Source organism: Streptomyces sp. NPDC015144 (assembly GCF_043079735.1).
Lineage (GTDB): Bacteria > Actinomycetota > Actinomycetes > Streptomycetales > Streptomycetaceae > Streptomyces.
The window spans coordinates 36,101-77,607 of sequence record NZ_JBIBUU010000029.1 but is presented as its reverse complement, the minus strand read 5'-3'; the positions used below and the strand labels follow the sequence as shown (position 1 = coordinate 77,607).

Here is a 41,507-nt window from a genome sequence, read left to right as displayed (position 1 = left end):
ATACGCACCGAGAACATCGAGAAGAACACCCACGACAACCCCTTCGGCGCCGTCCTCTCCTTCCGCGGCACCGTCACCGACACCACCCTCAGCCATCCGCTCGCCGCCACGGTGATCGAGCTGACCGACACCTTCCCGGTCCCCGACGCCAAGGCGTTCGGGGTCGGCCAGTGGTGGACCGTCCAGGTCGCCCCGGTCGAGGGCGGCGGACGCGACGAACGCGAACTCCAGAAGCTCGTCGAGATCACCGAGATCGTCGACGCGACCCATGTCCGCATCGGCTACCTCAACGGCTGGGAGCTCGCCGCCGGCCGCACCCTGACCTGGACCCGCGTCGAACCCGTCCGCAACAGCCATGTCCGCAACATGGTCTTCGAGGGCGCGGGCCCCGACGAGTACACCGGCTCGCACCCGGTCAGCTTCGAGTACGCGGTGGGCTGCGACGTCTCCGGCATCCACGCCACCGGCACCTTCTGGCCGGTCGTCATGCGCCGCTGGTGCACCCGCTTCCGCACCGAGGACTGCTCCCTGAAGAACCCGCCCACCGTCGAGTACGGCGGCGCCGGGTACCTCACCCAGCAGATCTACTGCCTGTACGGGCGGGTCGCGGACTGCACCACCAGCAACGTGCGCCACCTCAACGACCTCACCGCCTCCGCCTACTGCACCGTCGTGAACTGCCACGGCGACGGCGACGACGCCGGCGGCAACCCCTTCACCACCCATGGGCAGTACGAGCACGACCTCCTCTTCGACGGCAACTCCGGGCTGATGGACATCGCCAACTCCGGTGCCCAGTGGGGGATCTCGGCCAAACGGCTCACCGTACGCCGGCACGTCTGCTCCTGGTTCGTGGCCAACACGAAGATCACCGACCTGACCCTGGAGGACGTGACGGTGATCGCCCGCCCCACCTTCGACCAGGCGGGCACCCTCACCGTCAACGCCGACGGGGCCCAGGTGCGCGGCTGCACCGCGAAGACCTTCGCCGTCGCCCAGCGCTCCGCCCGCTCCACCCGGCCCACCACCGTCAGCGACTGCTCCTTCGACCTCCCCGCGGGCGGCGTGCTCGTCCAGACCCCGGTCACCGCCCCCGTCCACTTCGTCCGCTGCACCTTCACCGGCGTCGACGGCGCGGTGCTGCGCGGGGCCGGACCGGTCCGCCTCACCGACTGCACCGTCACCGGGGCCGAGGACGCCGCCCCGCTCTCCGTCGGCTCGGCCGACCTCACCATCGACGGCGGACGCTACGAGAACACCGGCATCGAACTCAGTGCCGTGCGCGACCAGCGGATCACCGTCACCGGCGGGGTCCGGCTCACGGGCCGCAACAGGGCCGGCGCGCTGCTCGGCCGCGCGGCCGGTCCGGGGAAGGTGACCTGGGACCTCACCGGCCTCAGCAGCACCACCGACACCGCGACCGCCCATGTCCGCATCGCCGACGGCACCAACCACTACCTGGCGACCGGCAACCGCTTCACCGGCGGAACCCTCCACCTTGTCCCCGGCGCGCTCGCCTCCGCCCTGCACACCGCCTGTGTCGAGGACGGCACGAAGCGCGTCGCGATGCCGGACGACGGCACCACGGCCCGCACGGAAGGAAACCTGATCCTGTGACCCCCGCCGCCGTCCGCACCGCCGTCCCGGCCGACGACCCGGCACTGGCCGCCCTGTGGCGGCGGTGCTTCGACGCCCCGCAGATCACCGCCCTGCACGCCCTGGACCCGGACCGGCACCGGCACACCTTCGTCGTGCCGGGCGCCGGGGAGGGCGTGCTCGACGCGGTCGTCGTCTACGTACCGAGGACGATCCGCGACGCGGACGGCGCCCCGCGGCGGGTCGGCGGCATCGGCAGCGTGGCCACCCGCCCCGAGGCCCGGGGCCGGGGCCTGGTGCGGCTGCTGCTGGCGGCGGCGGAGCGCGCCATGCGGGCCGAGGGCTGCGCCTGGTCGCTGCTGTTCACCGGGACGCCCGGGGTCTACCGGGGCTCGGGCTGGGAGGAGTTCGGCAGCGGCTGCGTCGAGGGACGGCTCGCCCCCGCGCCCGCCGCCGGGGAGTTCCGGATCCGCGCGGCCACCGCCCGCGACGCCCCGGAGGTGGCCGCGCTGTACCGGGCGTACAACGCGGACCGGCCGCTCACCACGGTCCGGTCGGCCGAGGACTGGGCGGTGCGGGTGCCCGCCTGGTACGGCCCGCTCGACGGGACACTGGTGGCCGAGGACCCCCGCACCGGGGCGCCCGCCGGCTGGCTGGTGGCCCGGCACGAGGAGGAGTGGCTGGAGGTACGGGAGTTCGCCGGTGCCCCGGAGTGCCTGGGCGCGCTGCTGGCCGCCGCCGGGGAACGGGGCCGCGCGGCCGGGCTCGACCGGGCCCGGGTGCGGCTCCCCGACGAACCGGGCACCGCCGCCGCCCTGCCCCGCCTGCTGGCGGACGCCCGGCGGACGACGGAGTACGTGGGCATGGCCCGTCCGCTCCTCGCCCCGGCCCCGGCCGTCCGCGCCACGGTCACCGCGCCCGGCGCGGTCCACTGGTACGGCGACTGCTTCTGACCTCCGGGGCGGTACGGATCCCGCCGCCCCGGTCCCCCGAGGACGGCCGACCCGGGCGACGGCCGGATCCGGGGCCGCCGCGTGCGAGGTGCCGGACCTGACCGGAGCCGACCTCGTCGTGCACTGCGCGGCGGCCGTCGGCGACCCCGTGCCCGGCTCCCCGGCCTAGGACCTGTCTTCAAACTGCCGTCGTCCGGCCGGAGGCCGGGCCGTGCGGTGTCCGGTGCGTGCGATCGCAAGGCGGAGGGTCGCTCCGATACTGGATGTATCGGGGTGACCCCGACAACGCGGCGAGCGTGCGTGCCGGGCGCCGCACGGCAGGCGGCAGTTTGAAGACAGGTCCTAGGCGGCCCTGCGGGCCGTCAACGTCGACGGCCGGGACGAGGCGGTCCGTACGGTCCTGCGCGCCCACGGGATCCGTGCGCGCGTCGCCCACGTCCCGCTGCCGGTCGCCCGCACGCGGAGCCGCCGCTCACCTGCTACGCCGTCGACCAGCTGGCGCACTCCGTGGTCCTGGACGTGTCCAGGACCGAGTTCGCGGGGGTGGACGGCCGGGCGTTCCCTCGCGGACTACGACCCGCCCCCGAGCGGGGGAGGGACGAGCCCAGGGACAGGTCCTAGCGGTCCGAGTCCTTCGACGACCCCGAGTCGTACGCCGAGGTGCCCGAGTCCAGCAGGGGCTCCTGGGTCTTGAGGTGCGCCGGGGCGAAGGCGCGCAGCACGTGGTAGCCGGTGATCACGACGATGGTGCCGAGCGCGATCCCGCTCAGCTCGAAGTTGTCGGTGATCTTCAGGCTGACCCCGCCGACGCCGATGATGATGCCCGCCGCGGCCGGAACCAGGTTGAGCGGGTTGCGCAGGTCGACCTTGGCGTTCAGCCAGATCTGGGCGCCCAGCAGGCCGATCATGCCGTAGAGGATGACGGTGATGCCGCCGAGCACCCCGCCCGGGATGGCGGCGACGACCGCGCCGAACTTCGGGCAGAGGCCGAAGAGCAGGGCGAAGCAGGCGGCGGCCCAGTACGCGGCGGTGGAGTAGACCCGGGTCGCGGCCATCACGCCGATGTTCTCCGAGTACGTGGTGTTCGGCGGACCGCCCACCGCGGTCGACAGCATCGACGCGGCGCCGTCGGCGGCGATGGCGGTGCCGAGCTTGCCGTCCAGCGAGGCGCCGGTCATCTCGCCGACCGCCTTCACGTGCCCGGCGTTCTCCGCGATCAGCGCGATGACCACCGGCAGGGCGACCAGGATCGCCGACCACTCGAAGCTCGGGGCGTGGAAGGAGGGCAGCCCGATCCAGTCCGCCTTGGCGACCCCGGACAGGTCCAGCCGCCAGTGGTCCACCGCCTCGGCACCGCCCGCCGGGGAGTGGATCTTGCCGAAGACTCGGTCGAGCACCCAGGACAGCACGTACCCGAAGACCAGGCCGAGGAAGATCGCGATGCGGGAGAAGAATCCGCGCAGGCACACTACGGCCAATCCGGTGAACAGCATCACCAGCAGGGCCGTCCACTGGTCCTGCGGCCAGTAGGTCGACGCGGTCACCGGCGCCAGGTTGAAGCCGATCAGCATCACGACCGCGCCGGTGACGACCGGCGGCATGGCCGCGTGGATGATCCGGGCGCCGAAGCGCTGCACGGCCAGACCGGCCAGGAAGAGCACCACGCCGACGGCGAAGACCGCGCCGGTGACCGTGGCGCTGCTGCCGCCACTGGCCCGGATCGTCGCCGCGACCCCGACGAAGGAGAGCGAACAGCCCAGGTAGCTGGGCACCTGGCCGCGCGTGGCCAGCAGGAAGATGGCCGTCGCGACACCCGACATCATGATCGCCAGGTTCGGGTCCAGGCCCATCAGCACCGGGGCGACGAACGACGCGCCGAACATCGCGACCACGTGCTGGGCGCCCAGCCCGAACGTACGCGGCCACGAGAGCCGTTCGTCGGGCCGCACCACGGCCCCCGGTGCGGGGGTCTTCCCGTCGCCGTGCAAGGTCCAGCGCACGCCGAGGCCCATGGTCGCTCCCTGATGTGTGTAGGCGCGGAACGGATTGCCTCGATCGGCACGTCGCTACCGCTGAAATGATCAGCGCCATGGTAATGCCGGTTCCCGGCGTGCTCGCGGCGGGGCACCGCTTTCGCGCAGGTCGGCGCCGTCCGGCCGGGAGCGGACCGGCCGGACGGGCGGCTCAGCCGCGCGGTTCGGTGGCCGCCGCCTCCGGGGTATCGGCGTTCCGGGACGCCACCGCCCGGCGGTCGCCCGCCCGGAGCACCCCGGCCCCCAGCACCAGCCCGAAGGCCAGGACCGTCACCAGCCCGAAGGAGACCACCAGCGAGGTCGCCTGGGCCAGCGATCCGATCGCGGACGGGGCGATCAGCCCCGAGGTGTACGTGATCGTGGCGACACCCGCGATCGCCTGGCTCGGGTTCGGCCCGCTGCGCCCGGCGGCGGCGAAGGCCAGCGGGACGACCACGGCCACCCCGAGCCCCAGCAGCCCGAAGCCGCACATCGCGAGCACCGCGTCGGGCGAGGCCACCACGAGCAGCCCGCCGACCGTCGCGAGGGCGCCGCCGGCCCGTACCGTCCGGACCGCGCCGAAACGGTCCACCACCTTGTCACCGGCGATCCGGGCGATCGCCATGGTCAGTGCGAACGCCGTGGTGGAGGCCGCGGCGAGCCCGGCGGAGGTGTCCATGACGTCCCGGAGGTAGACCGCCGACCAGTCCAGGCTCGCGCCCTCGGCGAACACCGCGCAGAAGCCCACCGCGCCGATGATCAGCGCCGACCTCGGCGGCAGCGTGAAGCGCGGCGGCGGCTCCTCGTCCGGCCGGCCGCGCAGGTCCAGTACGTTCCGGCAGGCGATCAGGCCCAGCACGGTGAGGACCAGGGCGGCCACCGTGTGGTGCAGCCGGGCGTCGGTGCCCAGATGCGCGGCGACCGTGCCCGCCGCCGAGCCGAGCAGCGCGCCCACGCTCCACATCCCGTGCAGCCCCGACATGATCGACTTGTCGAGGCGGTTCTCCACCTCGACGCCGAGTGCGTTCATCGCCACGTCCGACATGCCGGCCGTCGCCCCGTACACCAGGAGCGCCGCGCACAGCGTCAGCAGGTTGGGCGCCAGCGCGGGCAGCACCAGCGCCAGCGTCCACAGGGCGAGCAGGGCGCGCAGCGCGGTCCTGGCGCCCAGCCGGTGGCTGATCGCACCGGCCAGCGGCATGGCGAGCGAGGCGCCGATGGCGGGGAAGGCGAGCGCGAGGCCGAGCTGACCGGCGCCGATCCCGGCATGCTCCTGGATCCAGGGCACCCGGGTGGCGAAGCTGCCGGTCACCGCACCGTGCACGGTGAACACGGTGGCGACGGCGTATCTGGCCCGTACCACCTGCTTCGCCCCGAACTCCGTGTCGGTGGAATCCGCTGTCATACCGCCGTGCCCTCCCTTGGAAACGTTCTGCTGCCGGTGGTCCGGTGCCCGTGTGCACGGTGCGGGCCGTAAACTATCAGGAACCCTGCCTGATAAATAGTGCGCCGGGCACTCCGGTGCGACGGAGATCTGGAAGGATCCCGGCATGCCCGCATCACCGAGCACCGCACGGGCCATCAACGACCGGCTCGCCCTGGGACTGCTCCAACAGGACGGCCCGCTGACGGCCGCCCAGCTGAAGACACTGACCGGCCTCTCCCGGCCCACCGTCGCCGACCTGGTCGAACGCCTCCAGGGCGCCGGGCTGATCCGGGTCGTCGGCGAGACCGGAGCCCAACGCCGGGGCCCCAACGCCCGGCTGTACGGGATCGTCGCCGACCGCGCCCACCTCGCCGCCCTCGACGTCCGCACCGGCAGCGTCGCGGTGGTCGTCGCCGACCTGCTCGGCACCACGCTCGCCGAGGCGACCCTGCCGATCGGCGGCGACACCGCCACCGAGGCCGCCGCCGAGCAGGCCGCCGCGCTCCTGGAGCGCACCGCCCGGAAGGCGGGGGCCGGGCCGCTGCACAGCGTCGGCATCGGCGCGCCCGGCCTGATCGACCCGCTCACCGGCGAACTGCGCGACACCACCGGACTGCCCGCCTGGCACCGGCGGCTGGTCCGGGTGCTCCAGCAACGGCTGCCCGCGACCGTGCTGGTCGAGAACGAGACCAATCTCGCCGCCGTCGCCGAGCACCGCGACGGCGCGGCCGTCGGCCAGGACACCTTCGTGCTCTTCTGGCTCGGCCACGGCGTCGGCGCCGCCGTCGTGCTGGACGGCAGGCTGCGCCGGGGGGCCTCCGGCGGTGCGGGCGAGATCGGCTTCATGCCGGTGCCCGGCATCACCGCCACCCCGTCGGCGCTCAACTGCGAGGGGGGCTTCCACTCACTGGTGGGCTCCGCCCCGGTCTGTGAACTGGCCATCGCCCACGGCATCGCGGTGCCCCTCGACACCGGGGAGGGCGAGGAGGAGGGCAAGGAGCCGGGCGCGGCCTTCGCGGTCCGGGCCGCACTGGCCGGGGCGGGGGACGGGGACGCGTTCCTGGACGAGCTCGCCGGGCGCCTCGCGGTCGGGGCCGCCGCCATCGCCGCCGTCCTCGACCCGGGCTGCGTGGTGCTGGCGGGCGAGGTCGGCCACGCGGGCGGTGGCGCGCTCGCCGCCCGCGTCGAGGGGCGGCTGGCCGCCATGTCGCCGCTGCGCACCGAGGTCAGGGCCGGCCGGCTGGGCGGCGGCGCGGTCCTCCGCGGCGCCCTGCTGGCCGCCCGCGACGCGGCCCAGGACGACCTCTTCGGCTCGACGGCCTGAGCCGCGGGGCGAGCCGCGCGGCCCGGCCCCGGACGCGGAGGGGCCCGGCGGCGACCGGGGGCGGACCGGTCACCGCCGGGCGGTCACGGGGAGGGGGTCAGCAGGCGCCGAGGTCCTGCCAGACACCCCAGTCACCGGTGGAGCCGGGCGTCTCGCCCTTCGTCCACCACTTGGCCTTCCACTGGTGCCCGCCGTGGGCGACCGTCGTACCCGTGCCGTACTCGGCGGTCGCGGACCAGGCGGTGGCGGTGCAGCTTCCGCCGCCGGGGCCCGGGGTCGGGCTGGTCGACGGGTCGGGCGTGGGCGAGGTGCCGGTGCCCGGCTCGACCACGGTGGTGCCGCGTGCCAGGTCGGCGGCGAGCGCGTAGGACTTCCCGCCGAAGGTCACCGTCCAGTTCGACGGGGTGGAGGTGGGCAGGTAGTAGACGAAGTCCAGCTGCACCGACGCGCCCGGGGCCAGGCTCTGCCAGCCCGGCAGTTTCAGCGCGACCCGGTTGTGGTCGCCCTTGAGCCCGCCGACGTTGCCCGTGCCCGGGTGGTCGCTGCGCACGATCGTGGTGCCGAAGCCGGACTGGTCCTTGGCGTTGGCGGGCGCCGAGGTGGCGTAGTCGAACTGGAACTCCGTGCCGCCGGGCAGCGTCGCCTTCGTGTGGTTGGTGATCGTCAGCTTGGGGCTGATCGGGTAGTTGGAGTCGCCGAGCGGGAACTGGCCGAAGGACACGTCGATGTCCAGCGCCTCGGTGGGCAGCTCGACGGTGGAGCGCTTCGCGCCGTACGGGGCGGCCGACTTGAACGCGTCGTACATCGTCGAGGTCAGCGTCGAGCCCGGCTCGTACTGGCCCTTGGCGGCGTTCCAGCCGTAGTCGCCCGCCAGCTCCCAGATCATGGTGCCGCCGATGCCCCGGTCGACGACGTACTTCGCCTTCGCGGCGACCGACTGCTCGTCCTCGGTGGAGAGGAAGACCTTCTTCTCGGCGTTCCACAGCCAGGGCGCGACCAGCGTCGAGTCGTACTTGCGGGCGTAGGTGCCGGTCAGCTTGGTGCCGGCGGGGAATCCGTAGTCCGTGACGTAGTCCCCGACGACGCCCTTCTCCAGGTTCTTCGCGTGCCACATCGGGTTGGAGCCGGCCGGCGACTCCTTGCCGTTGGCGTCCTGGTCGTGCCAGAGGTTGTCGATGCCGACCGCGCCGTCACCGCACTTGGTCAGCCCCGCACCGGCCGGGCAGTCCGTGGTGGCGGCCCGGCCCCACAGCCCGTCGGTGCCGCCCTGCACGTTCTTGAAGCCGCGGGTGTAGTACGGCAGCCCGATGTTGATCCGGCCGGCCGGCATCGAGCCGCGGAAGTAGTGGTACGCCCAGTCGGTGTTGAGGTAGCCGACACCGCCGTACTGGGCGGTGGAGTAGACGCCCGCCTGGGCCAGTTCGGCGTCCTTGCCGTCGTCGTACAGCGCGGCGTTCGGGCCGACGTACTCGTTCCAGGCGCCGTGCAGGTCGTACGACATGATGTTGACGTAGTCCAGGTACTTCTGGACCTGGAAGGTCTCCATGCCGCGCAGCAGGTAGCCGGAGGAGGGGGCCGCCACGCTCAGCAGGTAGTGGGTGCCGTCGGCGGCCGAGGCCCGGTCGAGCTTCTCGCGCAGGGTCTTCATCAGCGCGGCGTAGCCCTTGACGAGACCGGCCCGGCGCGCGTTGGAGAGCGTCCAGTCCAGCGGGTTGCCCGAGTCCTTCATGGTCGTCGGGTACTCGTAGTCGATGTCGACGCCGTTGAAGCCGTACTTCTTGACGAAGGCGACGGCCGAGTCGGCGAAGGTGTCGATGCCGGCCTGGTTGACCGAGCCGTCGGCGTTGGTCGCCATCGAGTAGAACCCGCCGGAGTCGACCCGCTTGCCGCTGTCGTCGAAGTAGCCGCCCGTCTCGGCCCAGCCGCCCACCGACACCATGGTCTTCACGTTCGGGTACTTCTTCTTGAACTTCGTGAGCTGGTTGAAGTGGCCCTTGTAGGGGAGGGCCGGGTCCATCTCGGCACCCGCGACGCCCGGCCAGGTCATGCCGGTCGCGGGGTTGTCCGGGCCGTCGGAGCCCACGGAGAGCTTGTTGGCGCCGTCGACATGGGCGAAGGCGTAGTTCAGATGGGTGACCTTGTCCCAGGGGATGTCGGAGGCGAGGTAGGCGGGCTTGCCGTCCTTGCCGGTCCGCCAGCCGGTGAAGTAGCCGATGACCCGGCGCTGGTGGTCGGCGCCCATCTTCTCCCGGCCCTCGGTGTCGTACACGGAGCAGTAGGGGACCGGGACGCCGGGCGTCCGGTAGAGCCCGTCGGGGCGACAGGACTCCTGGTCGGCGGCGGCGGACGGGGTGGCGGTGAGCGAGCTCATCAGCAGTCCGGCGACGGCGGCGCCGACGGCGAGCAGGGTGGCTCTCGCACGGGTGGGGGACAGCACGTTCGGTTCCTCCCGGGGAGGTTCGGCGGCACACAACTTGCAAGGGGGTGGGTCGTGTTGATGCCCCGGGTGTGCGCACACCACGGAACGGCTCCTCGGAGGTGACGCAGACATTAAGAGGACTAGACCAGTGCGTCAATAGGTCTGGACCATCAGGGGACGGGGAGATTCCGGAAGGGTGGTCTGTGAGGCAGTCCACAGGCATCCGCGGGTTGACCCGCCGCGGTCCGTGGCACACTGGCCCTGTACCAGCAGCAGCGCACTCCGGGGTCGGTGCAATTCCGAACCGGCGGTTATAGTCCGCGACCCGTCCGCATCCAGCGGCCGGTTGACCAGGTGGGATTCCTGGACCGACGGTTAAAGTCCGGATGGGAGGCAGTGCGCGGCGGGCCGTTTCGCGGGTACGCCGCCGTCGGCGGATGGTTTTCGGGCGACCGATTCCATCCGGGTTGTCCGGCATTTCCGGCGTTCCTCCGTTGCGTTCCCGCTCTTTCTGTCGTCGTCGACAGGCCCCGGAGTCCGTGCCCGAAGAGGCAGGAGGACACCGGTGGACACCGCGGCCGACATCACCGCCATGCGTCGCGCGATCGCACTCGCCGCCCAAGGTCTCGGCTCCACCAGCCCCAACCCCGTCGTCGGCTGCGTCGTGCTCGACGCCGCGGGCCGCCCGGCGGGGGAGGGCTTCCACCGGCGCGCCGGCGGACCGCACGCCGAGATCCACGCCCTGCGCGAGGCGGGCGACCGGGCCCGCGGCGGAACCGCCTACGTCACCCTCGAACCCTGCAACCACACCGGCCGCACCGGCCCCTGCGCCCAGGCCCTCGTCGAGGCCGGGATCGCCCGGGTCGTCTACGCGGTCGGCGACCCGAACCCGCAGGCCACCGGCGGTGCCGACACCCTGCGTGCGGCCGGGGTCACGGTCGGGCAGAGCCTCCTCGCGGAGGAGGCCGAGGCGGGCAACGCGGCCTGGCTGACCTCCGTGCGGCTCGGCCGCCCGTACGTCCTGTGGAAGTACGCGGCGAGCCTCGACGGCCGGATCGCGGCCGCCGACGCCACCAGCCGCTGGATCAGCTCCCCGGAGTCCCGCGCCGACGTCCACCGGCTGCGCGCCGAGGCGGACGCCGTCGTGGTCGGCTCGGGCACCGCCCGCACCGATGACCCGCAGCTCGGGGTACGCGGCATCGAGGGCGCCGTCCAGCCGCTGCGGGTGGTCGTCGACACCGCCGCCACCGCCGTGCGCCCCGGCGCCCGGGTCCTCGACACCACCGCCCCCACCCTGATCGCCGTCGCCGAGGACGCCGACGCCGGGCACCTGCCTCCGGACGCCGTCCTGCGGCTGCCCCGCGCCGCCACCGGCCCCGGCCTGGACCTGCCCGCCCTGCTCCGGGCCCTGCACGGGCGCGGGGTCCGCTCCGTACTGCTCGAAGGCGGGCCGACCCTGGCCGGGGCCTTCGTCGCCGCGGGCGTGGTCGACAAGGTCGTCGGCTACCTCGCCCCCGTACTCCTCGGCGCCGGGCCCGCGGCCCTCGCCGACGCCGGAATCACCACCATCGCCGAGGCGTTGCGCCTCGATGTGACCGAGACCGTCCGCATCGGCCCCGATCTGCGCATCACCGCCGTCCCCGGCACCGACCGGAAGGGAAACTGAGTGTTCACCGGAATTGTCGAAGAACTGGGTGAGGTCACCGCCGTCGAGCAGCTCGCCGACGCCTCCCGCTTCCGACTGCGCGGCCCCGTGGTCACCGAGGGCGCCAAGCACGGCGACTCCATCGCCGTCAACGGCGTCTGCCTCACCGTCGTCGAGCTCGGCGACGGCGAGTTCACCGCGGACGTCATGGCCGAGACCCTGAACCGGTCCAGCCTCGGCGCCCTGGCCACCGGCTCCCGGGTCAACCTGGAGCGCCCGATGGCGGTCGGCGGCAGGCTCGGCGGCCACATCGTCCAGGGCCACGTCGACGGCACGGGCCGGATCGTCGCGCGCGAACCCTCCGAGAACTGGGAGGTCGTGAAGGTCTCCCTCCCCGCGGAGCTGAGCCGCTACGTGGTGGAGAAGGGCTCCATCACCGTCGACGGGGTCAGCCTCACCGTGGTGGACGCCGGACCCGACTACTTCACCATCAGCCTCATCCCCACCACCCTCGCCCTGACCACGCTCGGCATCAAGAAGCCCGGCGACCCGGTCAACCTGGAGGTGGACGTCATCGCGAAGTACGTCGAGCGACTGCTCGGCCACACCACCCAGGACCCCGAGGAGCCGGTGGCATGACCTCTCTGCACTGGCTGAACGCGGAGGCGTTCACCCTCTTCGGCCAGCGCATCATCTGGTCCGACATGATCGGCAACACCGTCGGTCTGATCGCGCTGACGCTCGGCTGGCTCCGCTCCGTGTGGACCTGGCCCGCACAGCTGCTCTCCGGCGTCGTCCTGGTCGCCGCCAACGTCTCCGTGCAGCAGGCGGGCAGCGTCGGCAAGCAGATCATCGTCATCGCGGTGGCCGTCTGGGGCTGGCAGCAGTGGACCCGGGGCCGGCAGCGGGCGCAGGACGGCTCCATAGCCGTACGGTTCGCCACCTGGCGCGAGCGCGGCCTGCTGCTCGGCGGCGCCGCGCTCGGCACCCTCGCGGTGGGCGGCCTGTTCACCGCGTTCCCCTCGCTGTCCTGGAGCCCCTGGGCGGACGCGTACATCTTCGCCGGGACGCTCGTCGCGATGCTCGCCCAGGCCCGCGGCATGGTCGAGTTCTGGTTCGCCTGGCTGCTGGTCGACCTCGTCGGCGTACCGCTGAACTTCCACAGCGGGCTCGCCTTCTCCGGTCTCATCTACGTCGTGTACGGCGCCCTGGTCCTGTGGGGCATGCGCGACTGGTGGCTGCGTTCGCGGACACCCGCTCTGAAGGGAGCCACGGCATGACCGCCCAGCCCACCTGGCTGCACCGGGAACCCGGCGCGGCCGCCGAGGACCTGCGCCTGGACCCGGTCGGGCAGGCGATCCGCGACATCGCCGCCGGTCGGCCCGTCGTGGTCGTCGACGACGAGGACCGGGAGAACGAGGGCGATCTCGTCGTCGCCGCCGAGAAGGCCACCCCCGAGATCGTCGCGTTCATGATGAGCGAGTGCCGCGGCCTGATCTGCGCGCCGATGGAGGGCGACGAGCTGGACCGGCTCGACCTCCCCCAGATGGTCGACCGCAACACCGAGTCGATGCGCACCGCGTTCACCGTCTCCGTCGACGCCGCCCCCGCCCACGGCGTCTCCACCGGCATCTCCGCCGCCGACCGGGCCGCCACGCTCCGACTGCTGGCCGGCGGCGAGGCGGGCCCCGGCGACTTCGTCCGCCCCGGCCACGTCTTCCCGCTCCGCGCCCGCCCCGGCGGCGTCCTGGTCCGCAACGGCCACACCGAGGCCGCCGTCGACCTCGCCCGGCTCGCCGGACTGCGCCCCGCCGGGGCCATCGTGGAGATCGCGGGCGAGGACGGGGTGATGCTGCGCCTGCCCCAGCTGGTCCCCTTCGCCCGCAAGCACGGCCTCACGATCATCTCCATCGAGGACCTGATCGCCTACCGCCGCAGCTCCGAGCCGACCGTCCGCCGCGAGGCCGAGGTACGGCTGCCGACCGCGTTCGGCGCGTTCACCGCGTACGGCTACCGCTCCACGACCGACGGTGTCGAGCACGTCGCACTGGTCCACGGCGAGCTCGGCGACGGCGAGGACGTGCTGGTCAGGGTGCACTCCGAGTGCCTGACCGGCGACATCTTCCAGTCGCAGCGCTGCGACTGCGGCCCCCAGCTGCACGCGTCCATGCGCCGGATCACCGAGGAGGGCCGCGGCGTCGTCGTCTATCTGCGCGGCCACGAGGGCCGGGGCATCGGCCTGCTGTCCAAGCTCCGGGCCTACGAGCTCCAGGAGCGCGGCGTCGACACCCTCGACGCCAACCTGGAGCTCGGCCTGCCCGCCGACGCCCGGGACTACGCGGCCGGCGCCCGGATCCTGGAGGACCTGGGCGTCCGCAGCCTGCGGCTGATGACCAACAACCCCGACAAGACGGCCGCGATCCTGCGGCACGGACTCGCCGTCACCGGCCGGGAACCGATGCCCGTCCAGGCCGGCGAGCACAATCTGGGCTACCTGCGCACCAAGCGCGACCGCATGGGGCACGACCTGCCCTGGCTCGACGCCGCCACGGCGTCGACCTGCGGCAACCAGTGAACCCGGCCATCACGGCCACCTCACGGAAACGAACCACGGGAGAGACATGAGCGGCAAGGGCGCACCCGAACTGTCCGTACGCAACTGCGGCGACCTGCGCGTGGCGGTCGTCGCCGCGCAGTGGCACGAGAAGGTCATGGACGGGCTCGTCGACGGCGCGCTGCGGGCCCTGCACGACCTCGGGATCGACGAGCCGACCCTGCTGAGGGTGCCCGGCAGCTTCGAACTCCCGGTCGTCGCCAAGGTCCTCGCCGGCCGCGGCTACGACGCGGTCGTCGCCCTCGGGGTGATCATCCGCGGCGGCACCCCGCATTTCGAATACGTGTCCACCGGTGTCACCAACGGGCTGACCCAGGTCGCCGTCGACACCGGCGTCCCGGTCGGCTTCGGCGTCCTCACCTGCGACACCGAGGAACAGGCGCTCGACCGGGCCGGCCTGGAGGGCTCCCACGAGGACAAGGGCCACGAGGCGGTCACCGCGGCCGTCGCCACCGCCGCCACGCTGCGGACCGTCAGCGAGCCCTGGCGCTGAACACGGGCCGGGGACCCCGTACTCTAAGACCCATCATGGCGAACAAAACCTTCGAAGAGCTCTTCACCGAGCTCCAGCACAAGGCCGCCAACGGCGACCCGTCCACCTCCCGCACCGCCGAGCTCGTCCACAAGGGCGTCCATGCCATCGGCAAGAAGGTCGTCGAAGAGGCCGCCGAGGTCTGGATGGCCGCCGAGCACGAGGGCAAGGACGCCGCCGCCGAGGAGATCTCCCAGCTGCTGTACCACGTCCAGGTGATGATGGTCGCCCGGGGGATCTCGCTCGACGACGTCTACGCCCATCTCTGATCCCCACCCGCACCACCCCAGCACCGCGCACACCCGCACCCCAGCACCCACCCCCTCCTCGCAAAGGAATCCGACCTCATGCTGCGCATCGCCGTCCCCAACAAGGGTTCACTCTCCGGGCCTGCGATGGCGATGCTCCATGAGGCCGGATACCAGCAGCGCAAGGAGTCGAAGGAACTCGTCCTCGTCGACCCGGAGAACGAGGTCGAGTTCTTCTACCTGCGCCCCCGCGACATCGCGATCTACGTCAGCTCCGGCCGCCTCGACATCGGCATCACCGGCCGCGACCTGCTGCTGGACTCCGGAGCGGACGCCGAGGAGATCCTCCAGCTCGGCTTCGCCCGCTCCACCTTCCGCTACGCCACCAAGCCCGGCACGGCGAGCGGCCCGCAGGACTTCGACGGCAAGACGATCGCCACCTCCTACGAGGGCATCGTCGCCAAGCACCTCGCCGACGCCGGCGTCCACGCCTCCGTCGTCCACCTCGACGGCGCGGTCGAGACCGCCATCGAGCTCGGGGTCGCCCAGGTCATCGCCGACGTCGTGGAGACCGGCACCAGCCTGCGCAACGCCGGACTCGAAGTCATCGGCGAACCGATCATGACGTCGGAGGCGGTCGTCATCCGCCGCACCGGCGCCCCCGGCGACGACCCCAAGGTGCAGCAGTTCCTCCGCCGTCTCCAGGGCGTCCTGGTCGCCCGCTCCTACGTGATGATGGACTACGACTGCCGCGTCGAGCACCTGGAGCGCGCCGTCGCCCTCACCCCCGGCCTGGAGTCGCCGACCATCTCGCCGCTGCACCACGAGGGCTGGGTCGCCGTCCGCTCCATGGTCGCCGCCCGGGAGGCCCAGCGGATCATGGACGACCTGTACGCCCTCGGCGCCCGCGCCATCCTCACCACCGCCATCCACGCCTGCCGCCTCTGACGGCACGGCAGGACACGGCACCCCGAAGCGAAGACCGAGAAGACGGAAGAACGACATGTCCGCCCCCGCAGCCCGGCCCGAACTCCCCGCCCTCCCCGTCACGTTCCGGCCGACCCGGACCCGGATCGTCCTGCTGACGGTGGGCGCGGCGATGTTCCTCGTCATCACCGTGGTCGCCCTGACCCTGGAGCAGCTGGGGCCGGGCGAGCGGGCCAGCTTCGTCTTCACGGCGCTGCTGTTCTTCGGGGTGCTCGCCCTGCTCAGCCGCCCCAAGGTCGTCGCGGACGAGGACGGGGTGACCGTGGTCAATCTCACCCGGACGCGCCGGCTGTCCTGGGCGGAGATCCTCCGGGTCAACCTGCGTGTCGGCGACCCCTGGGTCTTCCTCGACCTGAGCGACGGCACCAGCCTGCCCGCCCTCGGCATCCAGCCGGGCATCGCCAAGGAGCAGGCCATCAGGGACGCCCGGACGCTCCGGGTGCTCGCCGAGAACCACGGCACCGGAACGGATCTCGGCTGAGCCCCCTGCCCCGCACGGCCTGTTCTTGACTACTCTGGAGGACGGCGGTACCCCTGTGTACCCCCGCCCCGCACCGGAAGGTCCATGAACAACAGGACCGGCGGGGCCTTCCTGCGACCCAAGGAGTGACTCCTTCCAGCAATGGACGGATCGTCCGGTAGTACCTGCGCCGCCCCTTCCCCGGAGGCGGCGGCATGACCACCCCCCTGCTGCTCCTCGGAGCGGCGTTCCTTCTCATCCTCGCCAACGGATTCTTCGTGGCGGCCGAGTTCGGTCTCGTCACCGTGGAGCGGCCGGACGCCGAGCGCGCCGCGGCCGAGGGAGACCGGCGGGCCCGTACCGTCGTCGGCGCCCTGCGCGAACTCTCCTTCCAGCTCTCCGGCACCCAGCTCGGCATCACCATCACCTCACTGGTCGTCGGCATGCTCGCCGAACCGGCCCTCGCCCAGCTGCTGGAGGGCCCGCTCAACGCGGTCGGCCTCCCCGACGGCCTGGTCTCCGGCGTCAGCGTGCTGATCGGGATGATGGCGGCCTCCGCCGTCCAGATGGTGATCGGCGAACTCGTGCCCAAGAACTGGGCGGTCTCCCGGCCGCTCCAGGTCGCCCGGTTCGTCGCCGGCCCCCAGCGCCGCTTCTCCGCCGCCTTCCGTCCGGTGATCAGCCTGCTGAACACCGTGGCCAACCGCCTCGTCCGGATGCTGGGCGTCGAGCCCACCGACGAGCTGGCCTCCGCCCGCACGCCCGGCGAGCTGGTGTCCCTGGCCCGGCACTCGGCCGAGGCCGGCACCCTCGAACAGGACACCGCCGACCTCTTCGTACGGACGCTGTCGCTCGCCGGGCTCACCGCCCAGCACGTCATGACCCCGCGCGTGAAGGTCAGCGCCCTGCAGTCCTCCGCGACCGCACAGGACGTCCTCAACCTCACCCGCGCCACCGGCCTCTCCCGCTTCCCCGTCTACCGGGAGCGGATCGACGAGGTCATCGGCATGATCCACCTCAAGGACGCGCTCGCCGTGCCCGCCCAGGACCGGCTGCGCACCCCGGCCGGCCGGATCGCCGTACCGCCGCTGCTGGTGCCGGAGACCCTGCCCGTGGAGCAGCTCCTCCAGCGGCTCCGCAACGAGCAGCCGATCGCCGTCGTGGTCGACGAGTACGGCGGCACCGCCGGGGTCGTCACCCTGGAGGACATCATCGAGGAACTGGTCGGCGAGGTCAGGGACGAGCATGACGCCGAGGGCGCCGACCGTCCCGAACTGGCCCCGGCCGCCCCCGAGGACGGCCGCCCTGCCTGGGAGGCCGACGGCAGTTGCCGGGTCCTCACCCTGCGCCGGATAGGCCTCGACGTCCCCGACGGACCGTACGAGACGGTGGCCGGGCTCGTCGCCGACCTGCTGGGACGCATTCCCGCCCCCGGCGACCGGGCCGAGCTTCCCGGCTGGCGGATCTCCGTCCGCCAGGTCGGCCACTACCGCGCCGAACGGGTCCGCTTCGTCCGCCTGGCCGAACAGCCCGGCCCCGACGCCCCCCGGACGCACCAGGTCCTGGAGGGCGCCCGATGAGTCTGGCCCAACTGCTCTTCGCCGCGCTCCTCGTGCTGGCGAACGGCTTCTTCGTCGGCGCCGAGTTCGCCCTGGTCTCGGTACGCCGCAGCCAGGTCGAGCCGCTCGCCGCGGCCGGGTCCGGCCGGGCCCGCCAGGTGCTGTACGGCCTGGAGAACCTCCCGCAGATGATGGCCGCCGCCCAGTTCGGCATCACCGTCTGCTCGCTGACCCTCGGCGCCGTCGCCGAACCGACCATCGCCCACCTCCTGGAGCCGGTCTTCGCGGCGGTCCACCTCCCCGAGGGGCTCGTCCACCCGCTCGGCTACGTCCTGGCGCTCGCCTTCGTGGTCTTCCTCCACCTCGTCATCGGCGAGATGGTCCCGAAGAACCTCGCGATGGCCGCGCCCGAGCGGACCGCGCTCTGGCTCAGCCCCGGACTGGTCGGCTTCGCCCGGCTCTGCCGTCCGGTGACCGCCGCGCTGGGCGCCTGCGCCCGGCTGGTGCTCCGGCTCTTCGGCGTCGAGCCGAAGGACGAGGTGGAGGCCGTCATCACCAGCGAGCAGCTCAACCGGCTCGTCGAGGACTCCGGCCAGGCCGGTCTCCTGGAACCGGAGGCGCAGGAACGGCTGGAGGACGCGCTGGAGCTGGGCAGCCGGCCGGTCACCGACGTACTGCTGCGCCGGGCCGCCCTCGTCACCGTCGACCCGTCCGTCACCCCGCGCCGGATCGAGGAGCTGACCGTACGCACCGGCTACTCGCGCTTCCCGGTCTGCGCGGAGGGCGGTGGTCCGTTCATGGGCTATCTGCACGTCAAGGACGTACTGGACCTGGAGGACGGCGAACGGGCCGTCCCCCAGCAGCTCTGGCGGCCGATGGTCACCGTACGGGCCGAGCTGCCGCTCGACGACGCGCTGACCGTGATGCGCCGGGCGGCCACCCATCTGGCGCAGGTCGCCGACGCCTCGGGCCGGATCCTCGGCCTGGTCGCGATGGAGGACGTCCTGGAGACGCTCGTCGGCGAGGTGCGCGACCCGGCCCACCGGATCGCGGTCCCGCGCCGGGCCGCCGAGCCCGCCGCCACGGTGGTCGGCTGAAGGGGTCCCGTGCTGCCGGAGCGGACCCGGTTCCGCGGTCCCTCCGGCAGCCGGGAGCCTCACAGCGCGGGCGGCGGCTCCTGCTGCCCCCGGCCCACCGGCCCCCGCCCGGACAGCACCTCGCCGTAGGCCTGCATCAGGTCCGGAAGCCGCAGGGTCGCCAGGTCGTCCCGGCCCGGCAACGACGTGTACCCCGAGAGCCGCAGATCGCGGTAGGCACAGCTCTTCTCGTACAGCGTGCGCAGGAACCGGCCGTTGCCCAGCTCGTCGATCCAGCCCTGCTCGACGACATGACCGCTGATGGAGGCGAGCTCCTCCAGGGACTCCTCGTCCCACCGATCGCCGTTCTCCGCCGCGAGCACCTCGCCGATCGCGGTCAGCTCCGCCGGACGGTAGCTCGGGAAGTCGACCCGGGTGGTGAAGCGCGAGGAGAGCCCGGGGTTGGTGGCCAGCAGCCGGTCCATGCCCTCCGGATACCCGGCGAGGATCACCACCAGGTGGTCCCGGTTGTCCTCCGCCCGCTTGAGGAGGACCTGGAGAGCCTCGTCCCCGTACGCGTCCCCCTTGCTGTAGCCGCTGTTGGCGAGGCTGTACGCCTCGTCGACGAAGAGCACCCCGCCGAGTGCCGAGTCGATCAGCTCATTGGCCTTGACCGCGGTCTGGCCGAGGAACTCGCCGACCAGGTCCGCCCGCTGGGCCTCCACCAGATGGTCGCCGCCCAGCAGCCCCAGCGCGTAGAAGACCCGGCCCAGGATGCGGGCCACCGTCGTCTTGCCCGTACCGGACGGGCCGGAGAAGACGAAATGCCGCTTCGGCGGCTGCACCGGCAGCCCCTGCCCGGACCGCAGCCGCGCCATGTTCAGCTGCGCGGACAACGCCTTCACCTGGCGCTTCACCGGCTCCAGGCCCACCATCCGCTCCAGCTCCGCCAGCGCCTCGGCCAGCAGCACCGGATCGCTGGGCCCCGCCGGGAACGGCGCGGGCGGCTGACCGGGCACCGCCGACCGGTGCCGCGCCCCGCCGGACGGCGGAAGCATCCCGGCACCCGGGACCCCGGGCGGCTCGCCGTCCGGCCGCAGCTCCCGGCCGTCCAGCGGATCGGTGCCGGGCAGCGGCGGCTCCGGCTCCGGCTGCGCCTCCGACACGGCCCCGTCCGTACCGAGCCCGGCCAGCGACACGGCGGCCAGGTTCGCCGCGTCGTCGGAGCCCTCCAGCCCGTCGTAGTCCGCGATGGCGGCGAGCCGCGCGGCGGTGTCCATGAACGTCGGGTCGATGCGGTGCACCGCCCGGTACAGCGGAAGGGCGGCGGCGCTGCGGCCGGTGCCCTCATGGGCGCGGGCCAGCCAGTAGCGCAGCTCCTTGCGCTGCGGCTGCTCGCTGCGGCAGCGCATCAGGGCGGTGGCCAGCAGCGGCTCGGCCTGCCCGTACATCTCCAGCCGCACCCGTGCCATCCCGCCGAACAGCCCCGCCTCGATGCCGAGCAGCGGATCGTCCGTCAGCTGTTCGGTGTTGCGGACCAGCTGCTCCCAGTCCTTGACCAGGTACGAGCGGCAGGCGTGCAGAAAGCGGACCTGCGGGTCCGTGTCCACCGGGGGCAGGCCGGCGAGCGCCCGGTCCAGCTCGGGGACATGGCGGCCGTCCAGCCAGTGCGAGGCGTGCGCGAGCAGCAGATCGCGCCCGCTCTCCAGCACCGGCTGCACCCACCAGCCCAGCCAGTACCAGGAGTTGAGCGTGCGTCGGTGGCGGGTGCGCTGCTCGCCGAAGCGTTCGCGGTGGCGGTACATGCGCAGCAGCGCGGTCGTCGTGTCGACCCTCAGGGCGTGGAGGCCGAGCCAGCCGTCCGCCATGCCGGGGTCGAGCCGTACCGCCGCCCTGAACTCCTCCTCGGCCTGCGGATAGGCGCCCACGGTGTAGGCGTCCACGCCGCGCAGCCAGGCGAGGTCGGCCGGGGCCTGTGCGCCCTGCGTGCCGATGTCCATCTGGTCCCCCACAAACCGTGCCCCCAGGATGTCCCGCCGCACGATCCTGCCCACCGGGGAGCGTCGAATCACTTGGCCGCGAACGGGAATTGACCGCACCGAGAGGCATCGTACCTGCGCAGGGAGTATGCGACTAAGGGCTCCGCAGACGGAAGGAAGACTGTGACCCAGGGTGATCGGAACGCGCTCGAACCGGCGCGGGGGAGGGGTCGAGGGCAGAACGAAGCCCCCGATCACGGGGGAACAACCGGGGGCTTCGTGTCTGTATGGGCTCCGAAAAGCCGCACATTGAGAACGTAAGACCTGTACCGTCCCCGGGTCAAGCCGAGTTGGGGTACTTCCGGGGCGATTTCCCCCTATTCACCGGGGCGCCGCACCGCGCTCACGCTCGGTGACGGAATAGTTCATTCCTGCTGCCGGGGCGGGGCCGTCCAGCAACGCGTATCCCACCGGCAACTGCCGCACCAGGGTGTCCGCGTACGGGCGCGAAGGATCGGCCGAGAAGTGCTCCGCCTCGGCCGCCGTCCACCCGTCCCAGAACTCCGTCAGCGTCGGCCCGTCCCGGCGCCGCCCGCGCGCCCAGGACTCCGCGGCGTCCATCTCCATCCACAGCAGCCGCGCCAGCAGGGGCCGCACCGCCCTTCGCCCGGCCCCGACCCCCTCGACCAGCACCACCGGGGCGGGCCGGAGCGTCCGCGCCGCGCCGAACCGCCGGGCGGTCCAGTCGTACGGCGCGTACCGCGCGCACACGCCGCGCCCCAGCGGCTCCAGCACCTGTTCCCGCAGCCGGTCCGTCCAGGCGAAGCAGGCGTCGTGGCTGGCCAGATCGTCCAGGTGCAGGACCGGGGCGTCGCCGAGGGCCGCGGCCAGGCGGGCGGCGAAGGTGCTCTTGCCGGAGCCCGCGTGGCCGTCCACGGCGATCAGCCGCACCGGTCCGCAGGACGGGGCCAGGGCGCGCAGCCGCGCGGCGAGCGGCGAGAGGTCGGTCATGCCCACCAGCCTACGAGCCGCCCCGGAGCATCCGCAGGTCACGTCAGTGGACCAGACCAATATTGGTTGGTCGGCACGAGTCGAATCCCTGGCCGGATCCGGTCGCGACCGGCGATAGTTGGCGCACTGCCGTGAACCTGTAGCCGCATTCCGCCGACGACCGGGGGTCTCGCCCATGAACCGACCGACCTCACGCAGAACCGTGCTGACCGCCGCGCTCGCGGTGGCGGCCACCGCAGGCGCGGTGTCCTCCGCCACGTCCGCCTCGGCCGCCGTTCCCGCCGCCCCGTCCGGGGCGGCCCCGACGACGGGTCCCACCGTGGACAACCACTCCTGGCACGGCTTCACCGACTGGCGGTCCGGCTCCGGCGCCGGGACGCGGCCGGTCGCGGGCCGCCGCCCCGGACTGGTGATCGGCCACGCCGAGGGCCGCACCGACTACACCGACCCGCACACGGGCACCACCGCCACCTGGGAGTACGCGAGCTGGACCTCGCCGCTCCACCGCTCCGCCGTCCCGGCGACCGAGGTCATCGCCTCCTGGAACGCGCACACCCCGGCGGGGACCTGGATCCAGATCGAGCTCCAGGGCCGCTACTCGGACGGGACCGCGACCCCCTGGTACGTGATGGGCCGCTGGGCCGCCGGTGACGGCGACATCCGGCGCACCTCCGTGGACGACCAGACCGACGGCCGCAGCTCGGTGTGGACCGACACGCTCTCGGTGGACGACGCGGCGAGCGGGCTGCGGCTGGCCGCGTACCGGCTGCGCCTCACCCTGTACCGCACCCCCGGGAGCCGCCTGACGCCCACGGTCTGGCGGGTGGGCGCGATGGCCTCCGACGTCCCGGACCGCTTCACCGTCCCGGCCAGCACCCCGGGCCTCGCCCGCGAGCTGATCGTGCCGCGCTACTCGCAGAACATCCACGCCGGCCAGTACCCCGAGTACGACAACGGCGGCGAGGCCTGGTGCAGCCCCACCTCCTCGCAGATGATCATCGAGTACTGGGGCCGCCGCCCGACCGCCGAGGACCTCTCCTGGGTCGAGCCGGGCCTCCCCGACCCGCAGGTCTGCCACGCCGCCCGCTTCACCTACGACTACCAGTACGAGGGCTGCGGCAACTGGCCGTTCAACGCCGCCTACGCCTCCACGTACGACGACATGAGCGCCGCCGTGACCCGGCTGGGCTCGCTCACCGACCTGGAGACCCTGATCCGGGCGGGCATCCCCGTCATAACGTCGCAGTCCTTCCTCAAGGAGGAGCTGACCGGCGCGGGCTACGGAACCTCCGGCCACCTGATGACCGTCATCGGCTTCACCGAGGACGGCGACGTCATCGCCAACGACCCGGCCTCGCCGAGCGACGAGGCGGTGCGCCGGATCTACCGACGCCGCGAATGGGAGAACATCTGGCTGCGCACCAAGCGCTACAACGCGAGCGGCAAGGTCGTGGGGGGTACGGGCGGGGTCTGTTACGTCTACTGGCCTGCCCGGCCGACTCCGGTGCAGCGCCGGGTGCTGGAGTCGTTCGGTCTGCTGTGAGTGCACATGGCCCCACGGCCGTCTCCACGACTTCGCGCTAGCGCTCCTGGCCCGTCCTGAGTGAGGTGGCCGTACCGGTCCACCGTGACCTTGATCGAACGATGTCCGAGCCTGCGAGACGCCTCGTGGATCGACACTCCGTTGGTCAGGGCCACGGTGGACCACCATGGCCGATCTCGCCCACCAGGGCGCCGGCCCCTGGCTGACCACCGGCATACGCCTACCAGGGGCTGTGTGCGCGCTACTCGGACCGCATGGACGAGACCGGCTGGGTGTCGCACAACCGCCGCAAAACATTTCTTGTGCAGCAGGCCCGCAGAGCCCGGAAGAAGGCATTGCGGGCCGCCGGGGTCACGATGACACCTCCTGTGGCTGTTCAGGGGTTGATGCTGACGCGCTTTGCCGAGATGTGGCCACCGCGCCCGGCGGCCCGGGCGGCGGTCAGCGTGGCGAGCCGAACCGTCTGGCGGGCGCGAGGGCCGGGAGTTCGTGCGCGAAGGGCGGTTCGGCGCCCGCCCGGGTGCAGGTGATCGCGGCTGCGTGGGCGGCGAAACCGAGTATCTGCCGCCAGGCATCGGCGGGCAGTGCGGCGAGGGCTTCGGCGGACAGCAGGTTCCGTTCGGACAGCGCGTGCAGGAGCGCCGCGTTGACGGTGTCACCGGCTCCTATGGTGTCGGCGACCCGGACGGACTCGCCAGGCACCGAGAACTCCCCGCCGCTGCTGGTGTGGACCGTCAGGCCGGCCCCGCCCCGGGTGACAACGACGGCGGAAGGACCTGCGGCCAGCCAGCCGTCGATGTCGTCCCCGAGCCATCGCGCGTCCTCCTCGCTGAGCTTGAGGAGCGAGACCGACGGCAACATGCGGTCGAAGCGGGCCCGGTAAGCATCCGGGTCGAGGATGAGATCGGCGCGGATGTTGGGGTCCAGGGCGATGAAGCGTCCGAGTCGGGCCTCGCGGTGCATCAGCTCTTCGTAGGCGCTCGCCCCTGGCTCCAGGACCAGCGAACAAGTACCGAACGACACCGCCCTGGTCCCGGCAGGCAGTGACCCCGGCAAGGTGAAAAGACGGTCGGCCGTGCCCTGGCAGTAGAAGGCGTACACGGCCGAGCCGCCCCTCGCGATGGAGGCCACGGCCAGTGTGGTCGGCTCCGGGCCTCGCTGCACCAGGCCGAGGTCGACCTTCTCCTGACACAGGCGGTCGGCCAGGGCGGTGCCGAAGGCGTCCGTCGAGATTCGCCCGCAGAAGGCGGTTGCGGTGCCGAGGCGGGCGAGCCCGACCGCCGTGTTGTACGGCCCGCCGCCGCGGGCCGGCAGCAGAGGTGCCGTGGCGTCGGTATCGTCTGCCGGCACCAGGTCGATCAGTGCCTCACCAGCGACAACGATCACTGCGGGTTCCTTTCGCAGGGGGAGGGACGGAATCTGGCGGAGACGGGGCGCGACGGCTTCGGGCCCCTCCGCTCCGTGGGGCGACGACGGTGTTCAGGCGGCCCTCACGGTGCGGTCGGCGGTGAGGAGCACCTTCACGTGCTCCGGGCGCAGCGACGCGGCGAACGCCTCGCGGGCTTCTTCCAGCGGGTAGGTGGCGGTGACGATCGCCTCGACGTCCACGGCGCCTGAGTTGATCAGATCGATGGAGGTCCGGTAGTCGTCCGCGGTGTACATGAGAGTCCCCTCGATGCGGATCTCACGGTCCTGGACAAGGTCCAGCCGGATGGGAGTGGCCCCGGGAGCGCCCACGCCGACGACGACGATCTGGCCCCCCTTGGCCACGATGTCGACGGCCTGGGACATGGACTGTTCACGGGCGACGCAGTCGAAGACCACGTCGGCCGGACCGCCGAGCACCGCATGGGCCTGTGCGACCAGGTCGGCCGCGTCGGCCGGGAGCGCGTCGGTCGCGCCGAGGCGAACGGCCCGTTCCCGTTTGGTCTCCAGCAGGTCGGTGACCACGATCCGGGCGGCACCGGCGTGCCGGGCGGCGGCCACGACCAGCAGCCCGATCGGGCCTGCGCCGAGGACGGCCACGGTCCGGCCGGAGAGGTCACCGGCCTTGGCGACGGCGTGGACGGGCGTGGCGAGCGGTTCGACGAGGGCCGCCCGGATGTCCGACATCTCCTCCGGTACGCGGTGGACGCGGTCGGCGGGGATCGTGAAGAGGTCGGCCATGCCGCCGGGGGTCTGGCAACCGAATACCTTCAGGTCCCGGCAGATGTTGTAGCGGCCGGAGCGGCACTGCGGGCACTGGCCGCAGTACAGATTCGGTTCGACGATCACGCGGGTGCCGACAGCGAAGTCCTCGGCCCCCGGGCCGACGGAGACGACCACGCCCACGACCTCGTGACCGGGTCGGTAGGGCAGGTCGATGAAGGGGTGGTGTCCGAGGGCGGCGTGGGTGTCGGACCCGCAGACGCCGATGACGGTGCTGCGGACGAGAAGTTCGTTCTCGCCGGCCTGAGGTGCGGGCACTTCTTCGAGGCTGATGTCGTCGATGGACCGGACGAGTACGCGTCGGTTCGGCTGGGACATGGCAAAGAGGTTCCGTTCGGTGTGTTGTGCGTGGCCCGCGCGAGGGACGGGCGCGACGAGGCGCGGGGGTCCCGGGCGGCCCGGGGTTTCGGGTCCGGAGGCTGTACACAGGTGAGTGAGCCGGGCGGGCGTTCCCGGCGGCGGGGCCACGAGTGGTCCTGCTCGTTCCCCGACGGCCGATACGGCCTCGCGGGCCCGAGGCCGCCGCGCGCCCGGAGCAGTCGGTCCGGCACGCCGTCGTCATGCTCCGGGTACGCGGCCAGAGCCCGGGGACTACGGCTGCCGTATCGGTTCGGCGTGCTGGGCAGGAGCGACCTGTGTCCGCCGCGGGGCGGTTTCGCGGATCGCCGCCACCACGAAGCCCAGGGTGACGGCGGCCAGGAGCATCACGTAGAAGGAGGGCGCGAGCTTGCTGCCGGTACTGGAGACCAGCCAGGTGGCCACGTAGGGAACCGTGCCGCCGAACGCCGAGACCACCAGGTTGTACGGAATGGCCATCGCGCCGCTGCGGATCCTGGCGGGGAACTGCTCGGCCATCATCGCGCTCAGCGCGCCGTCGAACACGGCAATCATGAGACCGAGGAGGAGCATCGCGGCGATGGCCGCGGCTATGTTGCCGAGCGACATGAGGTAGAACGCCGGCCAGCTGACCACGACGATGCCCGCGCTGCCCGCGATGAGCATCGGCTTGCGGCCGACGCGGTCGGAGAGCGCGCCCATGACCGGTACGGCGAGCGCGGTGACACCGATGGCCACGGTCGTGGTCGTGAACGCGTCGCTGGTACTGAACCCGAGATCGCCGCTGAGGAAGCTCGGCAGGAAGGACACCAGCGCCCAGTGCCCGATCGCCTTGAGGAGAAGGACGCCACACAGGATCAGCATCGGCTTGTAACCGGTACGGAAGGCCTCCTTCGTCGGCGATTGCGCCACCTCGCCCACGGCCTCCATCTCGCGGAACTCCGGCGAGTCCGTCAGCTGGAGTCTGAGGTACAGGCCGACGAGCCCCAGCGGCAGGGCGAGGAGGAACGGAATCCGCCAGCCCCAGTCCGTCATCGCCCCGTCTCCGAGCACGTTGATCAGGACGAGGGCGAGTGCGGAGCCGACGACGGACGCGACGAACCCGATTCCGTCCATCCAGCTCGTCATGTACCCGCGGCGGGTACGGGGCGAGTGCTCGAACAGGAGCGCCACCGCGTTGGACGTCTCGCCGCCTGCCCCGAAGCCCTGCAACATCCTGGCGATCACCAGCAGCACGGGAGCGAGGACGCCCACGCTGTCGTAGGTGGGCAGCACACCCATCGCGAAGGTGGAACCCGACGTGAGCAGGACGACGATCACCAGCGTCCGCTGTCGGCCGATGCGGTCTCCGAGCGGTCCGAAGAAGAGGCCACCGAGCGGCCGCAGAACGAACCCGACCGCGGAGACGGCGAAGGTGGCGAGCAGCGCGGCCGTCGGATTGTCGGAGACGAAGAAGTTCGCGGCGAGGAAGGTGGCCAGCAGCCCGTAGGTGCCGACGTCGTACCACTCGATGAAGTGACCGATGCCCGCCGCCACAAGCACCTTGCGGGCCTGCGGACTGATTCTCTGGTCTTCCGCATCGTCTTTGTTGTGCATGGCGTTCTCCTGAAAATCCTAATGTGCCGGCGGCGACACACGGCCGCCCTGTTCCTGGATCACGGTCCTGATCTTCGTGGTGTCCAACTGCCGCGGCTGCTGCCCGCCGGTCGCCGCCAGAGCGGCGGCCACGCCGGCGGCCTGGCCCGTCGCGGCGCACGTGGCGCCCACTCGCGCCGATCCGAGCGCCTCGCGGTCCACCGAGATGCAGCGGCCGGCCACGAGCAGGCCCTCGGTGGTCTGCGGCAGCAGGCTGCGATACGGGATCTCGTAGGGCAGCGGCACGTACATGGCGTGCACGCCCACGTCCCCGGCCGGGTGCACGTCGATCGGCCAGCAGCCGACCGCGATGCTGTCGTCGAAGCGGGCGTTGGTGCGGATGTCGTCACCGGTCAGCGTGTACGCCCCGACCAGGCGCCTGGTCTCGCGCACACCGATCTGGGTGCTCGTGTGCAGCAGCCGCCCGTTCGCGAACGCCGGGCTGTGCTCGCGCAGGGCGTCGAGCATGACGACGGAGTCCTTGCGGCCGGTGATCTCCGCGCGGGTGAGTTCTTCCGCGTCGGACGCGTCGCCGATGACCCGGGTGGTGTTGACCCAGGCGATGTCCTTCTCCATGCCGCCGAACCACGGACCGCCGAACGGCGGCAGCTCGCCCCGTGCACGGGCCGCGCGCATGGCGTCCACGTCCAGGTCGATGTCCCTGCGCGTCGAGGCATACCGACTCAGCAGCGGCTCCTTCAGGAGCGTGGCCTCCGGACCGATCGGGATGTTCACGGGTACGGCGTGCTCACGGTCCGGATCCGGGCTCACGCCGCCCACGCGGAACGGCATGGTCATGGGCTGCAGCGTGTTGCCCTTGGCCCAATCGGAACCGGCTCCGGCCACGATGTCGCCGTTGCCGGTGCAGTCCACGGTGACCGAGGCACGGATGGCGCGTCGACCGTCGACGTTCTCGACGTACACGCCCCGTACGGCACCGTCCTCGATGATCGGGCGGGCGCCCCAGCTGTGCAGCAGTATCCCGATGCCCTCGGCTTCGATCATGTCGTCGGCGACGCGCTTCATGACCTCCGGGTCGGAATTCAACACCCAGCCGTCGCCGTCGACCGCACCGCCCTGCTTGGCGGCACGGGCCAGCCACTCGGCGGGGACACCCTCCACGCAGCGGGCGTAGGGGCGCAGCCAGGAGTTGTAACCAGCGAGCGTGAGGACCATTCCCGCTGTCCACATGCCGCCGAGGAAGCCGTGCCGCTCGACGAGGAACGTGCTCGCCCCCGCCCGCGCCGCGGCGACGGCGGCACACACACCGGCCGGTCCGCCACCGACGACCAGCACGTCCACGTCGGCCACCACCGGGATCTCCCGGGCCTGTTCGTGCACAGTCATCTGTCGCTCTGCCGCATTCGGCATCGTCATGGTCCTCTTAGTTCTCTCGGTTCGGTTCGTGGTGGTCTCGGTCGCTGGCCGAGGCACGGATCTTCAGCTCCGGCGGGAGGCAGATGCTCACGCTGGGAGCCGTCGAGCCCTGAATGCGCTCGAACAGCAGGTCCGCGGCCCTCGCGCCGATCTCGTCGGCGGGTGGGCGGACGCTGGACAGCGCGGGTTGGAGATAGGCGGCGAACGGCAGATCGCCATGGCCGATCACCGCGACGTGGCCGGGAATGTCGATACCCTTCTCGGCCAGTGCGCGGTACAGGCCGAGAGCGAAGTAGTCACTTCCGGTCAGTACCGCAGCGCCCGGTTCGAGCCTGCTCACCAGTTGCCGGGCGCACTGGTAGGCGGCCTCCGGCTCCCACGGCAGCACTCGCCTTCCGTGCGTGGACTGCGGCACCAGCGTGATGGCGTCGTCCGAGGGGAGGCCGCGTTCGGCGAGCGCGCGCTGGAAGCCCGCGCGTCGGTCGGCCGCCGAGGAGAACGGCACGTCCTCCTCCAGCAGGTGAACGCTGGTGGCACCGGAGTCGAGCAGATGGGAAGCCGCTTCATAAGCCCCACGCTCGTGGTCGACACCGACGAAGTCGCACTCGAACCCGTCCAGTCCGCGGTTGACCAGCACGATCGGCACGCCGGAGTCCTTCAGCCGCTCCCAGTGCTCCGCGCCCTCCTGGACGGGAATCACCACGGCTCCGTCCACGCCCCACCGCAGGAGAGCCTCCGCCGCGTCCCGCTCCGTCTCCAGGTCCTCTTCCGTGACCATGAGCAGGAGCGAGTAGCCGTTCGCTCGGCAACGCTCCTCGACGGCGCTGATCAGCAACGAGTAGAACGGGTTGGCCGGGTGGGTGATGACCATGCCCAGCGTCATCGCGGAGCCGGACACCAGCGATCTGGCCATCGAGTTCGGAACGTAGCCGAGCCGGTCGGCCTCGGCGCGAATGCGCGTTCGCAGCTCCTCACCGACCGAGTCCTTGCCCGCCAGGGCCCGCGACACGGTCTTCGCGGAGACCCCCAGCGACTCGGCGATCGTCTTGAGTGTCACGCGTCCGCCAGTCGGCATCGTGTGCCCTTCCCGTCGTTGACTGCCTGAAGGTAAACGTTTACCCCAACTGCCACGTTAAAGATGGGTAAACGATGGGGTCAACGGTTACCTTAAGGACGGCCCCGTCCCGCGTCAATGCCTCCCAGGCGTGGATCGCGGTACTGCGTGAGCTTCCGAGGTCGCCGGGCACGTACGAGGGTCCGGCCGTCGCTGAGTAACAGGCTCCGCGTAGGCGTCAAGTGGCGGCGCCGAAAGCCCCGGGCCCCGTCGGCGTTTCGCTGGTGCCGACGGGGCCCGGGGCGCTTGCCGCGAGGCTTCCGGTGGAAGTGAGGGTGAAAGGGGCTGGTGCCGGGGGCCCGAGGGGTCAGCGGAGGCGGAGCGCCTCGCGGATCGTGCCGAACAGGTCGGTCTGGTCGGTGACGCCCAGGACGCGGTAGGCCTGCGGACCCTGCGCGGCGATCCGGACCTCGGTGCCGGTGTGCTCCTGGGACTGGCCGGGCGTGTTGGTCGAGTAGTTGACCTTGATCGGCTGGCCCTCGTCGGTGATGAGCGTGGAGCTCAGGCCGGGCGGCTGGGCCTCCAGCGGGATGATCTGGCTGGTGTGGCCGTGGTCGGCGGTGGTGACGACCAGGGTGTCGGGGTGCTTGGCCGCGTACGCGCGAGCCGTCTTCACCGCGCGGTCGAAGGCGGCGGTCTCACCGATCTGGCCGCAGGGGTCGGCGGCGTGGTCCTGCTTGTCGATCGACGCACCCTCGACCTGGAGGAAGAAGCCCTGCTTGCCGTGGTTCCGCTTCTGCTTCGCCTCCAGCAACTGGATGGCCTTCGCGGTCTGGTCGGCCAGCTCCGGGGTGCCGGCGGGCCGGTTGGCGTTGGAGGTCACGCAGCGCTGCGGGTCGGTGCCGCCGAGCGCGGCGGGCTTGCCGGACCACTCGGTGGGGACGTTGCCCGGGGCGAAGAGGCCGAGCACCGGCTTGTCGCCCTTGGTCGCCTTCAGGGAGGCGTCGTCGGTGACGACCTGGTAGCCGAGCTTGCGCGCCTGCTCGGTGACGGTCAGGCCCTTGTACGGGCCCTCGGTGATCTTCTGGTCGAAGCGCTGCTTGCCGCCGCCGAGGAGGACGTCGACCTTGTGGTTCACGCTCTGCTCGGCGATGGAGCCGGGGCCGCCCTTGGAGATGGTGTCGACGGAGCACTTGGCCATGTCGGCCGGGCCCTGGCAGGAGCGGTCGGTGACGTGCGAGGCGAGGACGGCCGGGGTGGCGTCGGTCAGCTCGGCGGTCGTCACCGAACCTGTGGCGAAGCCGCCCTTCTGCGCCAGCTCCAGGATGGTCGGGACGGCCTTGTTGGTGCCCGGCGTCTTGGAGATCCGGCCGTTGACGGTCTTCACGCCGGTCGCCCAGCCGGAACCGCTGGCCGCGGAGTCGGTGACGTAGTCCGGCGTGCCGTTCTCGTGCACGGCGTACGTGGTGTACGCGCCGGTCAGCGGGAACTTGTCCATGTTCAGGCGGCCGGCCGCGCCCACGGTGTAGTCGCGGGCCAGGGTGATCTCGGAGTCGCCCATGCCGTCACCGATGAGCAGGATGACGTTCTTCGCCTTGCCGCCCTTGATGGCGCTCTTCGCGTAGTCCTTGGTGTCGTGCGCGCCGGCCGTGGCGGTGAGCGCGACGGCAGCGGTGGCGGTCGCCGCGAGGACGGCGCCGGCGGCCATCAGGTGCTTGCGGGACAGGCGCTGTATGGGCATGCATATCTCCTTGATCCGGTCGGCGGGCAGCACCGACGAACCACAGCCCATCAGCGCCGGATGAACCGCCGGTGACGTCCGGGCTGCTTCCGTCCTGCCGGGACGTGGCATGCGGGACGCCCGGGACATGACATGCGGAACGTTCGGGGAGCGCCCCGCGTGCGGAGCGCCCGTGCCGCCCGGAACGGCGGCGGGCCCCGGCGGAAGGAATCCGCCGGGGCCCGCCGGGTGACGGCCGGTGACCGGTGTCAGTCCGTGCCGGACTCCATCGCGGCACGGTCCAGCATGGCCTCCTCGTCCGCGGCCTCGCCGCGCGAGGCGATCGCCTGGGCGCCGCCGCGGTCCATGGCGCCGATCAGCCCGGTCGAAGCGGCCTGCGCCGCGCCGATCGGCGTCGGGTGGCCGCTGCCGACCAGGCCGAGCCCCGCGTACTGCTCCAGCCGTGCCCGCGAGTCGGCGATGTCCAGGTTCCGCATGGTCAGCTGGCCGATCCGGTCCACCGGGCCGAACGCCGAGTCCTCGGTGCGCTCCATGGAGAGCTTGTCCGGGTGGTAGCTGAACGCCGGGCCCGTGGTGTCGAGGACCGAGTAGTCCTCGCCGCGCCGCAGCCGCAGCGTCACCTCGCCGGTGACGGCCGCGCCGACCCAGCGCTGGAGCGACTCGCGGATCATCAGCGCCTGCGGGTCCAGCCAGCGGCCCTCGTACATCAGCCGGCCGAGCCGCCGGCCCTCGTTGTGGTACGCGGCCAGCGTGTCCTCGTTGTGGATCGCGTTGACCAGGCGCTCGTAGACGATGTGCAGCAGCGCCATGCCGGGCGCCTCGTAGATGCCGCGGCTCTTCGCCTCGATGATCCGGTTCTCGATCTGGTCGGACATGCCGAGGCCGTGGCGGCCGCCGATCGCGTTGGCCTCCATCACGAGGTCGACGGGGGAGGCGAACTCCTTGCCGTTGATGGTGACCGGACGGCCCTGGTCGAAGCCGACCGTCACGTCCTCGGTGGGGATCTCCACCGACGGGTCCCAGAACCGCACGCCCATGATCGGCTCGACCGTCTCGACCCCGGTGTCGAGGTGCTCCAGCGTCTTGGCCTCGTGGGTGGCGCCCCAGATGTTGGCGTCCGTGGAGTACGCCTTCTCCGTCGAGTCCCGGTACGGCAGCCCGTGCGCGAGCAGCCACTCCGACATCTCCTTGCGGCCGCCGAGCTCCGTGACGAAGTCCGCGTCCAGCCAGGGCTTGTAGATGCGCAGGTGCGGGTTGGCGAGCAGCCCGTACCGGTAGAAGCGCTCGATGTCGTTGCCCTTGAAGGTGGAACCGTCGCCCCAGATCTGCACCCCGTCCTCGAGCATGGCGCGGACCAGCAGGGTGCCGGTCACGGCCCGCCCCAGCGGCGTCGTGTTGAAGTAGGGGCGCCCACCCGAACGGATGTGGAACGCGCCGCAGGAGAGCGCGGCCAGCCCTTCCTCGACCAGCGCGGCCCGGCAGTCGACGAGCCGGGTGATCTCGGCGCCGTACGCGGAGGCGCGGCCGGGCACGGACGCGATGTCGGGCTCGTCGTACTGGCCGATGTCGGCGGTGTACGTGCAGGGCACGGCGCCCTTGTCACGCATCCAGGCGACGGCTACGGAGGTGTCGAGACCGCCGGAGAAGGCGATGCCGACGCGCTCGCCGGTGGGGAGGGAGGTAAGGACTTTGGACATGGCAAGACTATGCACCACATCGCATGGTCATGCAACATGAGCGGTGGCGACCCGCTCATTTCCGGCCCCGGGCGGAGTATCCGACGGCGACGGGAGACGGGGCGACGGAACGGTCGACACGGCGACGGAACGGCCGACGAGGGGAACGGTCGACACGGGGAACGGGGCGGCAGGCCCGTCGGCCCGCCGCCCCGCTCCCGCTCCTCCGCGCCCGGAGTCCGGTGCGTGCCTAGTCGATGGCCTTGATCAGCTCGCCGTCGGTGGTGTCACCGCTGAGCTCCCAGAAGAAGGTGCCGCCGAGCCCCTGCTGGTTCTTCCAGCTCATCTTGGAGGCGATGGTGGCCGGGGTGTCGTAGCTCCACCAGTTGCTGCCGCAGCGGGCGTAGGCGGTGCCGGCGACGGTGCCGGTGGCCGGGCAGGTGTTCTTGAGGACCTTGTAGTCCTCGATGCCGGCCTCGTAGGTGCCGGCGGCGGCGCCGGTGGCGGTGCCGCCGGGGGCGTCCTGGGTGACGCCGGTCCAGCCGCGGCCGTAGAAGCCGATGCCGAGGAGCAGCTTGGACGCGGGGACGCCCTGGGCCTTCAGCTTGGCGATGGTGGCCTCGCTGTTGAAGCCCTCCTGCGGGATGCCGTCGTACGAGGTGAGCGGGGAGTGCGGGGCGGTCGGGCCCTTCGCGTCCCAGGCGCCGAAGTAGTCGTACGTCATCGGGTTGTACCAGTCGACGTACTGCGCGGCGGCCCCGTAGTCGACCGCGTCCAGCTTGCCGCCGTCCGAGGCGTCGGCGCTGATCGCCGAGGTGACCAGGTTGCTCGTGCCGAACTTGGCGCGCAGCGCCGCCATCAGGTTGCCGTAGGCCTCACGGCCGCTGGTGTCGCAGGTCAGGCCGCAGGCGTTGGGGTACTCCCAGTCGATGTCGATGCCGTCGAAGACGTCGGCCCAGCGCGGGTCCTCGACCAGGCTGTAGCAGGACTCGGCGAAGGCGGCCGGGTTCTTGGCGGCCTCGCCGAAGCCGCCGGACCAGGTCCAGCCGCCGAACGACCAGATGACCTTCAGGTCGGGGTGCAGCTTCTTCAGCTTGCGCAACTGGTTGAAGTTGCCGCGCAGATCCTGGTCCCAGGTGTCGGCGACGCCGTCGACGGACTGGTCGGCGGTGTACGCCTTCTCGTAATCGGCGTACGAGTCGCCGATCGTGCACTTGCCGCCGGTGACGTTGCCGAAGGCGTAGTTGATGTGGGTGAGTTTGGCGGCCGAGCCGGAGGTCTCGATGTTCCGCACGTGGTAATTGCGTCCGTAGACGCCCCAGTTGGTGAAGTATCCGACCACTTTGCCGCCGGCCGCGGTGGGGGTCGTGCCGGTGGTGGCGGGCGCCGCTGCCCGCGTGGTGGTGGGGGTGGCGCCGGCCGGTGCGGTGCCCGCGACGCCCAGCAGGGCGGCGCCGAGGGCGGCGGTACAGGCGGCTGCGGCGAACGCCCGGAAGCGGGCGCGAAGTCGATGCGGTCCGAACATCTTGTCTCCTCGTGGGGGAGGGAACTCGCTTGTGGGGACAGTGAGTCGGCCGTCGCGCGAACTTGGCATGAACGCGCAAATGCCGTTCGGTGGGAACCGTAGATGGACTAGACCAGTCGGGTCAATGGTGTGGACCAAGTCCGGTGATCCTTCCGCCCCCGGCCGAGTCGCCCGGGTGCCCCGTGACGGATATCGTCCGATCGGGCATACTCGACCCGCCACGGCCGCCGGCCAGCGGCTCTCGTGATCCGAGGGGCCGACGGGAGCGGCCGGACCGCAGTGCTTCTCCGGGCGCGCCCGGAACCCCCCGGCGGCGCCGCCCACACCCCTCGCGCGCGACCGTCGCAACGCCCGACAGGGAGGAGAGCGCCGTCATGACCGACCGTGCTTCGTACATGGTGGAACGTCGACTGCCCACCGAGGAGTCCAGGGAACTGATCGCGCTCGTCCGCGACATCGCCCAGCGGGAGATAGTCCCCAAGGCCGCCGAGGAGGAGGAAGCGGGCCTGTTCCCGCGCGAGATCTTCTCGCTGCTCTCCGAATCCGGGCTGCTGGGCCTGCCCTACGACTCCGCCCACGGCGGCGGCGACCAGCCGTACGAGGTCTACCTGCAGGTCCTCGAAGAGCTCGCGGCCGCCCGGCTCACCGTCGGCCTCGGCGTCAGCGTCCACTCCCTGGCCTGCCACGCGGTCGCCGGATACGGCACCGACGAGCAGCGCGCCGAGCACCTCCCGTCGATGCTGGGCGGCGGCCTGCTGGGCGCCTACTGCCTCTCCGAGCCCGCCGCGGGCTCCGACGCCGCCTCGCTCCGCACCAAGGCCGTGCGCGACGGCGACGACTGGGTCATCACCGGCACCAAGGCATGGATCACCCACGGTGGTGTCGCGGACTTCTACACGGTCCTGGCCCGCACCGGCGCCGAGGGCGCCCGCGGGATCACCGCCTTCCTGGTCCCCGGCAACGCCGAGGGGCTGAACGCGGCCGCCCCCGAGAAGAAGATGGGCATGAAGGGCTCGCCCACCGCCCAGCTGAACTTCGACGGCGTCCGGATCCCCGACGCGCGCCGGATCGGCGAGGAGGGCCAGGGCTTCGCGATCGCGCTGTCCGCGCTCGACTCCGGACGGCTGGGCATCGCCGCCTGCGCGATCGGTGTCGCCCAGGCCGCCCTGAGCGAGGCCGTCGAGTACGCCGCCGGACGGCGGCAGTTCGGCCGCCCCATCGCGGACTTCCAGGGGCTGCGCTTCATGCTCGCCGACATGGCCACCCAGATCGAGGCCGGCCGGGCGCTCTACCTGGAGGCGGCCCGGCTCCGCGACGAGGGCAAGCCCTTCTCGCGCCAGGCGGCCATGGCCAAGCTGTTCTGCACCGACACCGCCATGAAGGTCACCGTGGACGCCGTCCAGGTGCTCGGCGGATACGGCTACACCCTCGACTTCCCCGTCGAGCGGCTGATGCGCGAGGCCAAGGTGCTGCAGATCGTCGAGGGCACCAACCAGATCCAGCGGATGGTCATCGCACGCCATCTCGCGGGGCCCGAGACCCGCTGACCTCCGGGCGGCCGCTCCGGCCGCCCAGGCGTCGCCACGATCCGGCTCCGCCCCCGGTCGTGGCGGCCCACGAGGGCCGCGCCACGCTCCGTCCGGGGTGCGGCGCCGCCGCGCGGACGGGGCCGGGTGCCCACCGTGGGCACCACACCGGCGGGGCCGTCGTGGCGCGCGGAAGCGGCGGGCGGTACGGGACGGCCGTCAGGCGGCGTCGCGCCGCATCCGCGGCATCCGCAGCGGACGGGAGCCGGGGCCGCCGGCGTGGGAGAACGGCTGCATCCTCCAGTCGAGCCCCTGGGGAAGCGTCAGCAGCAGACCCGTCTCCTGCTCCTGGGCGTCGAGGGAGTCGTCGGCGGGCCGCGCCTGCGAGGCGGCGCGCCCCGTCCCCGAGCAGACGGTCAGCACGAACGGATTCCACGGCGTCGGGCACAGCGCGTGCTCCGGGAGCACCTCCTCGCCCGCGAGCAGCGCGATCGGCTGCGCGCAGTCCGGGCACACGACCCGGTACATCTCGAAGGTGTCGTACGCGTCGGGAACGGGCTCCTCGCCGGGGACCGCGTCCTCGACGGAGTCCGGTTCGGTGCGTTCGGTGAGCTTCAGGCGCTGCATGGGAAGTTCCCCCCTCGGGTGGGCCGGCCGGGTGACGTGGCCGTGGCCACAGCAAGCACTTCCCGTCGCGGATCCCCCGTAACCGCGAGGGGGTCGGCTACCCATCCGTAAACCTGTGGTGTTCGTCACATGAACCCGGTGTGCCGCCCCTCCGGGGCCCCCGGCGCTGTGCCTGGAGGGACAAGGGGCAATAAGTTGATCCGCATGGAGGAGCTGGACCGACAGATCGTGGAGTTGCTCGTCAAGGACGGGCGGATGAGCTACACCGACCTGGGCAAGGCCACGGGCCTGTCCACGTCGGCGGTTCATCAGCGTGTCCGCAGACTGGAGCAGCGCGGGGTGATCCGGGGCTACGCCGCGGTCGTCGACCCGGAGGCCGTGGGCCTGCCGCTCACCGCGTTCATCTCGGTGAAACCGTTCGACCCGAGCGCACCGGACGACATCGCCGAGCGGCTCGCCGGGGTCCCGGAGCTGGAGGCGTGCCACAGCGTCGCGGGCGACGAGAACTACATCCTCAAGGTGCGGGTCGCCACGCCGCTGGAGCTGGAGCACCTGCTCAGCCGGATCCGCTCGCTGGCCGGTGTCTCCACCCGCACCACGGTCGTCCTGTCCACCCCGTACGAGGCACGGCCGCCGCGCATCTGACAGGGGGCGCGGACCGCGCGGGTCCGGACAGGCGCGAGACTGGTCCCATGACCGAGAGCACCGCCCTTCAGAGCGACCACCGCACCGTGCTGCTGCGCGGTGGAGACGTCCACAGCCCCGCCGACCCCTTCGCCACCGCCATGGTGGTCGAACGCGGCCATGTCGCCTGGGTGGGCTCGGAAGGGGCCGCCGACGCCTTCGCGAGTGGCGTCGACGAGGTCGTCGACCTCGACGGAGCGCTGGTCACCCCCGCGTTCACCGACGCCCACGTCCACACCACGTCGAGCGGCCTGGCCCTCACCGGCCTCGACCTCTCCGGCGCCCGGAACCTGAACGAGGCGCTCGTTCTGCTGCGCTCGCACGTGGCCGCGCACCCCGAGGACCGGGTGGTTCTCGGCCACGGCTGGGACGCCGCCCGCTGGCCGGAACAGCGCCCCCCGTCGCGCGCCGAACTCGACGCGGCGGCCGGGGGCCGTCCCGTCTACCTGCCGCGGATCGACGTGCACTCCGCGGTGGTGACCACCGCGCTGCTCGACCTCGTCCCCGGCGTCACCGGGCTGACCGGCTACCACCCCGACGCCCCGCTGACCGGGGCCGCCCACCACGCGGTCCGCGCCGCGGCCCACGGCGCCGTCTCCCCGGCCCAGCGCGCCGCCGCCCAGCGCGCCGCCCTGCGGCACGCCGCCTCGCTCGGCATCGGCACCCTCCACGAGTGCGGCGGCCCGGACATCTCCGACGAGGAGGACTTCGCCGGTCTGCTGAAGCTCGCCGCCGAGGAGAGCGGCCCGCGCGTCCACGGCTACTGGGCCGAGCAGGTCGCCGACGAGAAGGACGCCCTCCGCATCCGCGAACTCGGCGCGATCGGCGCCGCCGGGGACCTCTTCGTGGACGGTTCCCTCGGCTCGCACACCGCCTGCCTGCACGAGCCGTACGCCGACGGCCCGGCCGGGCACACCGGCACCGCCCACCTGGACGCCGCGCAGATCGCCGCCCATGTCACCGCGTGCACCGAGGCGGGGCTCCAGGCCGGTTTCCACGCCATCGGCGACGCCGCGGTCACCGCCGTCGTCGAGGGGGTCCGGGCCGCCTCCGAGACGCTCGGCCTGGCCCGGATCCGGGGCGCCCGGCACCGCGTCGAGCACGCCGAGATGCTCACCCCCGAGACCATCGCCGCCTTCGCCGAGCTGGGCCTGACCGCCTCCGTCCAGCCCGCCTTCGACGCGGCCTGGGGCGGCGAGGAGGGCATGTACGCGCGCCGGCTCGGCGCCGAGCGGGCCCGCACCCTCAACCCGTACGCGGCGCTCCTGCGGGCCGGTGTGCCGCTGGCCTTCGGTTCCGACAGCCCGGTCACCCCGTTCGACCCGTGGGGCACCGTGCGGGCCGCGGCCTTCCACCGCACGCCCGAGCACCGGATCTCCGTACGGGCCGGCTTCACCGCGCACACCAGGGGCGGCTGGCGGGCCGTGGGCCGTGACGACGCGGGCCTCCTGGTCCCCGGCGCCCCGGCCGACTACGCGGTCTGGCGCACCTCGGAACTGCTGGTCCAGGCCCCGGACGACCGGGTCGCCCGCTGGTCGACCGATCCCCGTTCCGGCACCCCCGGGCTGCCCGATCTCACCCCCGGCGCCGAGCTCCCGGTATGCCTGCGGACCGTGGTTCTCGGACACACGGTCTACGAGCGGCCGAACGAGTGACGTACGGATGCCCCGTCCCGCCACCGGCGACGGGGTTCGTTCCGCCGTCACCTGGGGATCTTCGCTACTGACCAGGCAAGTTTCGTAAATATTGCAGGTCAGACGGCTATTGACAGAATGCGCCCACCGGCCGGTAGGTTCGGCCGGGTCCACCACAGGACGTCCGACCGGTCGAGCCTCCACGCAGTCGTCGAACGCCGCTGGGTCACGGGGTGGTGTGCCGCACCGGCGCACCACCACTGTCAGCCAGGTTCAGCGCCCGCGCCTCGGGACGAGGGAAGGTTTCAGCCGGTCGGCGGTGCGACCCGGATGGGGCCCGGACGTTCAGTAGACAACGGCTCTAGGTCGACCCGCAGCCAGCGGGCCCCAGGTCGGCCCGAAGGGCGCCGGGCCCCCATCCGCAGAACCCGTCCCGCCCGCGGGCCGGGCTTCTGTCCGTACTTCCCTCCTTCTGTCCCGGCCGGGCGGCGATCCGGCCCGACCGCGTCGCCGAGCGCCCCCCGCCCGCTGGATATGGTGGGCACCTGCGTACGGACTTAAGGGGCAGTAAGTGAACGACGGCGGTCAGCGGCGGTACGGGCCGCTCGGCAAGATCCTGGTGATCATCCCGACCTACAACGAGGCCGAGAACATCAAGCCGATCGTCAGCCGGGTGCGTACCGCGGTGCCGGAGGCCGACATCCTGATCGCCGACGACAACAGCCCGGACGGCACCGGCAAGATCGCCGACGAGATCGCCGCCGAGGACGAGCAGGTCCGGGTGCTGCACCGCAAGGGCAAGGAAGGGCTCGGCGCGGCCTACCTCGCCGGCTTCGGCTGGGGCACCGGCCACGGCTACGGCGTGCTCGTGGAGATGGACGCGGACGGCTCCCACCAGCCCGAGGAACTGCCCCGGCTGCTGACCGCGCTCAAGAGCGCCGACCTGGTGCTCGGCTCCCGCTGGGTGCCGGGCGGCCGGGTGGTCAACTGGCCCAAGTCGCGCGAGATGATCTCCCGCGGCGGCAGCACCTACTCCCGGCTCCTGCTCGGGCTGCGGACCCGGGACGTCACCGGCGGTTTCCGGGCCTTCCGCGCCGAGACCCTGGACGGCCTCGGCCTCGACAAGGTCGCCTCGCAGGGCTACTGCTTCCAGGTCGACCTGGCCCGCCGGGCCGTCGAGGCCGGCTACCACGTCGTGGAGGTCCCGATCACCTTCGTCGACCGGGAGGTCGGCGATTCGAAGATGAGCCGCGACATCCTGGTCGAGGCGCTCTGGCGGGTCACGGCCTGGGGCGTCACGTCCCGCGCGAACCGGGTACTGGGCCGCAAGCCGCTCTGACGCGCCCGGCCCGCGGAGCCCGGCGCGGGATCACCCCCTTGCGCCACTCCTACGCCCGTACGGGCACACTGGGGACCATGACGACCGGTACCCGGCCCCCGACCGCCCGCGGACGCTCACGCGTCCGCACCTACCTCCCCCTCGCCGTCGCCGCCTGGGCGGTACTGGAGATCTGGCTGCTCACCGTCGTGGCCGACGCGGCGGGCGGGTTCACCGTGCTGCTGCTCCTGGCGGCGGGCATCGTCTTCGGCGCCGCGGTGATCAAGCGGGCCGGCCGCCGGGCCTTCCGCAACCTCACCGAGACGCTCCAGCGGATGCCGGGGCAGCCCGGCGCCGCGCCGGAGCAGGCCGAGACCCCCGCCGACAGCCGGGGCAACGGCTTCCTGATGCTCGGCGGGCTGCTCCTGATGATCCCCGGGATCGTCTCCGACGTGGCGGGGCTCGCCCTGCTGGTCCCGGCGGTCCGTACCCGGCTCGGCCGGTACGCGGAGCGGTCGCTGGAGCGCCGGATGCGCGCCGCGAGCCCCGGCAGCTTCTCCGACGCCTTCCAGCAGGCGCGCATTCACCGCCCGGACGGAAAGGTCGTGCAGGGTGAGGTCATCCGGCCGGACGGCGGGCAGCAGGCCCCGCGCCCCGACGAGGGCCCGCGGCCGCCACTGACCCCCTGAGACCCGTGAACGCCCGACGCGACAGAGCCGCGGGGGGGGGGGCCCCCCCCCGGCCCCCCCCCCCCCCCCGGGGCGGGGGAGGGGGGGGGGGCG

The 41,507-nt window shown here is 72.2% G+C and carries 33 protein-coding genes and 1 riboswitch; of the genes, 19 read left to right on the top strand and 14 right to left on the bottom strand.

From position 1 onward, the window contains the following. On the top strand, positions 1–1,617 hold a 1,617-nt coding region (locus ACF08W_RS32825; protein WP_392281531.1), incomplete at its 5' end, for a peptidase C14. After that, positions 1,614–2,549, top strand: a complete 936-nt coding sequence (locus ACF08W_RS32820) for a GNAT family N-acetyltransferase (RefSeq protein WP_392281530.1) — start codon at positions 1,614–1,616, stop codon at positions 2,547–2,549. The genes ACF08W_RS32825 and ACF08W_RS32820, both read left to right, overlap by 4 nt. A gap of 617 nt (positions 2,550–3,166) precedes the next feature. Here the strand turns inward: ACF08W_RS32820 and ACF08W_RS32815 are convergent. After that, complete coding sequence (locus ACF08W_RS32815) at positions 3,167–4,561, bottom strand: solute carrier family 23 protein (RefSeq protein WP_352280078.1); 1,395 nt, start codon at positions 4,559–4,561, stop codon at positions 3,167–3,169. 172 nt (positions 4,562–4,733) lie between these two features. Continuing rightward, the gene (locus ACF08W_RS32810; protein ID WP_385210982.1) at positions 4,734–5,966 is read right to left on the bottom strand and encodes an MFS transporter; all 1,233 of its coding nucleotides are present in this window, start codon (positions 5,964–5,966) and stop codon (positions 4,734–4,736) included. Positions 5,967–6,111: 145 nt separating this feature from the next. Here ACF08W_RS32810 and ACF08W_RS32805 point away from each other — a divergent pair, with 145 nt between their 5' ends. Then, the gene (locus tag ACF08W_RS32805; protein ID WP_392281529.1) at positions 6,112–7,311 is read left to right on the top strand and encodes an ROK family protein; all 1,200 of its coding nucleotides are present in this window, start codon (positions 6,112–6,114) and stop codon (positions 7,309–7,311) included. Positions 7,312–7,408: 97 nt separating this feature from the next. Here ACF08W_RS32805 and ACF08W_RS32800 read toward each other — a convergent pair whose 3' ends face one another. Next, positions 7,409–9,748 carry a chitinase C-terminal domain-containing protein gene (locus ACF08W_RS32800; RefSeq protein ID WP_392281528.1) on the bottom strand — a complete coding sequence of 780 codons (2,340 nt, stop codon included), beginning with the start codon at positions 9,746–9,748 and terminating at the stop codon, positions 7,409–7,411. A gap of 255 nt (positions 9,749–10,003) precedes the next feature. After that, positions 10,004–10,134: riboswitch (FMN riboswitch) on the top strand. A 161-nt stretch (positions 10,135–10,295) separates the two neighbouring features. Here ACF08W_RS32800 and ribD point away from each other — a divergent pair. From ribD to ACF08W_RS32750, 10 genes are all read left to right on the top strand, one after another. After that, positions 10,296–11,396, top strand: a complete 1,101-nt coding sequence (gene ribD / locus ACF08W_RS32795) for a bifunctional diaminohydroxyphosphoribosylaminopyrimidine deaminase/5-amino-6-(5-phosphoribosylamino)uracil reductase RibD (RefSeq protein WP_392281527.1) — start codon at positions 10,296–10,298, stop codon at positions 11,394–11,396. After that, positions 11,397–12,014 (top strand): riboflavin synthase, encoded by a 618-nt coding sequence (locus tag ACF08W_RS32790; RefSeq protein ID WP_385210994.1) that lies wholly within the window; start codon positions 11,397–11,399, stop codon positions 12,012–12,014. It begins immediately after the preceding gene. Next, positions 12,011–12,655, top strand: a complete 645-nt coding sequence (locus ACF08W_RS32785; protein ID WP_392281526.1) for a nicotinamide riboside transporter PnuC — start codon at positions 12,011–12,013, stop codon at positions 12,653–12,655. The genes ACF08W_RS32790 and ACF08W_RS32785 overlap by 4 nt, the downstream gene beginning before the upstream one ends. Beyond that, positions 12,652–13,950, top strand: coding sequence for a bifunctional 3,4-dihydroxy-2-butanone-4-phosphate synthase/GTP cyclohydrolase II (locus ACF08W_RS32780; RefSeq protein ID WP_392281525.1), 1,299 nt, complete (start codon positions 12,652–12,654; stop codon positions 13,948–13,950). The genes ACF08W_RS32785 and ACF08W_RS32780 overlap by 4 nt, the downstream gene beginning before the upstream one ends. Before the next feature lie 46 nt (positions 13,951–13,996). Further along, entirely contained in the window at positions 13,997–14,482 is a 486-nt protein-coding gene (ribH, locus tag ACF08W_RS32775) for a 6,7-dimethyl-8-ribityllumazine synthase (RefSeq protein WP_352280086.1), read from the top strand. A gap of 35 nt (positions 14,483–14,517) precedes the next feature. Further along, positions 14,518–14,790, top strand: a complete 273-nt coding sequence (locus tag ACF08W_RS32770; RefSeq protein ID WP_352280087.1) for a phosphoribosyl-ATP diphosphatase — start codon at positions 14,518–14,520, stop codon at positions 14,788–14,790. A gap of 78 nt (positions 14,791–14,868) precedes the next feature. Continuing rightward, positions 14,869–15,717: an ATP phosphoribosyltransferase gene (hisG, locus tag ACF08W_RS32765; RefSeq protein WP_352280088.1), complete on the top strand. Its 849-nt coding sequence runs from the start codon at positions 14,869–14,871 to the stop codon at positions 15,715–15,717. Between the two features lie 55 nt (positions 15,718–15,772). Next, complete coding sequence (locus ACF08W_RS32760; RefSeq protein WP_385211005.1) at positions 15,773–16,237, top strand: PH domain-containing protein; 465 nt, start codon at positions 15,773–15,775, stop codon at positions 16,235–16,237. Between the two features lie 194 nt (positions 16,238–16,431). Beyond that, on the top strand, positions 16,432–17,796 hold the full coding sequence (locus ACF08W_RS32755) for a hemolysin family protein (RefSeq protein ID WP_385211007.1): 1,365 nt from the start codon (positions 16,432–16,434) through the stop codon (positions 17,794–17,796). Continuing rightward, complete coding sequence (locus ACF08W_RS32750; protein WP_352280091.1) at positions 17,793–18,872, top strand: hemolysin family protein; 1,080 nt, start codon at positions 17,793–17,795, stop codon at positions 18,870–18,872. Before ACF08W_RS32755 ends, ACF08W_RS32750 begins: the two co-directional genes overlap by 4 nt. Before the next feature lie 59 nt (positions 18,873–18,931). Here ACF08W_RS32750 and ACF08W_RS32745 read toward each other — a convergent pair whose 3' ends face one another. Further along, the gene (locus ACF08W_RS32745) at positions 18,932–20,851 is read right to left on the bottom strand and encodes an AAA family ATPase (RefSeq protein WP_392281524.1); all 1,920 of its coding nucleotides are present in this window, start codon (positions 20,849–20,851) and stop codon (positions 18,932–18,934) included. Positions 20,852–21,211: 360 nt separating this feature from the next. Further along, positions 21,212–21,841 (bottom strand): uridine kinase, encoded by a 630-nt coding sequence (locus tag ACF08W_RS32740; protein ID WP_392281523.1) that lies wholly within the window; start codon positions 21,839–21,841, stop codon positions 21,212–21,214. Between the two features lie 175 nt (positions 21,842–22,016). On the opposite strand from ACF08W_RS32740, the gene ACF08W_RS32735 reads away from it, so the two are divergent. Beyond that, the gene (locus ACF08W_RS32735; protein ID WP_385211015.1) at positions 22,017–23,384 is read left to right on the top strand and encodes a peptidase C39 family protein; all 1,368 of its coding nucleotides are present in this window, start codon (positions 22,017–22,019) and stop codon (positions 23,382–23,384) included. 441 nt (positions 23,385–23,825) lie between these two features. On the opposite strand, the gene ACF08W_RS32730 is transcribed toward ACF08W_RS32735, so the two are convergent. From ACF08W_RS32730 to ACF08W_RS32695, 8 genes are all read right to left on the bottom strand, one after another. After that, complete coding sequence (locus ACF08W_RS32730) at positions 23,826–24,770, bottom strand: carbohydrate kinase (protein ID WP_392281522.1); 945 nt, start codon at positions 24,768–24,770, stop codon at positions 23,826–23,828. Positions 24,771–24,863: 93 nt separating this feature from the next. Next, entirely contained in the window at positions 24,864–25,910 is a 1,047-nt protein-coding gene (locus ACF08W_RS32725; RefSeq protein ID WP_392281521.1) for a zinc-binding dehydrogenase, read from the bottom strand. 273 nt (positions 25,911–26,183) lie between these two features. Beyond that, a complete protein-coding gene (locus tag ACF08W_RS32720; RefSeq protein WP_392281520.1) occupies positions 26,184–27,524 on the bottom strand; it encodes an MFS transporter in 1,341 nt (446 codons plus the stop codon). A gap of 18 nt (positions 27,525–27,542) precedes the next feature. Next, positions 27,543–28,910, bottom strand: coding sequence for an FAD-dependent oxidoreductase (locus ACF08W_RS32715; protein ID WP_385211027.1), 1,368 nt, complete (start codon positions 28,908–28,910; stop codon positions 27,543–27,545). A 37-nt stretch (positions 28,911–28,947) separates the two neighbouring features. Next, positions 28,948–29,997, bottom strand: a complete 1,050-nt coding sequence (locus ACF08W_RS32710; RefSeq protein WP_392281519.1) for a LacI family DNA-binding transcriptional regulator — start codon at positions 29,995–29,997, stop codon at positions 28,948–28,950. Between the two features lie 364 nt (positions 29,998–30,361). After that, positions 30,362–31,735 (bottom strand): alkaline phosphatase, encoded by a 1,374-nt coding sequence (locus ACF08W_RS32705; protein WP_392281518.1) that lies wholly within the window; start codon positions 31,733–31,735, stop codon positions 30,362–30,364. Between the two features lie 248 nt (positions 31,736–31,983). Then, complete coding sequence (gene argG / locus ACF08W_RS32700; RefSeq protein WP_352280096.1) at positions 31,984–33,432, bottom strand: argininosuccinate synthase; 1,449 nt, start codon at positions 33,430–33,432, stop codon at positions 31,984–31,986. Positions 33,433–33,661: 229 nt separating this feature from the next. Beyond that, positions 33,662–34,936, bottom strand: a complete 1,275-nt coding sequence (locus tag ACF08W_RS32695; RefSeq protein WP_392281517.1) for a glycoside hydrolase family 18 protein — start codon at positions 34,934–34,936, stop codon at positions 33,662–33,664. A 374-nt stretch (positions 34,937–35,310) separates the two neighbouring features. On the opposite strand from ACF08W_RS32695, the gene ACF08W_RS32690 reads away from it, so the two are divergent. After that, complete coding sequence (locus ACF08W_RS32690) at positions 35,311–36,483, top strand: acyl-CoA dehydrogenase family protein (protein ID WP_392281516.1); 1,173 nt, start codon at positions 35,311–35,313, stop codon at positions 36,481–36,483. A 198-nt stretch (positions 36,484–36,681) separates the two neighbouring features. On the opposite strand, the gene ACF08W_RS32685 is transcribed toward ACF08W_RS32690, so the two are convergent. Continuing rightward, positions 36,682–37,089 carry a hypothetical protein gene (locus ACF08W_RS32685; protein WP_392281515.1) on the bottom strand — a complete coding sequence of 136 codons (408 nt, stop codon included), beginning with the start codon at positions 37,087–37,089 and terminating at the stop codon, positions 36,682–36,684. A gap of 204 nt (positions 37,090–37,293) precedes the next feature. Here ACF08W_RS32685 and ACF08W_RS32680 point away from each other — a divergent pair, with 204 nt between their 5' ends. From ACF08W_RS32680 to fxsA, 4 genes are all read left to right on the top strand, one after another. Then, positions 37,294–37,734 carry an Lrp/AsnC family transcriptional regulator gene (locus ACF08W_RS32680; protein ID WP_352280100.1) on the top strand — a complete coding sequence of 147 codons (441 nt, stop codon included), beginning with the start codon at positions 37,294–37,296 and terminating at the stop codon, positions 37,732–37,734. Between the two features lie 47 nt (positions 37,735–37,781). After that, the gene (locus ACF08W_RS32675) at positions 37,782–39,428 is read left to right on the top strand and encodes an amidohydrolase (protein WP_392281514.1); all 1,647 of its coding nucleotides are present in this window, start codon (positions 37,782–37,784) and stop codon (positions 39,426–39,428) included. A gap of 550 nt (positions 39,429–39,978) precedes the next feature. Beyond that, positions 39,979–40,746 carry a polyprenol monophosphomannose synthase gene (locus tag ACF08W_RS32670; RefSeq protein WP_352280102.1) on the top strand — a complete coding sequence of 256 codons (768 nt, stop codon included), beginning with the start codon at positions 39,979–39,981 and terminating at the stop codon, positions 40,744–40,746. A gap of 77 nt (positions 40,747–40,823) precedes the next feature. Continuing rightward, positions 40,824–41,414, top strand: a complete 591-nt coding sequence (gene fxsA / locus ACF08W_RS32665; protein ID WP_392281513.1) for an FxsA family membrane protein — start codon at positions 40,824–40,826, stop codon at positions 41,412–41,414. The last annotated feature ends 93 nt before the right edge of the window (positions 41,415–41,507 follow it).

Bases quoted from the DNA above. Each gene is read 5' to 3' on its own strand.
- ACF08W_RS32695 (WP_392281517.1), bottom strand. From the start codon at position 34,936: ATGTTCGGACCGCATCGACTTCGCGCCCGCTTCCGGGCGTTCGCCGCA.
- ACF08W_RS32805 (WP_392281529.1), top strand. From the start codon at position 6,112: ATGCCCGCATCACCGAGCACCGCACGGGCCATCAACGACCGGCTCGCC.
- hisG (WP_352280088.1), top strand. From the start codon at position 14,869: ATGCTGCGCATCGCCGTCCCCAACAAGGGTTCACTCTCCGGGCCTGCG.
- ACF08W_RS32760 (WP_385211005.1), top strand. From the start codon at position 15,773: ATGTCCGCCCCCGCAGCCCGGCCCGAACTCCCCGCCCTCCCCGTCACG.
- ACF08W_RS32735 (WP_385211015.1), top strand. From the start codon at position 22,017: ATGAACCGACCGACCTCACGCAGAACCGTGCTGACCGCCGCGCTCGCG.
- ACF08W_RS32750 (WP_352280091.1), top strand. From the start codon at position 17,793: ATGAGTCTGGCCCAACTGCTCTTCGCCGCGCTCCTCGTGCTGGCGAAC.
- ACF08W_RS32685 (WP_392281515.1), bottom strand. From the start codon at position 37,089: ATGCAGCGCCTGAAGCTCACCGAACGCACCGAACCGGACTCCGTCGAG.
- ACF08W_RS32725 (WP_392281521.1), bottom strand. From the start codon at position 25,910: ATGTCCCAGCCGAACCGACGCGTACTCGTCCGGTCCATCGACGACATC.
- ACF08W_RS32680 (WP_352280100.1), top strand. From the start codon at position 37,294: ATGGAGGAGCTGGACCGACAGATCGTGGAGTTGCTCGTCAAGGACGGG.
- ACF08W_RS32780 (WP_392281525.1), top strand. From the start codon at position 12,652: ATGACCGCCCAGCCCACCTGGCTGCACCGGGAACCCGGCGCGGCCGCC.
- ACF08W_RS32705 (WP_392281518.1), bottom strand. From the start codon at position 31,735: ATGCCCATACAGCGCCTGTCCCGCAAGCACCTGATGGCCGCCGGCGCC.
- ACF08W_RS32785 (WP_392281526.1), top strand. From the start codon at position 12,011: ATGACCTCTCTGCACTGGCTGAACGCGGAGGCGTTCACCCTCTTCGGC.
- ACF08W_RS32755 (WP_385211007.1), top strand. From the start codon at position 16,432: ATGACCACCCCCCTGCTGCTCCTCGGAGCGGCGTTCCTTCTCATCCTC.
- ACF08W_RS32715 (WP_385211027.1), bottom strand. From the start codon at position 28,910: ATGACTGTGCACGAACAGGCCCGGGAGATCCCGGTGGTGGCCGACGTG.
- ribH (WP_352280086.1), top strand. From the start codon at position 13,997: ATGAGCGGCAAGGGCGCACCCGAACTGTCCGTACGCAACTGCGGCGAC.
- ACF08W_RS32690 (WP_392281516.1), top strand. From the start codon at position 35,311: ATGACCGACCGTGCTTCGTACATGGTGGAACGTCGACTGCCCACCGAG.
- fxsA (WP_392281513.1), top strand. From the start codon at position 40,824: ATGACGACCGGTACCCGGCCCCCGACCGCCCGCGGACGCTCACGCGTC.
- ACF08W_RS32675 (WP_392281514.1), top strand. From the start codon at position 37,782: ATGACCGAGAGCACCGCCCTTCAGAGCGACCACCGCACCGTGCTGCTG.
- argG (WP_352280096.1), bottom strand. From the start codon at position 33,432: ATGTCCAAAGTCCTTACCTCCCTCCCCACCGGCGAGCGCGTCGGCATC.
- ACF08W_RS32745 (WP_392281524.1), bottom strand. From the start codon at position 20,851: ATGGACATCGGCACGCAGGGCGCACAGGCCCCGGCCGACCTCGCCTGG.
- ACF08W_RS32815 (WP_352280078.1), bottom strand. From the start codon at position 4,561: ATGGGCCTCGGCGTGCGCTGGACCTTGCACGGCGACGGGAAGACCCCC.
- ACF08W_RS32770 (WP_352280087.1), top strand. From the start codon at position 14,518: ATGGCGAACAAAACCTTCGAAGAGCTCTTCACCGAGCTCCAGCACAAG.
- ACF08W_RS32720 (WP_392281520.1), bottom strand. From the start codon at position 27,524: ATGCACAACAAAGACGATGCGGAAGACCAGAGAATCAGTCCGCAGGCC.
- ACF08W_RS32740 (WP_392281523.1), bottom strand. From the start codon at position 21,841: ATGACCGACCTCTCGCCGCTCGCCGCGCGGCTGCGCGCCCTGGCCCCG.
- ACF08W_RS32810 (WP_385210982.1), bottom strand. From the start codon at position 5,966: ATGACAGCGGATTCCACCGACACGGAGTTCGGGGCGAAGCAGGTGGTA.